This is a genomic window from Hespellia stercorisuis DSM 15480 (genome assembly GCF_900142165.1).
Taxonomy (GTDB): Bacteria; Bacillota; Clostridia; order Lachnospirales; family Lachnospiraceae; genus Hespellia; species Hespellia stercorisuis.
Genome location: NZ_FQZY01000032.1, coordinates 1 through 50,519 on the forward strand (window position 1 = coordinate 1; position 50,519 = coordinate 50,519).

Genomic DNA, 50,519 nt, shown 5'->3' on the forward strand with positions numbered 1-50,519 from the left:
AAGCAGACAATAAAAAATACATCTTCAGGGCTACTGGAAAGTTTTCGCGGACTGACAGTAACGAATGAAGATGTATCCTACATTTTTAAGTACACAACAATGTACTTGGAATAACAAGGTTATTTTAGCACAGGTGGTGGTTAAATGAAAGACGAAATAACTGAATAATCCACATTTTTTTAGGATTGGCTTCGTGGACCCATACGAAGTGCATAACAAAAGGCGTTAACAAGGAAAATGTGGATAAAGTGCTAAAAAACATACACAGTAGATGAGGGATAGACACAATTAAATTTATTCCTCAACGCTGGCAGAAATAAAGTTGGCTTTACTTTATACAAGGATAATGGTATAATGTATCGAACAAAAATGATTAATTGGAGGAAGTAGTATGAGAACATATCTAGTGACAGGCGGAGCTGGTTTTATTGGATCAAATTATATTCATTATATGTTTAAAAAATATAATGAAGAAATCCGCATTATTAATGTAGATAAATTGACTTACGCAGGAAACCTTGAAAATCTTAAAAGTGTGGAAAACCGAGATAACTATACATTTGTGAAAGCAGATATCTGCGATGCGGATGCTATCAATAAAATATTTGAGGAGAATGACATTGACCGTGTTGTTCATTTTGCGGCAGAAAGCCACGTTGACAGAAGCATCAAGAATCCAGAAGTATTTGTAAAGACGAATGTTCTTGGAACTCTGGTTATGCTCAACGCTGCGAAGTCAGCATGGGAATTGGAGGATGGATCTTTCAAGGAAGGAAAGAAATTCCTGCACGTCTCTACAGACGAGGTATATGGTTCATTGGAAGAAGAGGGAGAATACTTCTATGAGACCACGCCGTATGATCCACACAGTCCGTATTCTGCAAGCAAGGCCTCTTCGGATTTTCTTGTGAAATCCTACATGGATACATATAAATTCCCGGCCAATATTACAAACTGCAGCAACAACTACGGCCCATATCAGTTCCCGGAGAAACTGATTCCACTGATTATCAACAACGCACTTCAGGGAAAGAAGCTCCCGGTGTACGGAGACGGGAAAAACGTCCGCGATTGGCTGTATGTTGAAGACCACGCAAAGGGAATCGACATGGTACAGGAGCAGGGACGTCTGTTTGAAACCTACAACATTGGCGGTCACAACGAGAAACAGAATATTCAGATCATCGAGATCATCATTGACACGCTGCAGGAGATGCTCCCGGACGAAGATCCGAGGAAAAAACTGGTCAGCAGAGATCTTATCACATATGTGGAGGACAGAAAAGGCCACGACAGAAGATATGCAATCGCGCCGGACAAGATCAAAAAAGAGATTGGTTGGGTGCCGGATACATGCTTTGCTGATGGAATCAAGCTGACAATTGCATGGTTCTTTGAACACGAGGATTGGATGAAGCGTGTAACCAGCGGAGATTACCAGAAATATTACGAAGAAATGTATAAATAAGAACATGAAAACAGCAGTGTCGGAAGATACTGCTGTTTAACTGAGTTAAAGGTGCCTTTTTTCAAAGTATCCGGGAGGAAAAACAGTGAATTACAGAATAGAGAAGTGTTTTGTGTATGGAGTATTGCACCCGAGTGTTTATATGCAGGGCTGGATTGATGGGAAAATTACAAAAATCGCAATTCGAAAGAATGATAAGACCATTTATGAAGAAAACTTTGCAGAACAGAGAACCGTAAAATCCTTTCTGATTAATCAGGCATTGGGTGAAAACGGGACATTTGAAGTATACTTATATAAGAAAAGATATAAAAAAATGATGACGATACATACCAATGTACTCTCACGCCTTGCAAGAAAAATGAGAAAAAATGATGAGTCAGAGACTTCCGTTTCAGACGGAGTGGAAAGTCATACATTTAATATCAATGACAAAGAGAAGTATCTTTCCTGGCTGGAAGGCAAAGAAACATTCCATGATGCGGAGGATTATGCATATCAGCCGAAGATATCGCTGATAATTCCGGTATATAATGTTGAACGGAATCTGTTGGAGGAGTGTCTGGACTCCATACTGAATCAGACTTATCAGAATTTTGAAATCTGCATCGCGGATGACAATTCCGGAAAACAGGAGACGCTGGATACCCTGCGGGAATACGAAAAGCGTGATGAGAGAATCAAAGTGGTCTATAGAAAAGAGAACGGACACATTTCCAAGGCGACAGACTCGGCACTGGAACTGGTGACCGGAGAGTTCATCGGTCTGATCGACAACGATGATATGCTGGATCAGCATGCGTTGAATGAAGTCGTGTATGCGCTCAATGAGCAGAAGGATCTGGATTTCATTTACACGGACGAAGATAAGATCGGTCTGGACGGCAAGCGTGAATTTCCGCACTTTAAGTCAGATTTTGCATTGGAAACACTGTATGGGGAAAACTATATCTGCCATTTCAGCGTGATTCGAAAGACGATAATCGACAAGATCGGCGGTTTCCGGGAAGGCTATGAGGGCGCCCAGGACTTTGATCTGTTTTTACGTGTTGTCAATGAGACGAAGAAGATACACCACATTCCGAAGCTGTTATACCGTTGGCGTATGATTCCAGGTTCCACCGCAGTGACGGCAGACAGCAAGGGTTATGCGGCAGAGGCAGGAAAGAGAGCACTGGAGGATTATTTCCGTGTACGGAATGAAAAAGTGGATGTGAAGATCGCGCTGAACACGTTTTATTGCTGCCAGTTTCCGGTCGAGGACAGCTGCAGTACAGAAGTTGTTATTTTTGATGCGGGACGAATGGACGATCTGCGGGACTGCATCGAAGATTTTCAGGAGAATCTGGAGGATGCACCGTGCAGCGTTGTTATCCTGACTGAACGAAACAAAGTCGATACCGAAAAAGCATTGGAGAAGCTGTCAATTCCGCTTACGGTTATCTGTGGTGAAAAACGACAGTGGATCAAAAAGCTGAATGAACATCTGGCAGAAAGTGCAGCGGACTGTATTCTGTTTCTGGATGAGAATACACGTGTGCTGAGTGACTCCTGGCTCAGAGAATCGCAGGGGTATGCACTGCATGAGACTCTGGGTGTCGTAGGCGGGAAGGTGCTTGACGTCTCCGAACAGGTCTGCGAATCCGGTGTTGTTCTGACCCCGCAGGGAAAACTGCTGCCGGCCAATGTGCGTGAGGCAAGAAACAGCTACGGTTTATATGGAAGACTAATGGTTCCGTATAACTATAGTATGATCAATAACAAATGCTTTATGGTATCCCGCGAGAAGTACCTGCAGGTCGGGGGCATGGAAGAACAATTGGCCTGGGAGGCTTCGTTATATGAACTTTCGCTTCGGATGCTGGACGCAGGTTACAGAAATTTATTTACACCACAGCTGGAATGTCTGTGCTACACAAGCAGGAACACCATTGATCTTGAGGATGCTGACCGCATCTTTATGTGGAAAAAATGGAAAAAATACTTTGAGCATGATGCGTTTTATAATAGCAACTTCTCGGACGAAGTGCCTTTTGAACTGGAAACAAAGGCTTAGAGTTGTATTCGCATTGGCAAAATGATATAATTGACAGCGATAAGCAGGACAATGGGAGGATGAGTGTATCATAACCCCGGAGCAGCAGTGCGGATGGGGTACATCCGTGTTGACTAAAAGTATACATAGGAGGTTTATTCGATGAAAGGTATTATATTAGCAGGTGGTTCAGGAACCAGATTATATCCGTTGACAAAAGCAGTATCCAAGCAGATCATGCCGGTGTATGACAAGCCGATGATTTATTATCCGCTGTCCACGCTGATGCTGGCGGGGATCAGAGAGGTTTTGATCATCTCTACTCCGAGAGATCTGCCGGTATTTGAAGAACTGTTCGGCAACGGCGATGATCTGGGAATGAGATTTGAGTATAAAGTACAGGAGAGCCCGAGAGGACTTGCCGACGCTTTTATCATCGGAGAAGAGTTTATCGGGGATGACAGCGTTGCGCTTGTATTGGGGGACAATATTTTCTATGGACAGAGTTTCTCGAAGGTGCTGAAGAAAGCGGCGGAGAGAGAAGACGGTGCGACAATTTTCGGTTATTATGTCAGAGACCCGAGAGAGTACGGTGTGGTAGAATTTGACGAGAACGGAAAGGCACTGTCCATCGAGGAAAAGCCGGAGCATCCGAAATCAAATTATGCGGTACCCGGATTGTATTTTTATGACAATGATGTGGTGGAGATTGCGAAGAATGTGAAACCTTCCGCGCGCGGTGAGATTGAGATCACCAGCATCAACAATGAATATTTGAACAGGGGAACTCTGCAGGTAGAGACACTCGGCCGCGGATTTGCATGGTTGGATACAGGGAATCATGATATGCTTTTGGATGCGGCAGACTTTGTGTGTGCTTTCCAGAAACGGCAGGGACTGTACATTTCCTGCATCGAAGAGATCGCTTACAAGAGAGGCTTTATCGATAAGGCACAGCTGGAGAAGCTTGCACAGCCGCTGCTGAAAACAGATTACGGAAAATACCTCATGGAGATTGTCGAAGGTTTATAGACGAGAACGTATAGCGCTGGAATCCGGAAACGGAACGGTCAGCGAAAAGAAGTCAAGAACAGGAAATTTAGAAAGGGAAAAGCAATGGGAAAAATAACAGTAGAAACATGTGAGATAGAGGGTCTGAAGATTATCACACCGTCCGTATTCGGCGACGAAAGAGGATACTTCATGGAGACTTACAATAAAAATGATTATGTCGCAGCGGGAATTGACATGGAGTTCGTGCAGGACAACCAGTCAAGCTCATCCAAAGGGGTGCTGAGAGGACTGCATTTCCAGATTAATTACCCACAGGACAAATTGGTGCGTGTTGTGAGTGGAGAGGTATTTGACGTTGCGGTAGACCTCAGAGAGGGTTCGGACACGTACGGAAAATGGTTCGGTGTAACGCTTTCTGCTGAGAACAAGAAACAGTTCTTTATTCCGAAGAATTTTGCACATGGCTTTGTCGTATTATCAGAGACTGCTGAGTTCGCATACAAATGCACAGATTTCTATCATCCGAACGATGAGGGCGGACTTGCGTGGAATGATCCGGATATAGGCGTTGAGTGGCCGATACCGGAGGATATGAAACTAACCATCTCTGAGAAGGATCAGAAGTGGAGCGGAATCAAAGAATTTCACAGATAGGTGGAGGTAGTACGTGTCAGCATATATACAGAATTTTAAAAGGTTTCAGCCACTGCTGCAGGAGCTGGTATCCCGGGATATTAAAATCAAATACAGACGTTCCGTACTGGGGGTTTTATGGACTTTACTAAACCCTCTTTTCATGATGATCGTGCTGTCTGTTGTCTTCTCGAATTTGTTTAAATATAACATGGACAATTTCCCTCTCTACGTAATGAGCGGGCAGGTTATATTTAACTTCTACTCCGATGCGACGACGAGTTCGATGTCTTCGATTATTGGAAGTGCATCTCTGATCAAAAAGATTTATGTGCCCAAATACCTGTTTGTTATATCACGGGTTTTTTCAAGCTTTATTAATCTGATGGCTTCGTTTACGGCATTTATACTGGTTATGATCGTTCTTCGGACAGAATTGCACTGGACCATGTTTCTTGTGCCGATACCGCTCTTTATGCTTGTGGTCTTTTCACTTGGAATCGGCCTGATTTTATCGGCAATCACCGTGAAGTTCAGAGATATCATGCACTTATACTCCGTATTCATCACAGCGTTGATGTATCTGACTCCGGTAATCTACCCGATGTCACTTCTTCCGGGACTGGTGAGGGTGGTGGTACAGATTAACCCGATCACCAATTATCTTCAGATGTTCCGTGATGTGATGCTGTATAACAACCTGCCGAGTGTCCAGGGGATTCTCCTGGGGCTGGCGGAGGCCGCAATTGCGATGGTTGTCGGACTGTATGTATTTTATAAAAATCAGGATGGATTTATTCTGAACTTGTAGGAGGAATCGATGGAAAAAAAGATAATGATAAAAGTAGATAATGTTTCCATGAGATTCAATCTTTCATCAGAAAAGTTTGACAGCTTCAAGGAATACGTTATCAAGACATTAAAAAAACAGGTATCAGTGGAGGAGTTCTGGGCACTGCAGGATGTCTCCTTTGAATTGCGTGAGGGGGAGGCACTGGGACTGATCGGATTGAACGGAAGTGGAAAAAGTACGATGCTCAAAACCATAGCCGGTGTGCTCAAGCCCACAAAGGGAAGTGTGTCAGTGAATGGCTCAGTCGCTCCACTGATTGAACTGGGGGCTGGATTCGATATGGATCTGACCGCTGCGGAGAATGTATATCTCAATGGTGCACTGCTTGGCTATCCAAGAAAAGAGATGGAAAAGCATTACAATGATATTGTGGAATTTTCGGAACTGCATGATTTTATGAATGTTCCGGTAAAGAATTTTTCGTCAGGAATGGTATCCAGACTTGCATTTGCAATCTCGACCATTGGAACACCGGATATACTGATTGTAGATGAGGTGCTGTCGGTCGGTGATTTCCGGTTTCAGGAAAAATGCGAACAGCGTATACAGGCGATGATAGACAAAGGGACGACAATTCTGTTTGTCTCCCACAGTATCCAGCAGGTAAGACGAATCTGCAATAAAATTGTATGGCTGGACCACGGACACATGAAACGCTGGGGCGATGCGGATGAAATCTGCGATGAATATGAGCGCTCGTAATTGAGGTATGATGATGAAAAAAAAGATTAAGATAGTAATTGGAATAGTAATTGCATTGGCTGTCTGCTTTCTGTATGCACACATTGAAAAAAATAATGTAATTTACGACAGAACCGTGGATGACAGTGAATATAAGCAGACCGGTGTGATAGAGTCGGGAAACCTCAATCAGTCTTTTGTGTGTAAGGAAGACCTGCTGAAGGGTGTTAATGTGAAGTGTGTCATAGTCGGCGACGTATCGAATGTCAAGATTGCCTACAAGCTGGTCAATACCGGCACAGGTGAAGAATACACCGGCACAGTGGACGCAAAAAAGCTGAAAAACAACAAATATTACGAGTTTGGTATGGAACAGATATCCGGATGTGAGAATCAGGAGTTCGAATTTATTCTCGAGGAAAAGGGTGCAACAGCTGAGAACGGAATATCATTCTATATCACGCCGCAGTCAGAAAAGAACACGGTATTGAACGTAAAAGGAAATCCGACAGAAGGAACTGTGATTATGAAAACAGTGAGCTATAGATTTGACGTGGAGACTTTTGTTGTCCTTTTTGCATGTGTGGCATTTATAGCCGGCTTCATGAGAATGCTGTACGGATTGTTCAATAAGTAATTTACAGGGAGGTTGGATATGCAAAACAGGTTCGAAATAATGAAATACCGATACAGAATAGGAGAGCCTGATGTTCTGCTTATTCAGGGCTGGTTTCAGGAAAATACAGTGAATGATTCGATTTTGGAGGTCTATCTGGATCAGAGAAGACTCACGGCAGTGCTGGAGTCGCAGTCCGGAGTGGATATTCAGAAGAGAAAGCACAGCAGAGAAAGAAAAATTGATACAGAATACTGGCTTAGGATTACACTTCCCGCGGAGTATAAAGCAGGCAGTAAGCTATATGTGTATCAGAAAGATAATGAGCAGAATGTGAAAATTGCAGCCATACCGATCGGAAGAATTGAGAAGCTGCATAGTGATTTTGATGATTACGTGGATCTGATCACGTGCCATGAAGATACGGTTTTGATTCAGGGATGGATTGCTTCAAGAGAAGCAGTGCAGCTGCAGGTGCTCGATGAACAGAAAAATCAATTAAAGTCGGAGACGGTATACAAGGTCAGAAAAGATGTGCTCCAGGATTTCCCGGAGCTGAAAAGCGCAGACATCACCGGATTTGAGATTCGCATTCCGGAATGTAGAAATAAAAAGGTATATCTTGCAGCGAAGATCGGAGAAAAGAAATACAGCAGAATCTGCAGAATTGACCGGACGAAAGCCGAAAGAATTGTCGGAAAGGTTCAGAAAGCAGTGCAGAAAGGCGGCCTGAGTATTTCGCAGAATGGTCTTGGTACGACATGCGCCAGAATGAAGAAACGTCTGCTGGAGAATCGAACCAGCGAGTATGAGATCTGGCTGCAGAAACACCTGCCGACAGCAGAGGAACTGGAGGAACAGAGACGGACACAGTTTGCGTACCAGCCTAAGATCAGTATCGTCATTCCACTGTACAAAACACCGATCAAGTATCTGGATGCACTTATCCATTCTGTGATCGATCAAACCTATCCCGACTGGGAGTTATGCTTATCGGACGGAAGTGGTGAACATTCACCCCTTCAGGGACACCTTGCAAAATGGCAGAAAAAGGATTCCAGAATCAGAGTCGTGTATTCCGGAAAACCGATGCAGATATCGGAGAACACAAATTGTGCACTGGAAATAGCGACGGGAGACTATGTCGCATTTGCGGATCACGATGATCTGCTGGAACCGAATGCCCTGTTTGAAAATGTTTCTGTCATTAACCGGCATGAGGATGCAGATGTGATTTACAGCGATGAGGATAAGACCACGATGAACGGCAGGGAGCATTTTGATGCGCATTTCAAGCCGGATTATAATGTGGATCTTCTGAATACCGTCAATTATTTCTGCCACTTTCTGGTGGTAAAAAGAGAGATTGCAGACAGAGTCGGACCTTTGGATTCCAGGTATGACGGTGCCCAGGATTATGACTTTGTCCTTCGGTGCACAGAAGCTACAAAAAATATTTACCATATTCCCAAGATTATTTACCACTGGCGTGCACACAAGGATTCCACAGCAGGAGATCCGGCGAGTAAACTTTATGCATTTGAGGCAGGAGCAAAGGCGATTCAGGCGCATTACGACCGGGTCGGTGTGGATGCGGCTGTTTACCAGACGGATATATTCGGAAATTACCGGTCGGAATATCATCTGAAGAACACGCCGCTGATTTCGATTATTATTCCCAATAAAGATCATGTGGAAGAATTAAAAAAATGTATAGACTCGATTGAAGAAAAGTCAAAATACCTGAATCGGGAATACGTTATCGTCGAGAATAACAGTGAAAATCCGGAGACATTTGCCTATTATGAGAGCTTGAAAAGAGAGAAAGAGAATGTCACAGTGCTCACATGGGACGGGACATTCAACTATTCGGCAATCAACAATTATGGCGCGGGGCAGGCTGCCGGAGACTATTATCTGTTTCTGAACAATGATACAGAGATGATTTCGGAAAATGGTCTGGAGGAACTGCTGGGCCGCTGTATGCGTGAGGATGTCGGAGTCGTGGGTGCACGGCTTTACTATGAAGACCGGACAATTCAGCATGCGGGAGTTGTAATTGGTCTTGGTGGTGTCGCGGGGCATGTGTTTGTCGATTTCAGAGATGACACACCGGGATATTTTTCAAGAATTGTGTGCGCACAGGAGTACAGCGCGGTGACGGCCGCCTGCATGATGGTCTCAAAAGAGGTGTTTGAGCAGGTGCAGGGGTTTGATGAGAAGCTTGCAGTCGCATACAATGATATCGATTTTTGTCTGCGCGTCGGCGCGGCGGGAAAACGGGTGGTCTACAATCCGTTTGCGGAGTTTTACCATTATGAATCGAAATCCAGAGGGGCGGACGATACTGTGGAAAATAAAGCCAGATTTGAACAGGAAGAGTCATATTTCCTGGATAGATGGAAGAACCTGATTGAGCAGGGAGATCCATACTACAATCCGAATCTGACACTGATATATGGAGATTATGGTCTCAGACTTGCAGAAGACTAGAAAGGTAAGATAGAATGGATAATAAGTTCGTAGTTACAAATTGCAGATTCCATACCAAGGATGACAATACGCTTTTGATTCAGGGATGGTTTGAAAAAAATGACATCGGAGAGACGAAAGTTTTGGTCTGCTTTGATAAGAAGAAGGTCAATTTCAGACTGGAGGAAATCAGAATTACGGGAGTCCCGGTGGTGACGCCGGATAATTTCGTGATTAGTAAAAGATACTGCATCTGGATTAGAATGCCAAAAGGATGGAGTAATGCAAAGTCTATGCAGATTCTGAATTTTAATGACGGAGTTGGAAAAAAAGTTTTTGAAATATCAGTTGTGAAACTGCTGAAGCAGCAGAAGAAGATGAGTAAGTTTATTGAGGACGGAGAGCTGACGGGAGATGGATATTCTGTAAGTGGCTGGTGTGTGAGCGGAGCAGATAAAAAAATACAGGTCTTTGATGAACAAGGCAATGAACAGAAAATCACAGTGGAACATGTGAAAAGGGAGGACGTAATCGCACTTTTCCCAGAGAACAGCGAGGATGAAATTCTGGGATTCAAGGCGGTTCATGTGGGCAGTGTGCCGAAAAAAGTCAGGGTTCATCTTGAGACCGCCGGAAAAACAGATGATTTCGAGGTGACGCTCCGGCCTTCAGTGATGGATAAGGGCATGAAAAAAATGTCGAAGTATACCGACAAGATCGTCAGCTATTACACACAGTTTGGAGTGAAAAAGACATTCCGCAGAGTGTGGGAAAAAGTGACCAGACCGGACAGGGTATCCTACAGAGTATGGTACAGTGACCACAAGGCGACTCAGGAGAAGCTGGCAGAGCAGAGAGAAGCAGTCTTTGATTATATGCCTAAAATCTCCATCGTGGTTCCGCTGTATAAGACACCGGAAAAATATCTTGATGAGATGGTGAAGTCGGTGCAGAACCAGTCCTATTCTAATTGGGAATTGTGTCTTTCCGACGGCAGCGGTGAAAATTCTTCACTCACGGGAAAGCTGAAGCAGTATGAGAAAAGTGACAGCCGGATCAAGGTGGTCTACGGAACACACAGCATGCATATTTCAGAAAACACGAATGAGGCATTAAAAACGGCCACTGGAGATTTCATTGCTTTCGGAGACCACGACGATATTCTGGAGCCGAACGCTTTTTATGAGTGCGTAAATGCAATGAATGAAGACCGGACGATCGATGTACTGTATACAGATGAAGACAAGGTAAGCATGAACGGCAAGAAGCATTTTATGCCGCATTTTAAATCGGATTTCAATCTGGATATGCTGTGCAGCGTCAATTACATCTGCCACCTGTTTATGGTTCGCCGCGATATTTTCGAGAGAGTTGGAATGTTGAATCCGGAATTTGATGGAGCACAGGACTATGATTTTGTCCTGCGTTCGGTTGAGATTGCGAAAAATATCAAACACGTCCCGCAGATTTTATATTCATGGAGAAGCCACAAAAATTCTACAGCGGAGAATCCGGAGAGCAAGCGGTATGCTTTTGAAGCGGGGATGCGGGCCGTTCAGGCACATTACGACCGGATCGGGCTGAAGGCAAAAGTCTCAGAAACGTCATGGAATGGGATTTACCGTACAAGGATACTGCTGCAGTCACAGCCGCTGGTATCTATCATCATTCCGAATATGGATCATACCGATGATTTGGACAAATGTATCCAGGCCATAGAACAGCGTGCCACGTATAAAAATGTTGAGTATATTATTATAGAAAATAACAGTACAAAAAAAGAGACATTTGATTATTATGAAAAATTGCAGCAGGAAAATAAAAAGGCAAAGGTCGTATTCTGGGAAGGCAAAGAATTTAACTATTCGGCAATCAATAATTATGGTGTCAGTCATGCATCGGGAGAGTATTTCCTGCTCCTGAATAATGATACGGAAATCATAAGCAAGCACTGCATCGAGGAGCTGCTTGGTTATTGTATGAGACCGGAGGTCGGAGCAGTCGGTGCAAGACTGTTCTACGCAGATGACACAATCCAGCACGCCGGTGTATTACTGGGACTGGGCGGAATTGCCGGACATCCGTTCGTTGGATATAAAAAGAGTGATCCGGGATACTTTGGAAGAATTGTGATGAGTCAGGACTGCACTGCAGTGACCGCTGCCTGCATGATGGTGAAGAAAAGTGTCTTCGAAGAGGTTTCCGGATTGAATGAAGAACTTGCTGTGGCATTTAATGATGTGGACTTCTGTCTGCGCATAAGAAGTGCCGGTTATCTGATCGTGTATAATCCGTATGCGACTTTGCATCACTATGAGTCTAAGTCCAGAGGATACGAGGATACGGATGAGAAAGTCAAGCGATTCCATAGCGAGATGCTGAAGTTCAGCACAACATGGGCAAAGGAACTGGCTGACGGCGATCCGTATTATAATCCGAATCTTTCACTGAGCAGAACGGATTATATGTTGAAAAATAAGTAAGATCAAGGAAGCGCGTATTGCGCGGAACAATTAGTGTATTGTGGGGGACTCTGTATGGGACCCGATATCAGATAAAAATGTCTGTGAATGCTTTTGACAGGATTCACGGACATTTTTTATATCATAGGAAACTCTTTGTTCTATAAACGGGAAAATGGCAATTCATAAGTGGCAATTCAAAAATATAAAAGTTGCAACATATTCTATTATTTTATATAATGAAGAGACAGATAGCGAAAAAATAAAGAAGAGGTATATAATTATGAAAGTATTAGTGACAGGAGCAAAAGGCCAATTGGGAACCGACGTCATGAATGAGCTTGCAAAGCGTGGCTATGAGGGCATTGGAGTTGACGTGGAGGAGATGGACATTACGGATGCTGCAAAAGTAAAAGAAGTGATTACCGCTGCAGGAGTCGATGCAGTAATTCACTGTGCAGCATATACCGCGGTCGATGCGGCGGAGGACAATGTGGAACTGTGCCGAAAGATCAATGCGGAGGGGACGGTAAACATCGCAAAGGTCTGCGGAGATCTGGATATTAAATTAATGTATATCAGTACGGATTATGTGTTTAATGGACAGGGAACACGTCCGTGGGAGCCGGATGACAAGAGAGAGCCGCTGAATGTTTACGGACAGACGAAGTATGAGGGAGAACTGGCAGTTGAGAAGTATGCCAAAAAGTTCTTTACGGTGCGAATCGCCTGGGTGTTTGGTGTAAATGGGAAAAACTTTATCAAAACAATGCTGCAGCTGGCAGAGAATCACGATGCACTGACGGTTGTGGACGATCAGGTGGGATCGCCGACTTATACGTATGATCTGGCTGTTCTGCTGGTTGATATGATCTCGTCAGATAAGTATGGAAGATATCATGCGACAAATGAGGGGATGATCTCCTGGTATGAATTTGCTGTTGAGATATTCAGACAGGCGGGAATTGAGATGAAGGTGACACCGGTATCCAGCGAGATGTACCCGGCAAAAGCGAAAAGACCGAGCAACAGCCGCATGAGCAAGGACAAGCTTGAGGAGAATGGATTTAACCGTTTACCGTTATGGCAGGATGCGTTGAAAAGGTATCTTGAGATAATTAAATAGCTGTATCTGTGATTGTCAAAGGGGAGAAGATGATTATGAGACAAAAATTAGGGGTACTTCTTGTCGTTACGGCATTGATAGTGGGGATGGCCGCGTGTGGGCAGGAGTCAAAAGAAGTGAAAGAAAAAACATCAGAGAATCAGGAAGAGACCACGGCACAAAAAGAAGAGACTACAAAGCAAAAGGAAGACGAACAGCCACCGGCGACAGAAGAGAACGCAGCGCAAACGGAAGAGCAGGAGCCTGCGACAGAGCAAGAGCCTTCGGCAGGAGAGACAACAAAGATAACGGTATATTACAGCAATCAGGATGCGACAGATTTTGAAAAAGCAGATGTGGATATTGCGGAGTTGTCACCGGAGGCTGTGCTGTCTGAACTAATCGGGAAAGGCGCTCTACCGGCGGATGTCTCCGTAAATAAATTCGAAGAGACCGTTGTCGATGGAAAAAAATCGATCGAATTGGATTTGTCCGGAAAATATGCCACGTACATCACAGGACAGGGGACTGCCGGTGAGTGGATTTCCATTGGCAGCATATGCAATACTTTTTTAAAGGCGTATGGCTGCGAACGGATACATATTACGGTTGACGGCGGCATGTTGAAAACAGGGCATGCAGAGTATCCAGGGTATTTGTCTGAATTTGTTCCTTCATAAGGAGGGGTGAGTGGATTTAGAAGATCCGGTTTACCAGATTTGTGAAGGTGCTGAAAGGTCAGAGAGCGAAGGAGGAGAAGAATGAAAAGAAAAAGAAGTAGAGGGATGCAGATACTAAGCATGTTTCTGGTATTTGCGATGCTTTTGGGGAATGTTTCAGTTGCTTCTGCGGAAGATATGAACCCGGGCAGTGGGGTGCAGACGGTTCAGAACGTGGAGAATGCAGCGCAGGAGGAGCCGGATGTTGAGACGGTGACATCTGCGTCGGATGTTCAGTCAGAGCAGGAGATTCAGGAAGAGGATACGAAACAGGATATAGCAGATCTTCCGGATGCTCCGGATTCTGAAACAGAGGAAACTGCGGAGGACGATACAGGGCTTGCGCAGGCCCGCCAGGAAAGAGAAACTCCGGCAATGGAGCTTGGGTTTGTTCCGGGACAGGTTCTTGTGATGGTTCCGGCTTCTCTGGAGGCAGCGAAGACAGAAGAAATTATACAGAATAATGGCGGGGAGATCATTGGCACGTTGGGACTGATACCGGAGTCTACTGTTTATCTGGTTTCCATCGATGAAAAAAAGACAGTTGCTCAGGCAGCAGCAGATTTCGCATCCGAGGAAAGTGTGGAGAGTGCGACACCGGACTATATCATGCAGGCTTATGAGGATTCTGCGGTGGAAACTGCTTTGGATGAGGCAGACACATCTGCAGGGGCAGAAACTGCGTTCCCGACATATTTTGAGCAGATTCATGCACAGCAGGCACAGGCATTGTTGAAGGCGCATGAGCATTCACCGGTGAAGGCTGCGGTTCTCGATGCATTTGAGTCTTCAGAACATGGAACAGAAGTAGAGAACATCATAAAAAGTATTGCCGGTGATTATGACACAAATGCGGTAGAGCTGCAGAGCGTCAATGTCTTCACACAAGGCTATACCTCTTTTTCAAGTGTGATTGCAGCACTGGAGCAGAGCATTGCAGACGGTGCGAAAATAGTCAACATGAGTTTTGGCACAGAACTGGGTGAGACAACGGATGACAGGATTTTCCGGAAGGCATGTGATGCGGCTTATGCGCAGGGAACGCTTCTGATCGCGGCAGCGGGAAACGACGGTGTGGAAGATCAGGGCAATATTCAGACGATTCCTTCCGATTATGATTCCGTGGTGAGTGTAATCGCGACAGACGAGTCAGGCAATCGTGCAGAATCTTCAAATTACGGAGAGAAAAAAAATCTGGCAGCGCCGGGACTTGGCGCCGGGACATCCTATGCTGCATCCATGGTTACAGCAGCTGCGACAATGCTTTTTTCCGCTGATACCGCATTGACCAATGTAAGTGCGAAAAATATTCTGACGGCGACGGCAGTGAATGTTAATGAGGATGACCAGATTGGGGCAGGTGTAGTGAATATCGCAGCGGCATTGGAAGCGATAGGTCTTAAGCTTGAGGAGACCGGCCCTGCGAAAGAAGATACGGCAAAAGAAGACACAGCAAAAGAGACGGCTGAGAAAAATACGGAAAAAGAAATTGCGGCCGTTCAGGGGGAAGATACAGAGAAGGATCCTGCAGTCAGCATTGAAAAACTGAATGTTGCAGCAGGTACGTTTACAGCCCGGATCACAGGAATTACGGATGAGAATGTGGAAAAAGTACTGGTGCCGGTGTGGTGTGCAAGCAATAAGAACGACATCGTGTGGTATGTTGCATCAAAACAGAAGGATGGTTCCTACACGGCAGATGTCAATATTTCGAAGCATAAATACCATGTCGGAACATACAAAGTACATGTTTATACGGAAAATGAAAAAGAAGAGCGGACGTTTGTAAAGAGTACGTCTGTGAAAATGATAGTAGCCTCCAATGCGATGACTGCGGCGGAGAATACGAAAGGAATAAGCTGGAGGGCGAGCGTCAGCGGAGTGGTCGTGCCGGGAGGCCTGAAAAAAGTGATGTTTGCAGTGTGGAGCAGCACGAACGGCCAGGACGATCTGGTATGGTACACTGCGAAAAAGCTGGTGAAGGGGACGTATGCGGCAACCATTTATCCGGGGAATCATAAATCATTGGGGCGATACTATGTTCACGCATATGCGGTGAGTAAAAGCGGACAGATGATTTCTCTGAATCAGACAGAGTTCAAGGTTGCATCTCCCAGTGCAGGAAAAGTGACGGTCAGCAATCTGAATTATGAGGAAGGAACGTTCTCTGTCGTGGTTTCAGAAATTAAAACCCCGAGCGCAGTGAAAGCAGTGAATGTGCCGATATGGTGTGAGAGCGACCAGAGCGACATAAAGTGGTATAAGGCGAAGAGGCAGTCAGACGGAACATACAAGGTGGATGTCAATATTTCGGCACATAAGTATCATGCAGGTGTGTACAAAATTCATACGTACATTACAGATGTTGCCGGAAAACAGACGGCTCAAAAGACCACACAGTGTAATCTGAAAGCGTCTATGAAGAGTCTGACGGTGACGGATTCGGCGAAAAAAGAGATATCCTTCCAGGCAGTTGCGTCCGGCATTAAGGTGCCGGCAGGAACAAAAAAAGTAAGCATTGCGGTATGGAGCAAGTCCGGCGGGCAGGATGACCTGCGCTGGTATGATATGAAAAAGTCAGGCAGTACATACCGGTGCTCTATTCCAGTCAAAAATCATAAGACACTTGGAACATATTCTGCGCATGTATATGCACAAGGAAAAAACGGTGCAATGATTTTCCTCGGAGGGCAGACATTCCAGGTAAAGAACGCTGCAAAGGCATCCGTGAAAATCGGAAGTGTCAATGCATCCAGAGGAATCTTTGCGGTTACAGTTTCAGGGATCGTGGCTCCGGCGGGCGTGGAGAAGGTTGAAGTGCCTGTATGGTACAGCAATGATCAGAGTGATATTGTATGGTATACAGCGAAGAAGCAGAGCAATGGAACATATCGGGTGAATGTAAGTGTGAAAGACCACAGAAATCATAGCGGAACCTATCGTGCACATGTCTATATCACTATGCAGAATGGCATTAAAGCTTTCGCGGGAAGTACAAAAGGCAGAATCGATCTTTCAAATTACATTTATACAACGTCACTTGGAAGTGGAAGAGTGAAGATTGCAGTTATCAATCCAAATGTGAATGGCGTTGCTGCCACGGAGGTTCAGTTCCCGACATGGAGTAATGCCGGCGGACAGGATGACATTATATGGTACAGTGCGGGAAAGAGCGGGAAATCTTGGACGGCGACGATCGACGGAAGAAAGCATCATAACTGGGGAGATTTTACGTCTCACGTATACGCTACGGTAAATGGGGAACAGAGTTATGTGGGGAAGACGTCCTACACGGTTCCCGCATTCCAGTTCGCAGATAAAATTGCATCCTTCAGCACACTGTCTACAAATGATCAATATGGAACATTCAATATGAAGAGAGCTTTGGCCGCATTTAACGGACTGATTGTCCAGCCGGGGGAAACCGTTTCTTTCTTCGGTGTCACAGGACCGTGCGGACAGGAAGACGGCTATGTCCTCGGAGGTGTAATCGGCGGGAACGGATACGGCGGCGGAATCTGCCAGTCGGCAACAACGGTCTATGGCGGCATTGTCCGTGCAGGGCTGACGGTTCTGCAGAGACAGAATCATAGTCTTTCATCCACCTATGTACCGAGAGGGGAGGATGCGATGGTCAGCTATGGAGATTCGGATCTGGTGTTCAGAAATGACTGGGAATTTCCAATCAAGATAGAGACATATTCGGAAGGACAGATGCTGTACATTGATATCTATGGAGAACAGCCGAGTTGGTATGATTATGTTCAGGTAAATTCATGGGAGACCGGTGCACATACAGCTTCAGCGAACAGAGAATTTATCAAAAACGGACAGGTCGTCAGAAGAGATAGCCTGCCGGATTCCTATTATTCAAATTAAGGAATCGGATGAGGTATTCACAAAAAGGAGCAATTAATTGAAGAGACTTAAGAAAAACTGTAAAAGAATATTAAGCCTTCTGATGGCTTTGACATTACTGATGGCAAACACAGCAGTTGTATCTGCAGCGGATCTGGAGGCGAATGTCCCGAATGTGAAAGCGGCCGACAGCACAGTGGTGGATAGTGAAGTAACTGACGACGGAGTGGCAGGCGGTGAAGTTCCCGATGGTGCAGTAACGGATGCCCAAACAACCGATACCGGGGAAACAGATGCTGAGGTGGATCCGGCGACAGAAAGTGAAGTGCCGGAGAATCCGGTGGAGGCAGAGGATATAGAGAAACCGGAAGAGCCGGAGACAGAAGAAAACGCAGAAGCGGCAGCCGAGCGCGCAGCAGCTCCGGAAGAACTGGGATTTGTACCGGGAGAAGTGATTGTCTCCTATGAGACAGGCGTGACACCGGAGCAGGCAGAAACCACTGCCCGGGAGCAGGACGGAACAGTAAAAGATACGCTGGATACAAAAGATGGAACAACGACGGCAGTGGTGGAGATTTCAGAAGATACCACGGTCAGTGAGGCAGTAGCGGCCTACACGGAGGATCCGAGCGTAAAATTTGCAACACCGAACTACCTCTTGGAACTTTCGGAGGACACTACACAAGAGGTGGAAAATCAGCAGGCTTCAGAAGCTGCAAGTAACGATGCGCAGGTCTCGGATCAGAGTTATCTTTCACAGATTCAGGTGCCAGAGGCGTGGCGCCTGATCCAGGGAACACAGCATGGTAAGACAAAGGTAGTAATGCTGGATACAGGAGTGGATATCAATCACGAGGATCTGAAAAACATTCTGAACCTGGATGAGAGCAGGGAAGTGATTGTGGAAAATGGAACCTATTCTTTGGCTCCGCTTCAGGGAGACGGATATGTAAATGGCGTGGACACCAGTCCGGCGAATAAAAATAGCCATGGAACACATGTGGCAGGTATTATTTCCGCAGAGGCGAACAATCAGCTTGGAATTGCCGGAGTCGGAAGTGCCGGAGACAATTCAGCAATCGATCTGGTAGCAGTGGATATTTTCAGCGGAAAAGAAACGACGAGTATGGCCCATTTGTTAAAGGGACTGGAGTATGCAGAATCAATTCAAGCTCGGGTGATCAACCTGAGTCTCGGTGTGCAGGCGTCCGGTTTATCGGCCGAAAGTCTGGAACTTTTACAGGATGCTTGTGATTCTGCCGCCGGAGCGGGGATTACCCTTGTCTGTGCAGCCGGAAACTATGCATCTGGCGACAATGGCAGTGTGGCAACGGTCCCTTCTGATTTTGAATCGACAATCAGCGTAATCAGTGTTGATGCGGCAAACACAAAAGCAGGAACATCGAATTACGGGACGCGAAAGGATGTGTCAGCTCCGGGGGTGAATATTTACAGCACGTATGATATGTCCTCATTTGGAACCGGGTATGCATTAAAGAGCGGGACGTCCATGGCAGCACCTATGGTGACTGCGGCTGCAGCATTTCTTTACGCGGCAGATTCCGGGATGACACCGGAGAAGGTGAAGGAGATTGTACGCAGCACAGCGACGGATATCGGAACAGAGGGATATGACGAGCTGACAGGAGCGGGTCTTCTGAATGTGGAAAAAGCAGTGCAGGCAGTCGTGCCGGATCAGGAACTGGAAGAACCGGCAGCAGAACCCAAAACAGATCAGAAGGATACAGCGGACAGCAAGACGGCAAAAACGCAGTCAAAAACTGCAGAAGAGCCGACCGTTACACTAAAAGCGTCGCGGAGCAGTGCTGCATTGTCCAACTTTACGGAGACGAAGGACCTGAAGAAAATTACATTCGCGGTGTGGAGCAAAACAAATGGTAAGGATGATCTGAGATGGTATGATGCGACAGAAATATCAAGCGGGACATATAAAAGTTCTCTCTCGCTGAAGAATCATAAATCGAATGGTACCTATTATGTGCATGCCTATGCCCAGTACCGGGATGGTACGAAGAAATTCATCAAGAGTACATCTTTCAAGGTAGGAAAGCCGGCAGTCAGCAGCATTTCATTTACAAACAAAAACGTGACCAATGGGAAATTTACCGTGAAAGTGGCGGTGACAGGCGCAAGTCTGATCAAGGAGGTGCGGATTCCGGTATGGTGCAGTGAAGACCAGAATGACATTGTCTGGTACAAGGCAGTCGAACAAAGTGATGGAACGTATGCAGTGAATGTAAATATTTCAAAACATAAGTATCACACGGGAACGTATCAGGCCCACGTCTATGTGACGGACATCTTCTCCACACAGAGATTTGGAAAAGCGGCATCCACAGCAATGAGCGTTACGAAGGGAACCATGTCTGTGGCACAGATAAAATCTTCCGGGACCTATGCGGTGAATGTCAGTGGAATCCATGTCCCGGCAGGTGAAAAAAGTGTAAGGTTTGCAGTTTGGAGTGAGGACAAGGGGCAGGATGACATAAAGTGGTACGCAGGCAAAAAAGCAGCAACGGGGACATACACTTGTGAATTTAGTCTTGAGAATCATAAATCATACGGAAAATATAATATACATGCTTATGCACAGAGTAAAAGCGGTGAGATGCTCTGCGTAGGAAACAAGACAGCAAAAATAAGTGTGCCGGCAATTGGCAGCATCAAAATACAGAATCGGAATTATGCGAAGGGAACATTTCAGGTCAGACTGTCCGGAATTACGAATACTTCCGCGGTCTCAAAGATATCCGTACCGGTGTGGTGTGCCGATAACCAGAGCGACATTGTATGGTATACCGCGAAAAGACAGACAGACGGCACTTTTCTGGCGACAGTAAGTGTATCGAAGCATAAATACCATGCAGGAACGTATCAGGTACATGCGTATGTCACAGATGCATTTGGAACACAGCGGTTTGCCGGAAAAACAACAAGTGATATGAATACAACTACAACAGGAATAAAAGCGGTGGATTCCAAAAAAACGGAAACGACATATGTGCTGAGCGCGACAAGTGTTCAGGTACCGGCGGGAGCAAAGAATGTAAAATTTGCGGTATGGGGAGACGCGGGCGGTCAGAATGACCTGAAGTGGTACACCGCCACAAACGTAGGTACTACATACCAATATAAGCTTCCGATAAAGAATCATAAGGAAGTCGGAAAATACAATGTCCATGCATACGTCGTCCTGAAAAGCGGAGACATGCAGATCCTGGGAACTACAGGATTTACGGTGACGAATAAAATAACAGGTTCGATAGATGTTAAAAACGTGAACGGCGACAACGGCCGTTTTACAATCGTTGCCAGCGGAGTCAGCGCAACGAGCACCGTGCAGCGGGTTCGTGCGGCGGTCTGGAGTGCCGATAACCAGTCAGATATAGGCTGGTATGATCTGGAACTGCAGTCGGACGGTACCTACCAGTGTATTGGAAATGTATCAAATCACCAATATCATTCCGGGACATATCTTGTCCATATGTATGTGACAGGAGGAAACTGGATACAGACACACGCAGGAAGCACCAGCTTTACAATAAAGGTGCTGAGTGCTGCAGCGGTGGAGGTACAGAAATATACCTATGTTCCATATGTATATGGAGGGAAAGACACCAACGGATGGGACTGCAGCGGCTTTGTTACATGGGCACTGAACAACTGCTTTAAGCTCAATGTCCCGTATCGCACATCACAAATGTATGCTTCAGCAGGATTTGCAATTGACAAGAACAATATGGCATCCTGGCAGCCGGGAGATGTTCTTGTAATGTACAATTATGGTCATGTAGCTCTTTATCTTGGAGATGGAATGATCATGCACGCAGCAGATGAGGCGACGGGTACTGTGGTGGTTCCGCTTTCTTCATGGCTGAGAGCGGAAGTGGTTGCAGTCAGAAGGATCCTGAGTTAAGCTGTGAAAAATGAGAACAGGAAATAAGAAATAAAAGTAAGATGTAAAGACAGGAAATAAAGATAAGCAATAAAAGCAGGAAATAAGAGTAAGAAATAAAGACAGGAAATAAAAACGGCTCCGGGAAACGCTGGAGCCGTTTTTATTTCCTGCCTTTATTTCTTATCCTGATTTTTTATCCAGGTCTTTACTTCTTGAAAAGCTTTCTTGAAAACCAGTCTTTGATATAAGAGAAAGTATATCTGATCAGATCCCATTCAATCAGGAAATAAAAAGGAAGATGACGAAGTCTGAAAGGAACCTTTTTACACTTATGCAGGGTATTCAGGCCTTCTTTCAACCCTTCTTTATAGTCATTGCCGAACCCGATCTTACAAAAAAAGAGATATTTCACAAAATATCCAAAACTAAGTGGTAAAATATTCAAGGCTAATTGCAGAACCGGCATGTTTTTATAGTTCAGGTAGATGCTGTTCCTTGAGGAAAGCTTTACCTTGAAGGTATTGTATTTGGAACCGCTTGAACCACTTCCGACATGGTATACAAGCGCTGTGGGACAGTACATGTTCTGGTAACCGTAGATACGGGCACGGTATCCGATGTCAATATCCTCCAGATACGCAAAATGTGCCTCGTCAAAATAACCGATTTTTTTGAAAGCACTGCGGCGGTAGATCGCGGCACCGGCACATGCTGTAAATATAGAATCCGCTTTCGTATAATTGGACACCGGGCGGCCGATTCCGCGGCAGACGCCCCAGCCCAGAAGCGTATAGAGATCTCCGGCGCTGTCGATCAATTCAGGGTGGTACATCTGAATCATCTTGCTGCTGACAGAAAAGATGCGTTGGGAAGATTCGATGGCCTTCACCATCTCACCGACATAGTTCTTATCCACAGTGGTGTCGTTGTTCAACAGAATTACATAGGGAGTGTGGCTGTTCTGGATGCCGACATTGACGGCCTTGCTGAAACCGTAGTTCTTATCCAGCGGAATCACTTCGATGTCAGGGTAAGACTCCGCCATGAACTCAAGGCTACCGTCGGAGGAAGCGTTATCGACAACAAGAACCTTGAACTGGCGGTAGGTCTGTTCTTTTAATGACTGAAGACAGGGCTCCATGAAATGCCTGCCGTTATAATTGGGAATAATAATTGTTACTTTCATAATTACCTCTTTTGTTTTTTTATGATCTGTAACATATTATAGCAAATTATGAATCTTTTGACTACAGAAATATCGCAGAGGAGCATCTGAATGCGCTGCTGATAATCCGGAATGATATGAAAAGTCTTCGCTCAAAAGAAGCGAACCTGCCGGAGAGTGGGAGTGAACAGCTCCGTTTATATTACAAAAATGTTAAAAAGTTGTTAATAAAATAAGTGGTAGTGCTTGTCCTTTTGCCATAAATATTGTATCATATAACAGATAATGTAAATAATGGAAATAGGTGAAATCATGATTAAAGATAATCAAAAATATTTTAACAGAATACATGTCGTAATTGATGGGCTGGTCGTAGCGCTGTCATATGTGTTTGCATGGTTTATTCGATTCAGAAGCGGATTGTTTACGCTTGATCCATGGTATTTGTCCTTTGATGTCTATATGAGTGCCCTGATCTATATTGTACCGGGGTATCTTGTTCTGTATTCAATATTTCAGCTCTATACAGCGAAACGTGTGCAGGGAAGACGTCTGGAGGCATGGCACATTGTACAGGCGAATGCAATCGGGCTGCTGGTTTTTTTCATGGTACTGTATCTGACAAAACAGCAGAACTTCGCGCGTACGATGATCCTGGTGTTTTTCTGTGTCAACATTTTCGCAGAAATCTTTGTGCGTAATTTGATACGCTATTTTCTCCGCGATATCAGAAGAAAAGGCTACAATCAGAAACATATGATTCTGGTAGGCTACAGCCGGGCAACGGAACAGTATATAGACAGAATTATAGCAAATCCGGAGTGGGGATATTCCATAAGAGGTATTCTGGATGACCACCAGCCGAGAGGAATGGAATACAAAGGCGTAAAAGTGATCGGCAGCATCGACAATCTTCTGATTATTCTGCCCCAGAACAGGGTGGACGAGATTGCAATCACGCTGGGAATCAATGAGTATCATAAGCTTGAGTACATTGTAAACATGTGTGAAAAATCAGGTGTGCATACAAAATTTATTCCTGATTACAACAACATCATACCGACCAAACCGTATACAGAGGACATTTTGGGTCTGCCTGTGATCAACATCCGCCATGTGCCGCTCAGTAATACGGTCAACATTGTTTTGAAACGGATTGTCGATATCTTTGGTGCGTCGGTGGCACTGATTCTGTTTTCTCCGATCATGCTTGCAACGGCAGCCGCAATTAAGATCACGGCTCCGGGTCCGCTTATCTTCAAGCAGGAGCGGGTGGGGCTGCAGAATAAGACGTTTGACATGTATAAGTTCCGCTCCATGGTGGTGCAGAAGGAGAGTGAGGAACGGGGAGAATGGACAACCAAGAATGACCCCCGCGTGACAAAAGTAGGAAAAATTATTCGCAAGACAAGTATTGACGAGATGCCACAACTGTTTAACGTGCTAAAAGGGGACATGAGTCTGGTGGGACCAAGGCCGGAACGCCCGCAGTTCGTTGAAAAATTTAAAGAAGAGATCCCACGCTATATGGTCAAGCACCAGGTTCGCCCGGGTCTTACCGGATGGGCACAGGTGAATGGATACCGGGGAGATACATCTATCAGAAAAAGAATAGATTATGATCTGTATTATATTGAAAACTGGACGCTGGGATTTGATTTCAAAATCCTGTTTCTGACATTTTTTAAAGGTTTTGTAAACAAAAATGCATATTAATTATTAAGAGGAGTGGGTTATGGCTAAAAAAAATCCGTATGCGGGAATGACGAGAGGGCAGCGCAAGATGCTGCGTAAGAGAAGAAGACGCAGAAAGATATTGATCCTGCTGGTGGAGTTGATTCTTTTACTTGTTTTGGGGACGGTGGCGTTCGGAACCGTAAAATGGAGCAAGATGAGTCAGACAAATCTGAAGTCGGCTGATCTGGAGATGTACAAGGATACAGGTGATTTCACGAATATCGCACTGTTCGGGCTGGACTCAAGAGATGGAGAACTTGAGGGGGGCGTACAGAGTGACACGATTATGATTGCGAGTATCAATAACAAGACAAATGAATTGAATCTGGTATCTGTATACAGAGATACCCTGATGCAGCAGACAGACGGAACATATGAGAAAGCCAACAGTGCATACTGTGAAGGCGGTGTGGCAGATGCAATCGCCATGCTGAATCGAAATCTGGATCTGGACATTGACAAATACGTCAGTATAAACTTTAATGCGCTGATCGATGTAATCGACGCTCTGGATGGTATTGAAATCGATGTGACCGACGAGGAGATTGATTACATCAACGGCTATGCAACCGAAATCATCAAGGTGACAGGGAAAGATACCTGGGCGGTAACACAGCCGGGCAGACAGACGCTGACCGGTGTGCAGGCGACTGCATATGCCAGAATCCGCTATACGACCGGAGATGACTACAAGCGCACGGAGAGACAGCGCCTCGTCCTGCAAAAAGTAATTGAAAAGGCACAACAGGCGGATTTTGTTACTCTGAACAAAATTGTTGATAAGGTACTTCCACAGGTGTCCACGAATCTGACTGCGACAAACCTGTTGGGGATGGCGGCTCATGCCAAGGAATACTCAATCGGCGAGATGTCAGGATTCCCATTTGACGTTACCGCATGTGATTATGTGGTTGGGCATGAGGGATCCTATGTGACAGCAATCGGTTTCGCAGACAATGTAAAACAACTGCATAAGTATTTGTTTGGGGAACAGAATTATCAGGTGTCAGACACGGTACAGACTGTTGACGGCGATGTTATTTATCTGACAGGAATTGACCCGGCCAATTACGGAGGCGGAGAGACCGGGACGAGCGGTGGTGACGGAACCACCGGCGGTGATGGAACAGACAGCGGAACCTATGGCGGTGAAGGAGCGGACAGCGGAACCTATGACGCAGGCGGAGCGGGTGATACTTCTTACGACAGCACAGGAGATTACACGCAAAATGGAGGCGGCACAGATGCCGGCTGGCAGGATAACACACAGAATGAGGGGTATTATGATAATTCAGCCACGTATTAAGTACAGCATTTATATAATTGTATATGGCATCGCATATGCGATGGCCGGGATGGGACTTCATTATGTGTCCAGCCTGGCGCTGTGTCTGCTGGCATTTTATCTGTATCTGTGTGATTTCCTGAATACACACAATCTGGTTCACCTGAGGGGGCTGCTGGCTCTGTCCTGGATAGGCGGACAGGGAATCGCCTGCCTTCAGCTGAGCAAACTGCAGACGGACTGGGAGCGCGAGACATGGCTTTGCTTTTTTCTGGTATATCTCTGCTTTTCGGTGGGCTATGATTTTCTGGAAAAAAAGGGAAAACATGCTCCCGTGAAAAGTGAACTTGTAATTACGAGGAGCGGGCAGCAGGCACGCAGGGTGGAATGGTGCATTGGTGTGCTGGTTGCCTGCTCAGTGATCTGCTTCGCGGTGGAGGCAGCCGTTGTGGGATTTATTCCGCTTTTCTCAGATATGCCTCATGCGTATTCTTATTTTCACATATCGGGAGTGCATTATTTTACAATCAGCTGCATACTGATACCGGGATTATCTGTGATATATGGAAGGATGACAGAGACTTTCACAAAAAAAGATGCAGTTCTGCTTCTTATCTGCAATTTCACTGCGGTTGCGATACCGATCCTATGCGTATCCAGATTTCAGCTTCTTTTTGCAGTCGGTTTTGCGGTGGTGGTGTACGTAATTATTTATGAAAAGATCACGTGGAAGATGATTGTCGGCTTTTTTGCAGTCATGATACCGGTATACGTGCTTCTTACATTTGCTAGGCATCATGATGTCAGTTATCTGAACGGTATTTTTGAGATGAAGAATGCGAAGATACCGATTTTCGTGACTCAGCCGTACATCTACGTGGCCAATAACTTCGAAAATTTCAACTGTATGGTGAAAGAACTGAGTGCACATACAATGGGGCTGCGGATGCTGTTTCCCGCATTTGCATTGACGGGAATGAAATTTGTGTTTCCGCAGCTGGTCAATTTCCCTATTTTCATCACAAAGACAGAGTTGACGACAGTCACGATGTTCTATGATATGTACTATGATTTTGGTGTGATTGGAATGGCGGTTGTGCCGCTGATTTTAGGCGGGGTTGCTGCGAAAGTGACCGGAGTGATCCATTCCAGCAGAAATCCTGTCTCGTTTTTGTACTATGGCCAGCTGGCAATTTATCTGGGACTGTCTTTTTTTACCACCTGGTTCAGCAATCCAACCACCTGGTTCTGGCTGATATTGACAACCATTATGTACTGGTTTGTGGAACATAAGAAGAAGGCACAGTAAAAGGAGCGCGATGGTCTGCCGGGGACGTGCAGGCCTGTAGATTAGAGGAGAGTGCAGGATATGCCGATGAATAAGAAGACAGTAGATGTAATCATACCAACCTATAAACCGGATGAAACTATAAAAAAGCTGCTGGACAGACTGTCTGTACAGACTTATCCGGTACAGAATATATTTATCATGAACACGAGAACAGAGGTGGATCTGCCGGAGGAACTGAATCAGATGGACAACATCCGCATCATCCAGATCGAGCCAGAAGCCTTTGACCATGGCGGGACAAGACACCGGGGAGCGAGGCTGTCGCATGCGGATCTCATACTGTTTATGACGCAGGATGCAATGCCGTATAATAAGCAGCTGGTGGAACAGCTGGTGAAAGCATTCGAGGACGAGAAGGTCGGAGCGGCATTTGCGAGGCAGCTGCCGGATCGGGACTGCGGCGTGATCGAACGGTATACGAGGAGCTTTAATTATCCGGAGACAGGTCGGGTGAAATCAATACAGGATATAGAAGAGCTGGGAGTGAAGACTTTTTTCTGCTCAAATGTATGTGCAATCTATCGAAAAGATGTTTATGATTCACTTGGAGGATTTGAAAAGAAGACTATATTCAACGAAGATATGATTTTTGCGGGGAGAATTCTTCAGTCGGGCTGCAAAATAGCTTATGTGGCGGATGCCGAGGTGATTCATTCCCATAATTACAGCTGTATGCAGCAATTCAGACGGAATTTTGATCTTGCCGTTTCGCAGGTGGAGCATCCGGAGGTGTTTGAGGGTGTAAAATCAGAAAGCGAAGGGGTGCGTCTGGTCAGCCGGACAGCAGGATACCTGCTTAAAATCAGAAAACCCTGGCTCATTATAAATCTGGTGATAAAGAGCGGGTTTAAGTACATGGGATATAAGCTGGGACAGAATTACAGAAAATTACCACAATGGGTTGTATTGAAATGTACGATGAATCCGAGATATTGGGCTTTTTAGCCTAAAAATCACAGTTTTTTCATTGAATTATATAAGAAAATATTGTATGATAAGGTGTGATTTACAATGAGATATGAATGAGAAAGGGTATATATGGCAGAGAGAAGAGCAAATTCCCAAAGTCGTACCGAACAGAACAGAAGGACAAGAGACTCCATTCGTGAACAGGATCAAAGTACCCGGAGAAAACCGGAATCCCGGCAGCGTATGCAGGAAACTCCTGAACAGGGGAGCGGCAGGCAGAGGAATCTGGAAAGAAATTCTGGGAGACGAAGGATGGATAACTCCGGAAACAGGTCGGGGGCAGAGAATAGAAACATAAATTCCCAAACAAATACGGGAAGAAAGCACAGATCGGGTGACCGGACTGATTCGCGAACAGGTTCCGGAATGAACAACCGGACAGATTCACGCACAGGATCCAGAGTGGACAGCAGGAGAAAACCACGCACCAGAGCGGCAGCCGGATCGAACAGAAAACGAAGACGGCCGAAGAGAGGTTTTGCAGCCTGGCCCATATGGAAAAAAATCTTAATAATAGTTTTTGGAGTGCTTATTTTACTGATATCGCTTGGTCTGGCGATTCTTGCCAGCAAGTATCATAAGATTAACACGAAGACGCTGGATACCGAAGCCCTGAACATTTCGCAGGAAGTGACCGAGAATGTTGCACAGACAGGCTACTTGAATGTCGCACTGTTTGGTCTGGATACCAGAACAGATTTGACAGAAGACGTTGAGGGAACGCGAAGCGATACAATTATGATCGCAAGCATTAATCTGGAGACGAAAGCCGTAAAATTATGCTCGGTATACCGTGACACATATCTTCAGCAGGATGACGGAACGTATGAGAAAGCAAATGCCGCGTACTCGTTCGGCGAAGCGCAGGAGGCAGTGGCACTTCTGAATAAGAATCTGGATATGGATATTCAGCATTATGTTTCGGTGGACTTTAAAGCGATGGTAGATGTAATTGATGCGCTGGGTGGCATTGATATAGATGTTCAGCAGGAAGAAATTGACTACATCAATGGATATGCGACGGAGATCATCAAAAATACAGGGGTTGATACATGGGCAGTCACAGATCCGGGAATGCAGACACTGACCGGAACTCAGGCGACGGCATATGCGCGAATCCGGTATACGTCAGGTGACGATTACCGCAGAACAGAGCGTCAGAGAGAAGTGCTGACACAGATTGTCAAAAAGGCACAGAACAGTAATCTTCTTACGATCAACAAAATTATCGATAAAGTATTTCCGGAGATACAGACAAACTTCACGTTGAAAGAAATTCTTTCGTATTCGAAGGATGCGATGAAATATCAGCTTGGAGAGACAACCGGATTTCCGTTTGATAAAGAGGCGCAGACGCTGAGCGGTGTCGGAAGTGTTGTTCTTCCGATGACACTGGAAAGCAACGTCACACAGCTGCATCAGTATTTCTTTGGGGAGGACGGATATACACCGTCATCAACCGTGGTTGCGATCAGTGGTGAGATCGAAGATAAAGCGTCCAGCCTTGGAACTACAGATTCTGATGATATGACTTATTATAATCAGGACTGGTCATCGGATGGAACCGATTATTCAGGAAATTATTCGTCATACGGAACGGGTACAACAGACCAGACGTATGGAGAGGAGACGACGGACCAGACTGGCGGAACGGGAACCGTGGATCAAACTGGCGGAGCGGGAACTGTGGATCAGTCCGGCACAACGGGAACTGTGGATCAAACCGGTGGAGCAGACACGCAGGGATATTAACAGTACGATATGATAATTCAAGAAAGAGAATGAGGGAAAAACATGAAAGCAGTAAAAAAAGTCAGTACAGGGCTAGCGGCAGTTTGTTTGATGTTCTTCTGTTTTACATTTGCATCACATGCTGCGGAGGGAACACTGGTGTTTTCGGATCCGGAGACAACAAAGGGCTCTGAGGTGACAATTGATGTCAAGGTAACGGCAGGGCAGGCGATTGGTGACAGCGATATCAACCTTACCTACGATCCGGCCGTGCTGGAATTTGTAAGTGGAACCAACGCAACAGGCGGTGACGGGAATGTTGCATTGTCCGCATCCGGTGACGGGACGGTGACAGAATTAGATTACAGTATCGTGTTCAAGGCCTTGGACGAAGGATCTACAACGGTAGATGTAGCTGGTTACACGGCTTATCTGTATTCAAACGAGGCATTGACTTTGACAGAGGGCAACGCAACAGTTACAATTGGTCCTGGAGACGGGACAGAGACCACAGGACAGTCATCTGGAAACGGGTTGCAGGTCGACGTGAAAGGGACATCCTATACGATTTATGAAGATTTTTCAGATGCATTGATTTTCCAGGGGTTCTCGAGAGCGGAGATGCAGTTTGAAGGTGCGGCCAGAAAATGTCTTGTTCAGGATGCGGGTGGAAAATATCTGTTTTTCTTAAATGATGCGAACAACGATTCACATATGGCATTATACAATGAAAGCAACGGAACGTTTTCATTTACGGAACAGATCATGATTACGAATGACCGGTATATCCTTCTGACAGATCAGGGAGATGGATCAGATCTTCCAAACAAGTACAAAGCGACGACGCTGACATTGAATGGCAATGAATTTCCGGCATGGCAGGATTCGGAAGAGACAGATTTCTATCTGGTTTATGCACTGAACAGCCTCGGAAAAGAAGAGTTCTACGAGTATGATAAAACAGAGGACACATATCAGAGATATGTAGTGCCGGCAAAGGTAACCGTGAAAAATTCAACAGGACTGGTGAACAAGATTACAGATGCTATTGAAAAAAATCTGACGATCATCCTGATTGTGGCATGGGCAGTCTTCTTATTACTATTGATTATTATTATTGTACTGAGCGTAAAGCTGAAAAACAGAAATCGTGAACTGGATGAATTGTATAATAATCAATACGATGATCAATATGGGGAACCTACGGATTCATATGATGGCTATGATGATGACATGGCGTACAATGATGACGAAGATGATGCGTACTATGAAGATGACGACAGCGATGAATATGAAGATGATGATGACGAGTATTATGACGACGAAGACGACGATGAGTATTATGATGACGAAGATGATGAAAACTACGATGATGAAGACGACGATTACGAAGTTGATTTTGTAGATCTGGATGATTAATATTATATGAGAGAGTACATGGGGCATTGCGACTGCAATGCCCCATGTACGTGAAGAACTTCTTGGAAGATCCGGACAAATTCGTTATGGGCGAATAATTGCGCTGTTTCAAGGTTTCTACAATAATTAATCACAATTTTAACACAAATTGGCGGTAACATATGATTATTAAATACAATAAGACGAAAGGGGTTTTATAAAATGGATAATCAGTATAATTATTATGTTCCGAATGAACAGGAAAATAAGCAGAATAATGATAATGTGCATAAGGCACATCAGAGCAAGATGAAGATGCCGAAGGCGATCATGGTCATCGCGCTGGCATTGTTGTTTGGAGTGGTGTCGAGCGCCACGTTTCTTGCCAGTAATGTAGTGGGCAGTAAGCTGCTTGGCCTTGGTTCTTTATCAGGAGGCAGCAAGTCGGCGAATGCGGCATCGACGGTGGATAACACCTCCCTCACCCAGACATCGAACGCAGTGACTTCGGATGTCTCAGAGATTGCCGGCAATGTGATGCCTTCGGTTGTATCAATCACAAACATGAGTGTACAGCAGGTGCAGAACTTTTTCGGACAGAGCGGAGAGCAGGAAGTGGAGAGCACTGGTTCTGGAATCATTATCGGACAGAATGACACAGAGCTGTTGATCGTTACAAATAACCATGTCATTGCAGACAGCGAGACACTGACAGTATCCTTTATTGATGAGAGCAGTGTAGAAGCCGATGTCAAAGGCAGTGATGCAGCATTGGATATCGCTGTAGTGGCAGTGCCGCTCAACAGTATTTCAGATGATACGATGGGTAAAATCAAGGTTGCAACATTGGGAGATTCAACCAAACTTCAGGTTGGAGAGCCTGCAATTGCAATTGGAAATGCACTGGGATACGGACAGTCTGTTACAACCGGAATCGTCAGCGCGACAGACCGTGTTCTGACAGATTCTGAGAGCGATACAGCGTTCATTCAGACCGACGCGGCAATCAATCCGGGAAACAGCGGTGGAGCGCTGGTCAACGCAAACGGAGAGGTAATCGGTATCAATTCAGCGAAGCTTTCCGACACGACTGTTGAAGGTATGGGATATGCAATCCCGATCAGTGATGTCAGCGAGGCAATCACGAATCTGATGAACCAGGAGACAAAGACAAAGGTTGCTGAAGCAGACAAAGGATATCTCGGAATCCAGGGCGTGGATGTAACACAGGAGAGCGCAGAGAGATACAGCATGCCGACCGGTGTCTATGTATCGGAACCGATCAGCGGCGGTGGAGCAGAGAGCGCAGGAATCACGAAGGGATGTATCATAACAGGTATAAATGGTACCACAATCGACAGCATGGCGACACTCCAGGGTGAACTGGCATATTATGCAAAAGGAACGACGGTATCCATCACAATGCAGGTACCGGGCAACGGTGGAGAATATCAGGAAAAGACAGTTGATGTAACATTAGGCGAGCAGCCGAAACAATAGAAGCACGATCCATAAGGGACAGAGCAAAAGTCAATTGGGGACGTAGTAAAATTGCAATTTTACTACGTCCCCAATTGACTTTTGCTCTGTCCCTTATGAGGTCTGCCTATAATAAGTCCTCAAATGTATCATAAAAAGTCGGATAAGAAACATCGATACACTTGCTGTCCAGAATGTTGGTAATTCCATCTGCCACCAGCCCGGCGATTGTGAAGGCCATGGCGATGCGGTGATCGAGGAGCGTGTGTATATTAGCACTGTGAAGCGGATTTCCTCCGTGGATGATCATGCCGTCGTCTGTAGGGGTGATGTCACATCCCATGGAGGCGAGATTGTCACAGACCGTCTCGATACGGTTTGTCTCTTTCACCTTTAATTCGGCAGCATCCCGGATGACGGTGGTTCCTTCAGCCATGGCAGCCATGACTGCTATGATTGGGATTTCGTCGATCAGAGTGGGGATGATGGGGCCTTCCACGGTGGTTCCGTGCAGCTGGCTTGTCCGGACAAGAATATCTGCGACGGGTTCTCCGCCTGCCCGCGTTTCATGCAGCAGGGAGATGTTGGCACCCATGTTCTCACATACTTTCAGAATACCGGAGCGGGTAGAATTGATGCCCACGTTCTTAATCACGATCTCGGAGTCGGGAACCAGCAATCCTGCAGCGATAAAGTATGCCGCGGAGGAGATGTCCCCGGGAACGGTTATATTCTGCCCGAATAATTCGGTGCATGGTTTTACGGAGGCGGTTGCGACAGTGCTTCCAAGCTTGAAGGAGGCACTGACATCTGCGCCGTATTCCTTCAGCATCAGTTCGGTATGATTTCTGGAGAGGGTTGGCTCGGTGACGGCAGTCTCACTGTCGGCGTAGAGTCCTGCCAGCAGAATGGCTGATTTTACCTGAGCGGAGGCCACCTTGGAATGATAATGGATTCCGTGCAAATTGCCCTTGGAGATGTACAGCGGAGCACAGCCGTTTCTCATGATGCTGGAAATGTTGGCGCCCATCTGAGTAAGCGGTTCGATAATCCTGCGCATAGGGCGGGTGTTCAGAGAGGAATCGCCCGACATCTTGGAATCAAATTCCTGACCGGCCAGAATCCCGGATAGAAGTCTGGTGGTCGTTCCACTGTTGCCTACATCCAGAATATCGGATGGGGCAGTCAGACCGTGAAGTCCCTTTCCGTGCACAGTCACAATGTCCTGATTTTCTTTGATTTCAATTCCCATTGAGCGGAAACACTGAATGGTGGAGAGACAGTCTGCTCCCCGGAGAAAATTGTGAATCTCCGTTGTTCCCTGTGCGATGGAGCCGAGCATGATCGCCCGGTGTGAGACAGATTTGTCACCTGGAATGGTGATGGTACCCTTGAGTCCTGTTATTTTTCCGATTTCCATATTAAAATAAAATCCTTTCTACTATAATTATATAAAAGCTTCTGTATCTTAACGTTCGTACACGATATAATGGTACTTCTCCAACAGAGAAGCCGCACTGTCGGAAGATTGTGCATTGTAAAACTCGATGCGGAGAACGCCCTCTTCAAACTCGCGGTTGTGCACGATTCCGATATTCTTGATACTGATGTTGTTGCTTGCAAGAATCGTTGCAATTGTCGCGATTCCACCTGCTTCGTCGATGATGTCACAGTAGACCGCGAACACCTTCTTGATCGGGCCGAGGGAACTGGCCGGCATGGAATCCCGGTAATCCCTGGAGGCCTCGAACATATGATACAGCTTCTGTTCGGAACTCGCATCAATGGTCGCTTTGGCCTGCTGCAGTGTCTTGATATATGCCGCCAATATCTCGGAAATGTTCTCCTTGTTCTTCAGACAGATCTGCTGCCACATGATGGGCGACGAGGAGGCGATACGGGTGATATCCTTGAATCCGCCTGCCGCAAGGCTTTTCATCATCTCATCCTCGGTGTCGGTGTCTCTGACAAAGTTGACAAGGCATGCGGCGATAATATGCGGAAGATGACTGATCGTTCCTGTGATATAATCATGCTTTTTATAGTCCAGGGTAATGGGGAGCGCTTTCAGTGATTCCACAAAAGTCCGATATTTGTCGAGCTTTTCTGCTGCCACGGAGACAGAAGGCGTGAGTATATAGTACGCGTTCTCGATCAGAACCGGTTTCGAGTTAATGAATCCACTCTTTTCCGAGCCGGCCATCGGATGTCCCCCGATAAAACAGTCCTCCAGTCCAAGGCGTGTGATCTCGTTGTGAATGGAGGTCTTGACACTTCCGACATCAGTCAGAATCAGTCCCGGATGTACATATTCCTTCAGTTGTTTAAGGTATGCTGTATTGTATGAGATTGGAGCACACAGGAAGATATAATCGCAGGCAGCAAAATTGATGTCGATCGACCCGCAGGCGATGTCTACGGTCTCCTCCTGAACGGCCAGTGCCAGAGTCTCCTTATTCTTGTCAAATGCGACGATTTCGGTATCGGGATAATAGAGACGAACTGCTTTCGCAATGGATCCGCCGATAAGTCCCAGACCGATAAAGCCTATTTTCTGTGTGTTCATTTCATGTGTCCTCCTGTAGTTTAATCTACCCGTATTTTAACACTTTAAAGAATGAAAGTCCACGGGTTAAAACAGTTTGTGAAAAATTCATAAAAGAGTTGTAATGCATACGGAATTTTAGTACAATATAACCATACTATTTTGTGTGAAATTGCATGAAAATTACGAACAAGGAGGCAGCAAGCATATGAAAGTTTACAGAACGGACGAAATTCGAAATGTAGTATTACTTGGCCACGGCGGCAGTGGCAAGACCAGCCTGGTGGAGGCAATGTCTTACATATCAGGTGCAACGAGTCGTATGGGCAAGATTTCCGAAGGGAATACAATCAGTGATTTCGATAAAGAAGAACAGAAGAGAGAATTTTCTATCACAACATCTCTGGTTCCAATAGAGTGGGAGAAAGCGAAGATTAACATTCTGGACACTCCGGGATATTTTGATTTTGTCGGAGAAGTGGAGGAGGCAGTCAGCGCGGCAGATGCGGCGGTGATCGTAGTATCCGGAAAAGCGGGTGTGGAAGTCGGAACAGAAAAAGCATGGGAGCTGTGTGAGAAGTACAATCTGCCCCGTATGGTATATGTGACAGAGATGGATGTGGACGATGCAAGTTTCCGTCAGGTGGTGGAAGACCTGACAGCCAGATACGGCAAATGCATTGCTCCGCGCGCAATCCCGATCCGTGAGAACGAGAAACTGGTTGGTTATGTGAACGTCATCAAGAATGCAGGAAGACGTTTTACAGAGATTGGACAGCGCGAAGAGTGCGAGATTCCGGATTACTGTATGCCAAATCTTGAAATCTGCCGCAACACGCTGCTGGAGGCGGTAGCGGAGACAAGCGACGATTTTATGGAGCGCTATTTTGCAGGAGAAGAGTTCTCCATTGAGGAAATCAGGGCTGCTCTCCGTACCAACGTGATGGACGGCAGTATCGTACCGGTTGGAATGGGATCCAATCTTCAGGCGCAGGGCGTAGTGAATCTTCTGTCTGATATTGTACGTTTCTTCCCGAGTCCGGACAAGAGAGAATGTGCGGGAATCAATCGCACGACGAACGAGATTTTTGAGGCAAATTACGATTTCGCCAAATCAAAGACCGCATATGTGTTCAAGACGATGGTAGATCCGTTTATAGGAAAATATTCGTTGATCAAGGTATGCTCCGGCGTATTGAAGGGAGATGATATTCTCTACAATGCAGCCGCGGAGGCAGAAGCGAAACCAGGCAAGCTCTACACGCTGATCGGCAACAAGCCGGTGGAGGTGCCGGAGCTGTTTGCGGGAGATATCGGTGCGGTTGCCAAACTGACCGCGACAAAGACCGGTGATACACTTTCATCCAAAACGAGTCAGGTGCTGTTCGGAAAGACGGAATATTCCGTTCCGTATACTTATATGAAATACACGACACCGACCAAGGGAGATGAGGACAAAGTTTCTCAGGCTCTGGCGAAGATGATGGCGGAGGATGTGACGCTCAAGACGGTCAATGACAGTGAGAACAGACAGGCGCTGCTGTACGGTATGGGCGACCAGCATCTTGAGGTGGTTGCGAGTAAACTGCAGTCAAGATACAAGGTGGAGATTAATCTGGAGACACCGAGAGTGGCGTTCAGAGAGACCATTCGCAAAAATTCTGACGTGGACACCAAGTATAAGAAGCAATCCGGCGGACATGGACAGTATGGTCATGTGAAAATGACATTCGAGCCATCAGGAAATCTGGAGGCACCGTATGTATTTGAGGAGAAAGTAGTCGGCGGAGCAGTTCCGAGAAATTACTTCCCGGCAGTGGAGAAGGGATTGCAGGATTCGGTTGGAAAGGGACCGCTGGCCGGATACCCGGTAGTGGGCGTGAAGGCGACGTTATATGACGGCTCTTACCATCCGGTAGATTCTTCAGAGCAGGCGTTCAAGACAGCCACCGTGCAGGCATTTAAGAAAGGATTTATGGAGGCCGGGCCGGTTCTCCTCGAGCCGATCGCGTCTCTGAAGGTGACCGTGCCGGATGACTATACCGGAGATGTCATGGGAGATCTGAACAAGCGCCGCGGCAGAGTGCTGGGAATGACACCGATAGCAGGAGGAAAACAGATTATCGAGGCGGATATTCCGATGACAGGATTGTTTGGATACTGTACCGTACTTCGCTCCATGACAGGCGGACGTGGAACCTACGCATATGAATTTGCAAGATATGAGCAGGCACCGTCTGATGTACAGGAAAAAGAGATCGCAGCAAGAGCAGCGGATGAATAAGAAAAATATTTTCAGGTAGAGAAGCGGATTGCAGAGCGGCTTAGATGCATTATGTCAGCAGAGCTGACAGCCGCTCGCAGCAATTATGCTGGAGTATAATTGAATTCATTTGAAGTGGGAAAAGTCGTATGTTTTGTACATGCGGCTTTTCCGATTTCGTTATATCATGAATTAAAATACAAATTCATGATATAGATAATTCACCTGTCACAACGATGAGCAATATGTTATAATGAAAAATACGTTGGAGCATACGCAGGTCATTCGCCTGCGGCTGACGACAAGTTAGAAATTATGAATCAAAGAGAGGAAGAATATGAAAAAGAATAAGTTAAAAATACTCGGAGTGCTTGCGCTGATTATTGTGGCAGGAATCTACTATTATGTATCCCTTCCGGCAATCAACCTTCATTCGAGTGATTTGTGGATGTTTTTGATTGTGCTGGTAGTTATTGTGGGGGCATTTTATATAAACCGCAAACACCTGACACGTTATGACCTGAAGGATTCCAAGGGGCTGAAAGCTCTGATGAGTCTGCTGGGGGTAATTGTTGTGGTTTACCTTGTAGGAACCCTGCTCTCCTCACCAATCGTGAATGCGAAAAAGTACCAGAAGCTTCTGACCGTGGAGGAGGGGGAGTTTACCAAGGATATCGAGGAACTGTCTTTTGATCAGATCCCGATTCTTGATAAGGATTCTGCAACGATTCTCGGCAATCGTAAGATGGGAAGTATGGTGGACATGGTATCCCAATTTGAGGTGGATGATCTCTACAGCCAGATCAACTACCAGGATAAACCGGTCCGTGTATCACCGCTGAAGTATGCCAGCACCATTAAGTGGCTCACGAATATGAGGGAAGGAATTCCTGCTTATATCCGAATCGATATGGCGACTCAGACAACAGAGCTGGTAAAACTCAAAGAAGGAATGAAATACACGACCAGTGATCATTTTAACCGGAACATCTACCGGCATCTGCGGTTTTCTTATCCGACATACATTTTCGACGATATCAGCTTCGAAATTGACGATGATGGAGTTCCGTACTGGGTCTGCCCGGTAAAGAAGTTTAACATTGGATTGTTTGGCGGAGCGACCGTGGGGCGCGTGGTGCTCTGCAATGCAGTAACCGGCGAGACGACAGACTATAAGATCGACAAGGTTCCGGAGTGGATCGACCGTGCATACTCCGCTGATCTGCTGGTGGAATTATATGATTACTACGGTTCATTAAAACATGGATTTTTCAACAGCGTGTTGGGACAGAAGGACTGCCTGAAGACAACGAACGGTTACAACTACCTTGCAATCGATGATGATGTCTGGGTATACACGGGAGTGACCTCCGTCAGCGGTGACCAGTCCAACGTTGGATTCGTACTGATGAATCAAAGAACCATGGAGACAAAATACTATCCGATTGAGGGGGCAATTGAGGATTCCGCTATGTCCTCCGCGGAAGGGCAGGTACAGAATCTGAAGTACACGGCGACCTTCCCGCTGCTCTTGAATCTGTCAGGGGAACCGACCTATTTTATTGCGCTGAAGGACGATGCAGGACTTGTGAAAAAGTATGCAATGGTCAATGTGCAGAAGTACCAGATCGTAGCAATCGGCGATACCGTGAGTCAGTGTGAAGCTTCTTACACAGATCTTATGTATGAAAATGGAATCAAAGTTGCGGAAAAGGATACCCGGGAAGTGGAAGAAATGACTGCGAAAATCACGAAGATTGCGCAGGGTGTCATCGACGGAAATTCACATTACTACATTATGCTGGAGGGGTCAGATGAGATTTTCGATGTTTCAGTGGTAGATTTCATTGATATCATCAAATACGAAGTGGGCGAAGAAGTGACCATAGAGTACAAAAAGGGCGATGAATCCAATACGGTTCTGTCATTGGACGGAGAGGAAAAGAAAGTAACGGAAAGCGATAAGTAGAATGGATTTAAGTATACTATTAGGAGAAAAGATAATCGGGCTGGCGTTGATGGGCGGTGTCGGATATATTATTGTGAAGATGGGATTGTTGCGGGCAGCAGACAGCAGGCCGCTCTCGACGGTCAATATCTTCATATTGATGCCGTGCATGCTGGTGAATGCATTTCAGATTGATTATACCGGCAGCATGATAAAGGGGCTGGCTTTGGGGGTGGTCGTTTCAATCGCGATACACATCATCATGATTCTGCTGGTGTATCTGATCAGGAAACCGCTCAATCTAAATAGTGTGGAGCAGGCCTCGGTCATATACAGCAATGCAGGGAATCTGGTCATTCCGCTGGTGCAGAGCGTGCTGGGGCCGAAGTGGGTGCTTTACACTTGCCCATATATTGTAGTGCAGGCATTTTTCGTGTGGACCCACGGCAAGGCGATGATCTGCCATGAGAACAAATTCGATATCAAAAAGGTTCTGTTGAATCCAAATATCATTGCAATTTTTGTGGGGATTATTCTGTTTTTTACGAGAATCAAACTGCCGATGATCATCGGAGACGTGGTGACCGGATTTGGCAATGTAGTCGGTCCAATCAGTATGCTGGTAATCGGAATGCTGATGGGAGAGGTTGACATCAAGTGGCTGTTCACGAGAAAGCGACCTTACTTTGTCAGCTTTATCCGCCTGATTTTCCTGCCGCTGGCAGTCATCGTCTTGATGAAGATCAGCGGGATTGCAATGCTGCATCCCGAGGCCGATCAGATTCTGATGATTGTGCTCATGTCCGCGATGGCTCCGATTGCAACGATGGTCACACAGATTGCGCAGGTTTACGGTGGAGACGCGACGTATGCGGGAGCGCTGAACGTAATGTCAGTACTGTTTTGTATTGTCACGATGCCGGCAATGCTGTTGTTTTACACGTGGCTTATGGCGCTGTAAAGGTGAAAACCAGATATCTGCTGTAGTGCAGGTTTGGCACAGTAAAAAAGGATTAGAAAGACTGGAAAACCAGTTCATTCTAATCCTTTTAAAATGCTTTAAAAATCAGGTGCTGACGGTCGGTTTTAGCCAGCACTGCAGATTTTAAATATACGATCCGATTCTGTGAAATTGCTTGATATGTAATACTACACTCTAGTTCAAAATCTTACAGTCAGTTAAATCGATGCCTGTGATATCATCATTCTTAGCGCTGATGCTGATGAAGAACTGGATATTGTCCGCAGCCGAAATCTTTTTCAGTTTCTCGATGAACTTTGGCAGATTCTCCAGAGAAATGTCAGCCTGTTTTAAAATTCCGTCAATAAAAATAGATTCGATATCATGATTTCCGGCAACCATACCATATAAAAAGCCGACAAATTCGTCAAGGTTGGTGATATCTGTGTAATCAGCCATACAGATTGCTCTTACACTGAAGTCAACACTGATGGTGTCACGATGACTCTTTTTGATTAATACTACATTTCCGTTTGATGTCTTGGAGGCCTCATTGGCTAAGTCGATCATCTGTTGTGTTTTTCCACTGCCCTTTGGGCCTGTTAATAAATTTACCATGGCAAACTCTCCTTTATGTGTGTTTTTTGTTGAGTTGAACTCGCTCAATAAATCTTAATACCATTATACACGAAAGGAGAGATGTGAACAACCGGAAAAGTAAAAAGATAAAAAAATTTATAACCTGCGAAATATTATCTTTTGACTTGATTATATTTAACCAATGTGCTACAATTATCGCTAGTGTTAATAGGATAAAAACATGGATGAGGAGTAGTAAGAGCGTATCCGTTTTCAGAGAACTGCCGGGTGGTGTGAGGCAGCAGCGTAATCTCCCAACTCACCTCGGAGTTCCTTTGTTGAACGAATCGGCCGGCGACGCTTTTTTGAGGCAGTACGTACGGTGAGATTTCCGGTAGGCAGAGGCGGGTGTTCCCGTTACAGAATCAATGAGTGCATGTTTTATATAGAGCAGAGACATGAATGAGAGTGGTACCACGGAAAATAAAAGCCTTTTCGTCTCTTTTTTGAGATGAGAAGGCTTCATTTATTGTACCGGGGAGGGGACCGCCGCAGGCGGGAGAATTTCTGGTATCTGGTGTAAAAAAGAAAAATTCAGGAGGAATCAGTTATGACAGCAATAGTCTACAATCATAAGGCGATTGAGAAAAAGTGGCATGATATCTGGGAGGAGAGCCCGGTTAATGTCAGGGAAGATGAGAATGGAAAGAGAGACAAGTATTACTGCCTCGATATGTTCCCGTATCCATCAGGAAACGGACTTCACGTGGGTCATTGGAGAGGGTATGTAATCTCTGATGTGTGGAGCCGTTATAAATTACAGCAGGGCTACTATATTGTACATCCAATGGGATGGGACGCGTTCGGTCTTCCGGCAGAGAATTATGCCATCAAGATGGGCGTGCACCCGGCAAAGTCCACCGCGGAGAATGTGGCAAACATCAAGCGTCAGATCAATGAGATTGCAGCACTTTACGATTGGGATATGGAAGTAAATACGACCGATCCGGACTTCTACAAATGGACCCAGTGGATCTTTGTGAAGATGTTCAAAGAAGGTCTGGCATATGAGAAAGAATTTCCAATCAACTGGTGTCCGTCCTGCAAGACCGGTCTTGCCAATGAAGAAGTGGTAAACGGTAAGTGCGAACGCTGCGGTACAGAGGTCACCAAGAAAAACCTCCGTCAGTGGATGCTCAAGATCACCGCTTATGCAGACAGACTGCTGAGTGATCTGGACAAACTGGACTGGCCGGAAAAAGTAAAGAAGATGCAGGCAGACTGGATTGGCAAATCCTATGGCGCAGAGGTTGACTTTAAGGTGGAGGGCAGAGAAGATGCCATCACCGTCTACACCACCAGACCGGACACTCTTTACGGAGCGACCTTTATGGTACTGGCGCCGGAGCATGCGCTGGCAGCAGGTCTTGCCACGGACGAGACGAGAGAGGCTGTGGAGAAATACATCAACGAGGCTTCTATGAAGTCCAACGTAGATCGTCTGCAGGACAAAGAGAAGACCGGAGTGTTTACAGGAAGCTATGCAGTCAATCCGTTAAATGGAGAGAAGACACCGATCTGGCTCTCTGATTATGTTCTGGCTGACTACGGTACAGGAGCAATCATGTGTGTACCGGCTCATGATGACCGCGACTTTGAATTTGCGACCAAGTTCAACATTCCAATCGTACAGGTCATTGCCAAAGACGGAAAAGAAATCGAAAATATGACAGAAGCCTATACAGAAGCTGCCGGAATCATGATCAACTCCGGGGAGTGGAATGGTATGGAGTCTTCTGTATTGAAAAAAGAAGCACCACACATCATTGAGGAGCGTGGATTCGGAAGAGCAACTGTGAATTACAAGCTGCGTGACTGGGTATTTTCCCGTCAGCGTTACTGGGGCGAGCCAATTCCGATTGTACACTGTCCGGATTGTGGAGCAGTGCCGGTACCAGAAGAAGAGTTACCGCTTCGCCTGCCGGAGGTAGAATCCTATGAACCGACGGGAACCGGAGAGTCGCCACTTGCGGGAATTGACGAGTGGGTGAACTGCAAGTGTCCGGTCTGCGGAAAACCGGCCAAGCGTGAGACGAATACCATGCCGCAGTGGGCAGGATCTTCCTGGTATTTCCTTCGCTACGTGGACAACCACAATGACAAAGAACTGGTATCGAGAGAGAAAGCGGATGCCATGCTTCCGGTTGATATGTACATCGGTGGTGTAGAGCATGCCGTACTTCATTTACTGTATTCTCGTTTCTATACAAAGTTTCTCTGTGATATTGGAGTTGTAGATTTCGATGAGCCATTCCACAAGCTGTTCAATCAGGGAATGATCACAGGAAAGAACGGAATCAAGATGAGCAAGTCCAAAGGAAATGTCGTTTCACCGGATGATCTGGTGCGCGACTATGGCTGCGATTCCCTGCGTATGTACGAGCTTTTTGTGGGACCACCGGAGCTGGATGCAGAGTGGGACGACAGAGGAATTGACGGTGTATACCGTTTCCTGAAAAAAGTATGGACACTGACCATGGACAGCAAAGAAGCGAATGTAACAGCTACAAAAGAGATGATCAAGTTCCGCAACAAGATGGTGAAGGATATCACCACACGTCTTGAGAACTTCAGCCTGAATACAGTTATCTCTGGTTTCATGGAATACAATAACAAGTTTGCCGAGATCGCCAGAAAAGCGGGTGGTATCGACCTTGAGACGATGAGCCAGCTGGCAGTTCTGCTCTCACCATTTGCGCCACATATCGCAGAAGAATTGTGGCAGCAGCTTGGTCATGAAGGCAGTGTATTCAAGGCGGGATGGCCGACCTACGATGAGTCTCTGATGAAGGATGACGAGATCGAGGTGGCAGTTCAGATCAACGGCAAGACAAAAGCGGTTGTGACGATTCCTGCAGATGCAGCAAAAGAGGATGCGATCGCAGCAGGAAAAGAAGCAATCGCAGACAAGCTGACCGGCAACGTTGTGAAAGAGATTTATGTACCGGGGCGTATTGTGAATATCGTAATGAAATAATTTGAGACAAAATCTCACAACAGAATAAAGTGCTTGGAAATATTGAAAAGTTTGCTTAATATCAAGGGTTGCAAGAATTTTTCTTCAAGAAACGGTATCGTAGAATACCGCAAAATATCGTAACAGATTTTTAGAATGAAGTGAATTTGGAGTAAAAGTTGAAAGAAAAAGGAGTAAATATTTCAAGCGGACATTAGAGGAATGACGCAGATAGTAGAGATATTGTCTGCGTCATTTTTAGAATAAACAGATGTTACCAAAATGGAAACAAAGGAAATACATACTGGTACTTTCATTTTAAGTTCTATCGTTATATGATGTGAATGAAAGAGAGGTATGGAGTATGGCATTAAGTGATAACATCAAAAAATTCAGAGAAGAAAAAAATCTCACTCAGCAACAACTTGCGGACAAGTTATATGTTTCAAGGCAGACAGTTTGTCGTTGGGAAAATGGTTCGAGATGTCCGGATTTGATTACTGCAAAAAAATTGGCATTAGAGCTAGATGTAAGTATGGACGAACTTATATCTGATGAAGATGTAAATGATATTCAACTAAATTATGGAATATGGAAATCTGAAAGGATGCAAAATCGGACACATCTACAAGAATTCCGCAAAAAATTGTTGAATTTTATGGAGATTTTGGGGTCTATATTTATGGCAATTATTCTGCTTTTTCGTATTCAGTTAGAGAGGGATATACCACTATGGCTTACCATCAGTTTCTTTTGTATAGCAATCTCATTTATTACAGTCAACTTACTGATTTCTAAAAAGTTGAGAGAAATGTAGTGAGGTCAAGGAACAAGGCGTAGCCGATACGCTGCAGGGCAGTCCTTGACGGAACAGATAGAGCCAACAGCACCATGATATAGCAGAGGACTTGAAGGAAATGACTTTGAAAATTATTTGTGATAGAATAGTAGCAGAAAGAAATCTGGAGATATAAAAAGAAAAAATAAAAATTGATATTACAAAAATTTGAAGCTGTGGAGGAATCCATACGAATGGAAATAAGAGAAGTAACAAAAGATAAAAAAGAATATTTAGAATTGCTGCTATTGGCCGACGAGCAGGAAGATATGATAGATAAGTATCTTGAACGAGGCGAAATGTTTGTTTTAGATGATGACGGTATCAAAGCCGAATGCGTAGTCACAAAAGAAGGGGACGGCATATATGAACTGAAAAATATTGCTGTATCACCAGAGGCTCAGCGAAAAGGATACGGAAAGAGCCTGATACAGTATGCCTTTTCACATTATGCCGACTGTAGGTATATGCTTGTAGGAACCGGTGATGTTCCGTCTTCGCTCGGCTTTTATCGTAGCTGTGGTTTTGGTGAATCCCATCGCATAAAGAACTTCTTCACAGATAATTATGACCACCTGATATTTGAAGATGGAAAGCAGCTTGTGGATATGGTTTACCTGAAAAGGGAGCGATAACTTGCCTTTGTTTGGGGGGAGCAGTATGGAATACAAAAAAAGCAGAAATATTTAAGGAGCATAGAATGATAGAATTAAAAAGGCTGGACTATGATTTCACTGTGTGTAAAGTAAAAGAGATCCGTGCAGAAGATCTGGAAGGAGAGCTATATTTCATCGGAAAAAGCGAAGAAGAATTATCCCTGGTCTGTCTGACGTCAAATGTACCGGCGGACACGATCGAAAGAGAAGACGGATGGAAAAGTTTTCGAATACAAGGGGTACTGGACTTTTCACTGATTGGTATTTTAGCACCAATTACTGCGATTCTTGCAGACAACAAAATCGGCATATTTGCAGTGTCAACATATAATACAGATTACATACTAGTAAAAAGAGAAGATTTTGATGCAGCAATGAGCACATTGGCTAAAAGCGGATATACCATAGTGTAACCCGGAGAAGATGTTTCAACTTCTGTTTAACCTTTTTTATTCTGGCTGAGAGTAAGTGCTGACTGCGCAAAATATGCGTGGTAAAACGACTGTCAGAAAGCCGGGCGTCGGTATTGGATAAACGGGGAATGATGATATTATGATATTGAACTTATAAAGGGAGGATGGCTGTGTACGAGGATCATTTGACAGTGGAAAGGAATATGGGGCAGACAGCGGTGCGTACGGATGTTCCGTTGGAACATGCGAAGACATGTCCGGAAAATCAGGATTTGCTGTTATCCAATATTGATAAAGTACATACTACGGAAATGGGCATTGACAGGATCAAGAAAAACCTGAAATTGGATACGGAGGATGTAGTCGAATATTGTAAAAAGAAAATATTGGACCCCGAATGTAATATATATAAACAGGGGAAGAACTGGTATTGCGAAATCGACAATATCAGGATAACGGTGAACTCTTATAGCTATACAATCATTACTGCACATATGAAATAGAAAATCAAAGCGGACTGCGAATCTCTGATTTACCGTGGAGCATCTGTGGAGCAGCCAATGATACAAAACATTTTATGGAGGATAGGTGGAATGGAAAATAAAAGTAACTGTCTGATATGTAATGAAGAGCTGGTATACAGTACGGAGCCAGTGAAAATGAAGTGCATGATATGCGGTGGAGAGTTTGAGACCACAGTGTCCTGCCGCAATGGCCATTATATCTGTGATGACTGTCACTGTGCAAAAGGTGTGGAGGCAATCTTGGAGGTCTGTTCAAAGACAGACAGCAAAAATCCAATCGAGATCATGCAGGGGCTTATGAGAACACCTGCTATTTTCATGCATGGGCCGGAGCATCATGTGATGGTCGGGGCGGCACTCCTCGCGGCATATCGTAATGCAGGCGGAGATATCGATCTGGGGCCCGCACTGAAGGAAATGGAACGAAGAGGAAAGCAGGTACCGGGAGGCGCGTGCGGTTTCTGGGGATGCTGTGGGGCCGGTGTGAGCACGGGAATCTTTCTGAGCATCGCCATGCAGGCGACGCCGTTGACAAAAGAGTCCTGGGGACTTTCCAATCAGATGACAGCGGCGGCACTTGGAGAGATCGGAAAGCTGGGGGGACCACGCTGCTGCAAGCGGGATTCCTTCGTGGCTGCGAAAACAGCGGTTCTGTTTGTGAAAGAGCATCTGGGAATTGAGATGGAACTGCCGGAGAAGATAAAATGCGAATTTATGAGATGGAATGAGCAGTGTATTAAACTGGAATGTCCATATTTCCGTGGAGAATGATAAAAGAAACAAAAAAGGACAAAAAGGGACAGGTTAAAAGGCAATTGGGGACGTAGCAAAGCTGCAGCTTTGCTACGTCCCCAATTGCCTTTTAACCTGTCCCTTTTTGCTCTGTTCTTAAATTCCGTTGTTACCCATAGATCGTGGGTTCATGGTGTAGTATCCACCATCCACCGCGCATGCCCAGGAGTTTAAGTACCGAGCTTTGTCCGAAGCGAGGAATGCATTGACGCCTGCAACATCGGAGCCCTTTCCAAGGCGTCCGGCAGGAATCTTCGCCAGGTGTTCCGGCGTGTCATATACAGCAACTTCCTCCGGGGTCAGCAGATGATCGGTCATGATTCCGAATAAGATTGTGTTTACACGGATCGGCCGGATCTGTGAGCAGGCCTGCCGGCTGTAGTTGATGACTGCGGTTGAGAAAGAAGAATTTAGATAATCCAGTTCAGTCATATATGCTGACATCGGCACATCGTGTGTGATGGAAGGGTTCGCTGACTTTTTCAGCATTGGTGTGCAGTATTTTGTAAACAGCATCGGCATTACGCAGATATGCTTGTTTGCCTCTTCGATCAATGCTGCATCAACCTGTGTTACACCGCCCCGAAAGAGCTTGGAGGCAACAGTCACCAGGCTGTCAAGCGTATGATGTTTATCGGCAACTTCCGCGCATACACGTTCAATATCTGATTCCAGAGTGACATCACACTTTAAAAATGTAAACTGTTCTTTCAGCTCTGCAAATGCACTGCAGTCTTCTCCGACACCATACACGTAAGCACCCTCTGCGATGAAACGTCTGACAGTGGCAAGTCCAATTCCGGTAGAAGCACCGACCACCATTGCAATTTTATTGTTCAACATAGTTTTCTCCACCTTTCATTAAAATTGTGTCATGATTCCGCCGTCGATGAGACAGTCGGTACCGGTCATATAGGATGCGTCAGGAGAACATAAAAATTCTACCAGATCAGCGACTTCGCTTGGATCGGCAACGCGCTGACATGGGATAGCTTTGGACAACTGGTCAAACATTGCCTGAATCTGCTCCGGTGTACGGTGCGCATTCTTGTCGCGGTCGAAGATAGGAGTTGCGATGGTTCCCGGTGAGATCGTAAATGAGCGGACACCGTGCAGTCCCTTGGCAAGCTGCTTTGCATACAGATTGCAGGCGGTTTTGCACAGACCGTACAGGATGTTGTCTGATTCAATCGAACGGCTGGCGGCACTGGAAATATGTACGACAACCGGATCCTTGCTGTCACAGCTGCGCAGAGCGTCGACCAACTGAGATGTGAACAGGATGTGGTGGCGCAGAAGCAGGTTGATTGCGAGATCAAAACGCTCTACAGGTACATCATCTACCGGCTGCTTTACACCAAGTCCGGCAGAGTCCACGAAGACATCCAGCTTATTGTCAAATGTCTTTTTGACAAATTCAACCGTTGCCGTAATCTGGTCAGCGTCTGTCACGTCGCATTTACAGGGAATGTACTGTTTCCCAAGTTCTTTGGTGCGCTCGAAATTCCGGCCCAGACCGATTACTGTTGCACCGTGTTCAATGAACATCTTGGCGATGGCCAGACCAATACCGGATGTGGAGCCGGCCACCAGAACTTTGTAATTCTGAAAATTCATTCTTAATTCCTCCTAGTTGTTTTGCATGGTTGACTGTTCTTTAAGCATGTAATAATTTCCTATAAAATAGAATACAACCATTCCACATACTCCGCAAGCGAAACCTTTAAAGATAATGGCGCCGAGCAGAGAGAAGTTGTCCCAATGGAAAATTACAGCGGTACCGAACATCAGAATCATGGTCAGAATGGTTGCAAGTACGGTTGTATAGAGCACGTTTATCCAGAGCTTGCCAGTGAAAGTACGCAGGATAAAGTGTTCCTTCATGGCGAATGGCGGAAAGCAGAAGCCATGTTTTTGGACTTTGGATTTCAGCAGTACCGGTGTCAAAAATCCGAGGATCAATCCCAGAATAACCATGGTAATGGCGATATCGATTCGAAAATGCAAGAGGGTGAACTCTGTCGTTTTTCGATTTAACCCCCAGAAAACTAAACCGTTGATAAATCCTGTGATCAGCAGGTTGTTGATCAGTAACTCAGACAGCATGAAACTTTGATAAGATTTTATGTCATTTTTATGCATAATGTTGTCCTCCTTTCTGGAAAAATTGATGGATATCTACTCCACACAATGATTTCTGTGAATAGCAATCCGATGGATAGTCAAAGTCGATATTTGCAATTCGCTATGCAGCCTGCTCATAATCTCACAGAAGTGCCTGTTACGAAGTCAGACAATCGTATCGACTGGTCTTGATTTTAGCATAGCAAAATTTCAAAGACAATAGTTTCCTGAGAATAAAGAAAAGATTGTACAAAATTAACATAATAAAGAAAAAAGTCTGATAATTAACTAACGGGGAATTATTATTTGTAATTATCATGCACTAACAGGCGAATCAAACGACTTGGGTAACACCGAGTGTCTGTCATAACTACTAAAAATGACAGAGAAAAGCAATACAAAGGGATTGAAGGGCAGCCAGAACTGTTGGAAACTGCGGTGAAAAAGGCAATAGACGAGTAGATTCAGGCAAAATATTGGAAATGACTGACTGGGGATGTAGCCAAATGCAACTTGAACACGTGCAAGACATTTTCTAAAAAAGATAAATAAACAAAATACAAGGAAAAATGAATAAACAAAATACAAGGAAAAATGAATGTCAAGCGTTTTTGAAAATGTCCCAAAATAAGTGAAACATTAGCCCCGGTTTTTACTGGGGCTGTTTTAATAGAATTAAGTAGTTCTTGTGTTAAGGTAAATTAGTTTCAAAATTATTTCTTGGTATCACAACTAAGCCCTTTGGTGGCATAGGGATCTGCCCTATGTACCTTCAAGGGACCAGTCTCTTGACCCATAATCCCTCGCCGGGATGGCAGGGAAAGGGACGGTGTTCCGTTCCTGATCAAGAGGGGAATCCACGATTCTCTTGATATAAGATTCCGCTCTGCCTATTTAAGCAGATATTTGT

37 protein-coding genes and 1 other annotated feature are annotated in these 50,519 nt (G+C 45.4%); of the genes, 30 read left to right on the forward strand and 7 right to left on the reverse strand.

The genetic code is table 11. The features are described 5' to 3' along the window. The first annotated feature begins 391 nt into the window (after positions 1 to 391). From rfbB to BUB85_RS11565, 13 genes are all read left to right on the forward strand, one after another. Complete coding sequence (rfbB, locus tag BUB85_RS11505; protein WP_073110548.1) at positions 392 to 1,468, forward strand: dTDP-glucose 4,6-dehydratase; 1,077 nt, start codon at positions 392 to 394, stop codon at positions 1,466 to 1,468. Positions 1,469 to 1,553: 85 nt separating this feature from the next. Next, positions 1,554 to 3,524 (forward strand): glycosyltransferase family 2 protein, encoded by a 1,971-nt coding sequence (locus BUB85_RS11510; protein WP_073110552.1) that lies wholly within the window; start codon positions 1,554 to 1,556, stop codon positions 3,522 to 3,524. Between the two features lie 141 nt (positions 3,525 to 3,665). Then, positions 3,666 to 4,535, forward strand: a complete 870-nt coding sequence (gene rfbA, locus BUB85_RS11515; protein WP_073110557.1) for a glucose-1-phosphate thymidylyltransferase RfbA — start codon at positions 3,666 to 3,668, stop codon at positions 4,533 to 4,535. A gap of 84 nt (positions 4,536 to 4,619) precedes the next feature. After that, complete coding sequence (gene rfbC / locus BUB85_RS11520) at positions 4,620 to 5,171, forward strand: dTDP-4-dehydrorhamnose 3,5-epimerase (RefSeq protein WP_073110561.1); 552 nt, start codon at positions 4,620 to 4,622, stop codon at positions 5,169 to 5,171. A 13-nt stretch (positions 5,172 to 5,184) separates the two neighbouring features. Further along, on the forward strand, positions 5,185 to 5,961 hold the full coding sequence (locus tag BUB85_RS11525; RefSeq protein ID WP_073110565.1) for an ABC transporter permease: 777 nt from the start codon (positions 5,185 to 5,187) through the stop codon (positions 5,959 to 5,961). A gap of 9 nt (positions 5,962 to 5,970) precedes the next feature. Continuing rightward, positions 5,971 to 6,705, forward strand: coding sequence for an ABC transporter ATP-binding protein (locus BUB85_RS11530; RefSeq protein ID WP_073110568.1), 735 nt, complete (start codon positions 5,971 to 5,973; stop codon positions 6,703 to 6,705). Between the two features lie 7 nt (positions 6,706 to 6,712). Then, a complete protein-coding gene (locus BUB85_RS11535) occupies positions 6,713 to 7,321 on the forward strand; it encodes a hypothetical protein (protein WP_143160705.1) in 609 nt (202 codons plus the stop codon). Positions 7,322 to 7,339: 18 nt separating this feature from the next. Beyond that, positions 7,340 to 9,793, forward strand: a complete 2,454-nt coding sequence (locus tag BUB85_RS11540) for a glycosyltransferase family 2 protein (RefSeq protein ID WP_073110572.1) — start codon at positions 7,340 to 7,342, stop codon at positions 9,791 to 9,793. 14 nt (positions 9,794 to 9,807) lie between these two features. Further along, on the forward strand, positions 9,808 to 12,255 hold the full coding sequence (locus BUB85_RS11545) for a glycosyltransferase family 2 protein (protein WP_073110574.1): 2,448 nt from the start codon (positions 9,808 to 9,810) through the stop codon (positions 12,253 to 12,255). A 262-nt stretch (positions 12,256 to 12,517) separates the two neighbouring features. Further along, complete coding sequence (rfbD, locus tag BUB85_RS11550; protein ID WP_073110576.1) at positions 12,518 to 13,360, forward strand: dTDP-4-dehydrorhamnose reductase; 843 nt, start codon at positions 12,518 to 12,520, stop codon at positions 13,358 to 13,360. Positions 13,361 to 13,395: 35 nt separating this feature from the next. After that, on the forward strand, positions 13,396 to 14,019 hold the full coding sequence (locus tag BUB85_RS11555; RefSeq protein WP_073110578.1) for a GerMN domain-containing protein: 624 nt from the start codon (positions 13,396 to 13,398) through the stop codon (positions 14,017 to 14,019). A gap of 81 nt (positions 14,020 to 14,100) precedes the next feature. Beyond that, entirely contained in the window at positions 14,101 to 17,937 is a 3,837-nt protein-coding gene (locus BUB85_RS11560) for a GBS Bsp-like repeat-containing protein (RefSeq protein ID WP_073110580.1), read from the forward strand. Between the two features lie 37 nt (positions 17,938 to 17,974). Beyond that, the gene (locus tag BUB85_RS11565; protein ID WP_073110582.1) at positions 17,975 to 21,853 is read left to right on the forward strand and encodes a GBS Bsp-like repeat-containing protein; all 3,879 of its coding nucleotides are present in this window, start codon (positions 17,975 to 17,977) and stop codon (positions 21,851 to 21,853) included. A 187-nt stretch (positions 21,854 to 22,040) separates the two neighbouring features. Here the strand turns inward: BUB85_RS11565 and BUB85_RS11570 are convergent, their stop codons facing one another. Further along, on the reverse strand, positions 22,041 to 23,021 hold the full coding sequence (locus BUB85_RS11570) for a glycosyltransferase family 2 protein (protein ID WP_073110584.1): 981 nt from the start codon (positions 23,019 to 23,021) through the stop codon (positions 22,041 to 22,043). A 291-nt stretch (positions 23,022 to 23,312) separates the two neighbouring features. Between BUB85_RS11570 and BUB85_RS11575 the strand changes: the two genes are divergently transcribed. The 8 genes from BUB85_RS11575 (at position 23,313) to BUB85_RS11605 (ending at position 32,971) form a co-directional block, all read left to right on the forward strand. Continuing rightward, positions 23,313 to 24,716 carry an undecaprenyl-phosphate glucose phosphotransferase gene (locus BUB85_RS11575; protein ID WP_073110586.1) on the forward strand — a complete coding sequence of 468 codons (1,404 nt, stop codon included), beginning with the start codon at positions 23,313 to 23,315 and terminating at the stop codon, positions 24,714 to 24,716. Between the two features lie 19 nt (positions 24,717 to 24,735). After that, on the forward strand, positions 24,736 to 26,043 hold the full coding sequence (locus BUB85_RS11580; RefSeq protein ID WP_073110589.1) for an LCP family protein: 1,308 nt from the start codon (positions 24,736 to 24,738) through the stop codon (positions 26,041 to 26,043). A 49-nt stretch (positions 26,044 to 26,092) separates the two neighbouring features. After that, entirely contained in the window at positions 26,093 to 27,331 is a 1,239-nt protein-coding gene (locus BUB85_RS11585) for an O-antigen polymerase (RefSeq protein ID WP_330392301.1), read from the forward strand. A 66-nt stretch (positions 27,332 to 27,397) separates the two neighbouring features. Then, positions 27,398 to 28,318: a glycosyltransferase gene (locus BUB85_RS11590; RefSeq protein WP_073110638.1), complete on the forward strand. Its 921-nt coding sequence runs from the start codon at positions 27,398 to 27,400 to the stop codon at positions 28,316 to 28,318. Between the two features lie 160 nt (positions 28,319 to 28,478). After that, a complete protein-coding gene (locus tag BUB85_RS21485) occupies positions 28,479 to 28,640 on the forward strand; it encodes a hypothetical protein (protein ID WP_159434640.1) in 162 nt (53 codons plus the stop codon). Between the two features lie 68 nt (positions 28,641 to 28,708). After that, positions 28,709 to 30,094 carry an LCP family protein gene (locus BUB85_RS11595; RefSeq protein WP_084534016.1) on the forward strand — a complete coding sequence of 462 codons (1,386 nt, stop codon included), beginning with the start codon at positions 28,709 to 28,711 and terminating at the stop codon, positions 30,092 to 30,094. A gap of 42 nt (positions 30,095 to 30,136) precedes the next feature. Next, positions 30,137 to 31,492 carry a cohesin domain-containing protein gene (locus BUB85_RS11600; protein WP_073110593.1) on the forward strand — a complete coding sequence of 452 codons (1,356 nt, stop codon included), beginning with the start codon at positions 30,137 to 30,139 and terminating at the stop codon, positions 31,490 to 31,492. A gap of 201 nt (positions 31,493 to 31,693) precedes the next feature. Then, positions 31,694 to 32,971: a S1C family serine protease gene (locus BUB85_RS11605; RefSeq protein WP_073110596.1), complete on the forward strand. Its 1,278-nt coding sequence runs from the start codon at positions 31,694 to 31,696 to the stop codon at positions 32,969 to 32,971. A 106-nt stretch (positions 32,972 to 33,077) separates the two neighbouring features. Here the strand turns inward: BUB85_RS11605 and aroA are convergent, their stop codons facing one another. Both aroA and BUB85_RS11615 read right to left on the reverse strand, forming a co-directional pair. After that, positions 33,078 to 34,370, reverse strand: a complete 1,293-nt coding sequence (gene aroA / locus BUB85_RS11610) for a 3-phosphoshikimate 1-carboxyvinyltransferase (protein WP_073110600.1) — start codon at positions 34,368 to 34,370, stop codon at positions 33,078 to 33,080. A 48-nt stretch (positions 34,371 to 34,418) separates the two neighbouring features. Further along, the gene (locus BUB85_RS11615; protein ID WP_073110602.1) at positions 34,419 to 35,516 is read right to left on the reverse strand and encodes a prephenate dehydrogenase; all 1,098 of its coding nucleotides are present in this window, start codon (positions 35,514 to 35,516) and stop codon (positions 34,419 to 34,421) included. Positions 35,517 to 35,703: 187 nt separating this feature from the next. On the opposite strand from BUB85_RS11615, the gene BUB85_RS11620 reads away from it, so the two are divergent. From BUB85_RS11620 to BUB85_RS11630, 3 genes are all read left to right on the forward strand, one after another. Further along, on the forward strand, positions 35,704 to 37,779 hold the full coding sequence (locus tag BUB85_RS11620; protein ID WP_073110604.1) for an elongation factor G: 2,076 nt from the start codon (positions 35,704 to 35,706) through the stop codon (positions 37,777 to 37,779). Between the two features lie 316 nt (positions 37,780 to 38,095). Then, a complete protein-coding gene (locus tag BUB85_RS11625) occupies positions 38,096 to 39,727 on the forward strand; it encodes a hypothetical protein (protein ID WP_073110606.1) in 1,632 nt (543 codons plus the stop codon). A gap of 1 nt (position 39,728) precedes the next feature. Continuing rightward, positions 39,729 to 40,667, forward strand: coding sequence for an AEC family transporter (locus BUB85_RS11630; RefSeq protein ID WP_073110608.1), 939 nt, complete (start codon positions 39,729 to 39,731; stop codon positions 40,665 to 40,667). Between the two features lie 195 nt (positions 40,668 to 40,862). On the opposite strand, the gene BUB85_RS11635 is transcribed toward BUB85_RS11630, so the two are convergent. After that, entirely contained in the window at positions 40,863 to 41,285 is a 423-nt protein-coding gene (locus BUB85_RS11635) for a hypothetical protein (RefSeq protein ID WP_073110610.1), read from the reverse strand. Positions 41,286 to 41,479: 194 nt separating this feature from the next. Further along, positions 41,480 to 41,752: a binding site (T-box leader), on the forward strand. Between the two features lie 104 nt (positions 41,753 to 41,856). Between BUB85_RS11635 and leuS the strand changes: the two genes are divergently transcribed. From leuS to BUB85_RS11670, 6 genes are all read left to right on the forward strand, one after another. Then, positions 41,857 to 44,283 carry a leucine--tRNA ligase gene (gene leuS / locus BUB85_RS11645; RefSeq protein ID WP_073110615.1) on the forward strand — a complete coding sequence of 809 codons (2,427 nt, stop codon included), beginning with the start codon at positions 41,857 to 41,859 and terminating at the stop codon, positions 44,281 to 44,283. A gap of 343 nt (positions 44,284 to 44,626) precedes the next feature. After that, complete coding sequence (locus BUB85_RS11650) at positions 44,627 to 45,079, forward strand: helix-turn-helix transcriptional regulator (protein WP_073110617.1); 453 nt, start codon at positions 44,627 to 44,629, stop codon at positions 45,077 to 45,079. A 215-nt stretch (positions 45,080 to 45,294) separates the two neighbouring features. After that, positions 45,295 to 45,735: a GNAT family N-acetyltransferase gene (locus tag BUB85_RS11655; RefSeq protein ID WP_073110620.1), complete on the forward strand. Its 441-nt coding sequence runs from the start codon at positions 45,295 to 45,297 to the stop codon at positions 45,733 to 45,735. Positions 45,736 to 45,803: 68 nt separating this feature from the next. Continuing rightward, positions 45,804 to 46,169: an ACT domain-containing protein gene (locus tag BUB85_RS11660; RefSeq protein WP_073110643.1), complete on the forward strand. Its 366-nt coding sequence runs from the start codon at positions 45,804 to 45,806 to the stop codon at positions 46,167 to 46,169. 203 nt (positions 46,170 to 46,372) lie between these two features. Beyond that, positions 46,373 to 46,672 carry a DUF3781 domain-containing protein gene (locus BUB85_RS11665; protein ID WP_073110645.1) on the forward strand — a complete coding sequence of 100 codons (300 nt, stop codon included), beginning with the start codon at positions 46,373 to 46,375 and terminating at the stop codon, positions 46,670 to 46,672. 90 nt (positions 46,673 to 46,762) lie between these two features. Beyond that, on the forward strand, positions 46,763 to 47,464 hold the full coding sequence (locus BUB85_RS11670) for a DUF5714 domain-containing protein (RefSeq protein ID WP_073110623.1): 702 nt from the start codon (positions 46,763 to 46,765) through the stop codon (positions 47,462 to 47,464). Between the two features lie 117 nt (positions 47,465 to 47,581). Here BUB85_RS11670 and BUB85_RS11675 read toward each other — a convergent pair whose 3' ends face one another. Genes BUB85_RS11675 through BUB85_RS11685 form a run of 3 tightly spaced genes read right to left on the reverse strand, consistent with a single transcriptional unit; the run spans position 47,582 to position 49,627 of the window. Continuing rightward, positions 47,582 to 48,328 (reverse strand): SDR family NAD(P)-dependent oxidoreductase, encoded by a 747-nt coding sequence (locus BUB85_RS11675; protein ID WP_073110626.1) that lies wholly within the window; start codon positions 48,326 to 48,328, stop codon positions 47,582 to 47,584. Positions 48,329 to 48,346: 18 nt separating this feature from the next. Next, entirely contained in the window at positions 48,347 to 49,102 is a 756-nt protein-coding gene (locus BUB85_RS11680; RefSeq protein ID WP_073110629.1) for an SDR family NAD(P)-dependent oxidoreductase, read from the reverse strand. A gap of 12 nt (positions 49,103 to 49,114) precedes the next feature. Continuing rightward, positions 49,115 to 49,627 (reverse strand): hypothetical protein, encoded by a 513-nt coding sequence (locus BUB85_RS11685; RefSeq protein ID WP_073110633.1) that lies wholly within the window; start codon positions 49,625 to 49,627, stop codon positions 49,115 to 49,117. Between the last annotated feature and the right edge of the window lie 892 nt (positions 49,628 to 50,519).

Excerpts from the sequence above, each read along its gene's own strand:
- rfbB (WP_073110548.1), top strand. The coding sequence starts at position 392 with ATGAGAACATATCTAGTGACAGGCGGAGCTGGTTTTATTGGATCAAAT.
- rfbA (WP_073110557.1), top strand. The coding sequence starts at position 3,666 with ATGAAAGGTATTATATTAGCAGGTGGTTCAGGAACCAGATTATATCCG.
- rfbC (WP_073110561.1), top strand. The coding sequence starts at position 4,620 with ATGGGAAAAATAACAGTAGAAACATGTGAGATAGAGGGTCTGAAGATT.
- BUB85_RS11530 (WP_073110568.1), top strand. The coding sequence starts at position 5,971 with ATGGAAAAAAAGATAATGATAAAAGTAGATAATGTTTCCATGAGATTC.
- BUB85_RS11535 (WP_143160705.1), top strand. The coding sequence starts at position 6,713 with ATGATGATGAAAAAAAAGATTAAGATAGTAATTGGAATAGTAATTGCA.
- BUB85_RS11540 (WP_073110572.1), top strand. The coding sequence starts at position 7,340 with ATGCAAAACAGGTTCGAAATAATGAAATACCGATACAGAATAGGAGAG.
- BUB85_RS11545 (WP_073110574.1), top strand. The coding sequence starts at position 9,808 with ATGGATAATAAGTTCGTAGTTACAAATTGCAGATTCCATACCAAGGAT.
- rfbD (WP_073110576.1), top strand. The coding sequence starts at position 12,518 with ATGAAAGTATTAGTGACAGGAGCAAAAGGCCAATTGGGAACCGACGTC.
- BUB85_RS11555 (WP_073110578.1), top strand. The coding sequence starts at position 13,396 with ATGAGACAAAAATTAGGGGTACTTCTTGTCGTTACGGCATTGATAGTG.
- BUB85_RS11560 (WP_073110580.1), top strand. The coding sequence starts at position 14,101 with ATGAAAAGAAAAAGAAGTAGAGGGATGCAGATACTAAGCATGTTTCTG.
- BUB85_RS11570 (WP_073110584.1), bottom strand. The coding sequence starts at position 23,021 with ATGAAAGTAACAATTATTATTCCCAATTATAACGGCAGGCATTTCATG.
- BUB85_RS11575 (WP_073110586.1), top strand. The coding sequence starts at position 23,313 with ATGATTAAAGATAATCAAAAATATTTTAACAGAATACATGTCGTAATT.
- BUB85_RS11580 (WP_073110589.1), top strand. The coding sequence starts at position 24,736 with ATGGCTAAAAAAAATCCGTATGCGGGAATGACGAGAGGGCAGCGCAAG.
- BUB85_RS11585 (WP_330392301.1), top strand. The coding sequence starts at position 26,093 with ATGGGACTTCATTATGTGTCCAGCCTGGCGCTGTGTCTGCTGGCATTT.
- BUB85_RS11590 (WP_073110638.1), top strand. The coding sequence starts at position 27,398 with ATGAATAAGAAGACAGTAGATGTAATCATACCAACCTATAAACCGGAT.
- BUB85_RS11595 (WP_084534016.1), top strand. The coding sequence starts at position 28,709 with ATGAACAACCGGACAGATTCACGCACAGGATCCAGAGTGGACAGCAGG.
- BUB85_RS11600 (WP_073110593.1), top strand. The coding sequence starts at position 30,137 with ATGAAAGCAGTAAAAAAAGTCAGTACAGGGCTAGCGGCAGTTTGTTTG.
- BUB85_RS11605 (WP_073110596.1), top strand. The coding sequence starts at position 31,694 with ATGGATAATCAGTATAATTATTATGTTCCGAATGAACAGGAAAATAAG.
- aroA (WP_073110600.1), bottom strand. The coding sequence starts at position 34,370 with ATGGAAATCGGAAAAATAACAGGACTCAAGGGTACCATCACCATTCCA.
- BUB85_RS11615 (WP_073110602.1), bottom strand. The coding sequence starts at position 35,516 with ATGAACACACAGAAAATAGGCTTTATCGGTCTGGGACTTATCGGCGGA.
- BUB85_RS11620 (WP_073110604.1), top strand. The coding sequence starts at position 35,704 with ATGAAAGTTTACAGAACGGACGAAATTCGAAATGTAGTATTACTTGGC.
- BUB85_RS11625 (WP_073110606.1), top strand. The coding sequence starts at position 38,096 with ATGAAAAAGAATAAGTTAAAAATACTCGGAGTGCTTGCGCTGATTATT.
- BUB85_RS11630 (WP_073110608.1), top strand. The coding sequence starts at position 39,729 with ATGGATTTAAGTATACTATTAGGAGAAAAGATAATCGGGCTGGCGTTG.
- BUB85_RS11635 (WP_073110610.1), bottom strand. The coding sequence starts at position 41,285 with ATGGTAAATTTATTAACAGGCCCAAAGGGCAGTGGAAAAACACAACAG.
- leuS (WP_073110615.1), top strand. The coding sequence starts at position 41,857 with ATGACAGCAATAGTCTACAATCATAAGGCGATTGAGAAAAAGTGGCAT.
- BUB85_RS11650 (WP_073110617.1), top strand. The coding sequence starts at position 44,627 with ATGGCATTAAGTGATAACATCAAAAAATTCAGAGAAGAAAAAAATCTC.
- BUB85_RS11655 (WP_073110620.1), top strand. The coding sequence starts at position 45,295 with ATGGAAATAAGAGAAGTAACAAAAGATAAAAAAGAATATTTAGAATTG.
- BUB85_RS11665 (WP_073110645.1), top strand. The coding sequence starts at position 46,373 with ATGGGGCAGACAGCGGTGCGTACGGATGTTCCGTTGGAACATGCGAAG.
- BUB85_RS11670 (WP_073110623.1), top strand. The coding sequence starts at position 46,763 with ATGGAAAATAAAAGTAACTGTCTGATATGTAATGAAGAGCTGGTATAC.
- BUB85_RS11675 (WP_073110626.1), bottom strand. The coding sequence starts at position 48,328 with ATGTTGAACAATAAAATTGCAATGGTGGTCGGTGCTTCTACCGGAATT.
- BUB85_RS11680 (WP_073110629.1), bottom strand. The coding sequence starts at position 49,102 with ATGAATTTTCAGAATTACAAAGTTCTGGTGGCCGGCTCCACATCCGGT.
- BUB85_RS11685 (WP_073110633.1), bottom strand. The coding sequence starts at position 49,627 with ATGCATAAAAATGACATAAAATCTTATCAAAGTTTCATGCTGTCTGAG.